The 57,671-nt window shown below is 33.2% G+C and carries 43 protein-coding genes and 1 other RNA gene (1 of these 44 running past the window's edge); 29 read left to right on the top strand and 15 right to left on the bottom strand.

Annotated elements, in window-relative coordinates; all coding sequences use genetic code 11:
• Window positions 1-855 carry the start of a putative LPS assembly protein LptD gene (locus tag DM444_RS07640; protein WP_204251672.1) on the bottom strand. It extends 1,845 nt beyond the left edge of the window, so 855 of the gene's 2,700 nt are visible here — the first part of the coding sequence; it begins with the start codon at window positions 853-855; its stop codon lies beyond the left edge, outside the window.
• A gap of 82 nt (window positions 856-937) precedes the next feature.
• On the opposite strand from DM444_RS07640, the gene DM444_RS07635 reads away from it, so the two are divergent.
• The 7 genes from DM444_RS07635 (at window position 938) to DM444_RS07605 (ending at window position 7,927) form a co-directional block, all read left to right on the top strand.
• A complete protein-coding gene (locus DM444_RS07635; protein ID WP_111285586.1) occupies window positions 938-2,062 on the top strand; it encodes an N-acetylmuramoyl-L-alanine amidase family protein in 1,125 nt (374 codons plus the stop codon).
• Window positions 2,063-2,113: 51 nt separating this feature from the next.
• Complete coding sequence (locus DM444_RS07630) at window positions 2,114-3,079, top strand: MlaD family protein (protein WP_111285258.1); 966 nt, start codon at window positions 2,114-2,116, stop codon at window positions 3,077-3,079.
• 6 nt (window positions 3,080-3,085) lie between these two features.
• Window positions 3,086-4,423, top strand: a complete 1,338-nt coding sequence (locus tag DM444_RS07625; protein WP_111285256.1) for a (Fe-S)-binding protein — start codon at window positions 3,086-3,088, stop codon at window positions 4,421-4,423.
• Window positions 4,424-4,561: 138 nt separating this feature from the next.
• Window positions 4,562-5,353 (top strand): (Fe-S)-binding protein, encoded by a 792-nt coding sequence (locus tag DM444_RS07620; protein WP_111285254.1) that lies wholly within the window; start codon window positions 4,562-4,564, stop codon window positions 5,351-5,353.
• A 93-nt stretch (window positions 5,354-5,446) separates the two neighbouring features.
• A complete protein-coding gene (locus DM444_RS07615; RefSeq protein WP_057116491.1) occupies window positions 5,447-5,929 on the top strand; it encodes a hypothetical protein in 483 nt (160 codons plus the stop codon).
• Window positions 5,930-6,341: 412 nt separating this feature from the next.
• Window positions 6,342-7,487, top strand: coding sequence for an N-acetyl-alpha-D-glucosaminyl L-malate synthase BshA (bshA, locus tag DM444_RS07610; protein ID WP_111285252.1), 1,146 nt, complete (start codon window positions 6,342-6,344; stop codon window positions 7,485-7,487).
• 17 nt (window positions 7,488-7,504) lie between these two features.
• Window positions 7,505-7,927, top strand: coding sequence for a protease complex subunit PrcB family protein (locus DM444_RS07605; RefSeq protein ID WP_111285250.1), 423 nt, complete (start codon window positions 7,505-7,507; stop codon window positions 7,925-7,927).
• A 199-nt stretch (window positions 7,928-8,126) separates the two neighbouring features.
• Here the strand turns inward: DM444_RS07605 and DM444_RS07600 are convergent, their stop codons facing one another.
• Window positions 8,127-8,624 carry a hypothetical protein gene (locus DM444_RS07600; protein WP_111285248.1) on the bottom strand — a complete coding sequence of 166 codons (498 nt, stop codon included), beginning with the start codon at window positions 8,622-8,624 and terminating at the stop codon, window positions 8,127-8,129.
• 133 nt (window positions 8,625-8,757) lie between these two features.
• Window positions 8,758-9,579, bottom strand: coding sequence for a UDP-2,3-diacylglucosamine diphosphatase (locus tag DM444_RS07595; protein WP_111285246.1), 822 nt, complete (start codon window positions 9,577-9,579; stop codon window positions 8,758-8,760).
• A gap of 188 nt (window positions 9,580-9,767) precedes the next feature.
• Between DM444_RS07595 and aroC the strand changes: the two genes are divergently transcribed.
• The 3 genes from aroC (at window position 9,768) to DM444_RS07580 (ending at window position 14,452) form a co-directional block, all read left to right on the top strand.
• Window positions 9,768-10,826 (top strand): chorismate synthase, encoded by a 1,059-nt coding sequence (gene aroC, locus DM444_RS07590; RefSeq protein WP_111285244.1) that lies wholly within the window; start codon window positions 9,768-9,770, stop codon window positions 10,824-10,826.
• A 52-nt stretch (window positions 10,827-10,878) separates the two neighbouring features.
• The gene (locus tag DM444_RS07585) at window positions 10,879-12,141 is read left to right on the top strand and encodes a dicarboxylate/amino acid:cation symporter (protein WP_111285242.1); all 1,263 of its coding nucleotides are present in this window, start codon (window positions 10,879-10,881) and stop codon (window positions 12,139-12,141) included.
• Between the two features lie 127 nt (window positions 12,142-12,268).
• A complete protein-coding gene (locus DM444_RS07580) occupies window positions 12,269-14,452 on the top strand; it encodes a response regulator (protein ID WP_111285240.1) in 2,184 nt (727 codons plus the stop codon).
• Here the strand turns inward: DM444_RS07580 and DM444_RS07575 are convergent.
• Both DM444_RS07575 and DM444_RS07570 read right to left on the bottom strand, forming a co-directional pair.
• Entirely contained in the window at window positions 14,449-15,699 is a 1,251-nt protein-coding gene (locus DM444_RS07575; protein WP_111285238.1) for a DEAD/DEAH box helicase, read from the bottom strand. The two genes, DM444_RS07580 and DM444_RS07575, sit on opposite strands and share 4 nt — an antisense overlap.
• 130 nt (window positions 15,700-15,829) lie before the next feature.
• Complete coding sequence (locus DM444_RS07570; protein ID WP_111285236.1) at window positions 15,830-16,873, bottom strand: formimidoylglutamase; 1,044 nt, start codon at window positions 16,871-16,873, stop codon at window positions 15,830-15,832.
• A 99-nt stretch (window positions 16,874-16,972) separates the two neighbouring features.
• Here DM444_RS07570 and DM444_RS07565 point away from each other — a divergent pair, with 99 nt between their 5' ends.
• Entirely contained in the window at window positions 16,973-17,851 is an 879-nt protein-coding gene (locus DM444_RS07565; RefSeq protein ID WP_111285234.1) for a hypothetical protein, read from the top strand.
• A gap of 109 nt (window positions 17,852-17,960) precedes the next feature.
• Here DM444_RS07565 and hutI read toward each other — a convergent pair whose 3' ends face one another.
• Complete coding sequence (gene hutI / locus DM444_RS07560) at window positions 17,961-19,199, bottom strand: imidazolonepropionase (RefSeq protein ID WP_111285232.1); 1,239 nt, start codon at window positions 19,197-19,199, stop codon at window positions 17,961-17,963.
• 94 nt (window positions 19,200-19,293) lie between these two features.
• Complete coding sequence (locus tag DM444_RS07555; RefSeq protein WP_111285230.1) at window positions 19,294-20,343, bottom strand: glutaminyl-peptide cyclotransferase; 1,050 nt, start codon at window positions 20,341-20,343, stop codon at window positions 19,294-19,296.
• An 88-nt stretch (window positions 20,344-20,431) separates the two neighbouring features.
• Between DM444_RS07555 and ffs the strand changes: the two genes are divergently transcribed.
• The 5 genes from ffs to DM444_RS07530 all read left to right on the top strand — a co-directional run bounded on the left by ffs (window position 20,432) and on the right by DM444_RS07530 (window position 23,538).
• Window positions 20,432-20,529, top strand: an RNA gene (ffs, locus tag DM444_RS07550) — signal recognition particle sRNA small type.
• A 473-nt stretch (window positions 20,530-21,002) separates the two neighbouring features.
• The gene (locus tag DM444_RS07545; protein WP_111285228.1) at window positions 21,003-21,806 is read left to right on the top strand and encodes an SDR family oxidoreductase; all 804 of its coding nucleotides are present in this window, start codon (window positions 21,003-21,005) and stop codon (window positions 21,804-21,806) included.
• A gap of 4 nt (window positions 21,807-21,810) precedes the next feature.
• Window positions 21,811-22,014 (top strand): hypothetical protein, encoded by a 204-nt coding sequence (locus tag DM444_RS07540; RefSeq protein WP_111285226.1) that lies wholly within the window; start codon window positions 21,811-21,813, stop codon window positions 22,012-22,014.
• 278 nt (window positions 22,015-22,292) lie between these two features.
• Window positions 22,293-22,949 carry a fructose-6-phosphate aldolase gene (fsa, locus tag DM444_RS07535; protein ID WP_111285224.1) on the top strand — a complete coding sequence of 219 codons (657 nt, stop codon included), beginning with the start codon at window positions 22,293-22,295 and terminating at the stop codon, window positions 22,947-22,949.
• A gap of 91 nt (window positions 22,950-23,040) precedes the next feature.
• Window positions 23,041-23,538, top strand: a complete 498-nt coding sequence (locus DM444_RS07530; protein ID WP_111285222.1) for a hypothetical protein — start codon at window positions 23,041-23,043, stop codon at window positions 23,536-23,538.
• 123 nt (window positions 23,539-23,661) lie between these two features.
• On the opposite strand, the gene DM444_RS07525 is transcribed toward DM444_RS07530, so the two are convergent.
• The 3 genes from DM444_RS07525 to DM444_RS07515 all read right to left on the bottom strand — a co-directional run bounded on the left by DM444_RS07525 (window position 23,662) and on the right by DM444_RS07515 (window position 27,049).
• Entirely contained in the window at window positions 23,662-25,131 is a 1,470-nt protein-coding gene (locus tag DM444_RS07525) for an MFS transporter (protein WP_111285220.1), read from the bottom strand.
• 174 nt (window positions 25,132-25,305) lie between these two features.
• Window positions 25,306-26,007 carry a LytR/AlgR family response regulator transcription factor gene (locus tag DM444_RS07520; protein WP_111285218.1) on the bottom strand — a complete coding sequence of 234 codons (702 nt, stop codon included), beginning with the start codon at window positions 26,005-26,007 and terminating at the stop codon, window positions 25,306-25,308.
• A complete protein-coding gene (locus tag DM444_RS07515) occupies window positions 25,997-27,049 on the bottom strand; it encodes a sensor histidine kinase (RefSeq protein WP_111285216.1) in 1,053 nt (350 codons plus the stop codon). Before DM444_RS07515 ends, DM444_RS07520 begins: the two co-directional genes overlap by 11 nt.
• 275 nt (window positions 27,050-27,324) lie before the next feature.
• Here DM444_RS07515 and DM444_RS07510 point away from each other — a divergent pair, with 275 nt between their 5' ends.
• From DM444_RS07510 to DM444_RS07480, 7 genes are all read left to right on the top strand, one after another.
• A complete protein-coding gene (locus tag DM444_RS07510) occupies window positions 27,325-30,390 on the top strand; it encodes a SusC/RagA family TonB-linked outer membrane protein (protein ID WP_111285214.1) in 3,066 nt (1,021 codons plus the stop codon).
• 10 nt (window positions 30,391-30,400) lie between these two features.
• Window positions 30,401-31,978 (top strand): RagB/SusD family nutrient uptake outer membrane protein, encoded by a 1,578-nt coding sequence (locus DM444_RS07505; RefSeq protein ID WP_111285212.1) that lies wholly within the window; start codon window positions 30,401-30,403, stop codon window positions 31,976-31,978.
• A gap of 110 nt (window positions 31,979-32,088) precedes the next feature.
• On the top strand, window positions 32,089-34,026 hold the full coding sequence (gene nagB, locus DM444_RS07500; RefSeq protein WP_111285210.1) for a glucosamine-6-phosphate deaminase: 1,938 nt from the start codon (window positions 32,089-32,091) through the stop codon (window positions 34,024-34,026).
• Between the two features lie 151 nt (window positions 34,027-34,177).
• On the top strand, window positions 34,178-36,244 hold the full coding sequence (locus DM444_RS07495; RefSeq protein WP_111285208.1) for a beta-N-acetylhexosaminidase: 2,067 nt from the start codon (window positions 34,178-34,180) through the stop codon (window positions 36,242-36,244).
• A gap of 494 nt (window positions 36,245-36,738) precedes the next feature.
• Window positions 36,739-41,487 carry a T9SS-translocated chitinase ChiA gene (gene chiA, locus DM444_RS07490; RefSeq protein ID WP_111285206.1) on the top strand — a complete coding sequence of 1,583 codons (4,749 nt, stop codon included), beginning with the start codon at window positions 36,739-36,741 and terminating at the stop codon, window positions 41,485-41,487.
• Between the two features lie 336 nt (window positions 41,488-41,823).
• Entirely contained in the window at window positions 41,824-42,597 is a 774-nt protein-coding gene (locus DM444_RS07485) for a TlpA family protein disulfide reductase (protein ID WP_111285204.1), read from the top strand.
• Window positions 42,598-42,894: 297 nt separating this feature from the next.
• A complete protein-coding gene (locus tag DM444_RS07480) occupies window positions 42,895-44,514 on the top strand; it encodes an ABC-F family ATP-binding cassette domain-containing protein (RefSeq protein WP_111285202.1) in 1,620 nt (539 codons plus the stop codon).
• Window positions 44,515-44,661: 147 nt separating this feature from the next.
• Here the strand turns inward: DM444_RS07480 and DM444_RS23755 are convergent, their stop codons facing one another.
• Both DM444_RS23755 and DM444_RS07470 read right to left on the bottom strand, forming a co-directional pair.
• Window positions 44,662-44,835: a hypothetical protein gene (locus DM444_RS23755; RefSeq protein WP_008468862.1), complete on the bottom strand. Its 174-nt coding sequence runs from the start codon at window positions 44,833-44,835 to the stop codon at window positions 44,662-44,664.
• Window positions 44,836-45,103: 268 nt separating this feature from the next.
• Complete coding sequence (locus DM444_RS07470) at window positions 45,104-46,027, bottom strand: hypothetical protein (protein WP_204251671.1); 924 nt, start codon at window positions 46,025-46,027, stop codon at window positions 45,104-45,106.
• Between the two features lie 188 nt (window positions 46,028-46,215).
• On the opposite strand from DM444_RS07470, the gene pyrR reads away from it, so the two are divergent.
• From pyrR to DM444_RS07440, 6 genes are all read left to right on the top strand, one after another.
• On the top strand, window positions 46,216-46,755 hold the full coding sequence (gene pyrR / locus DM444_RS07465) for a bifunctional pyr operon transcriptional regulator/uracil phosphoribosyltransferase PyrR (RefSeq protein WP_008468864.1): 540 nt from the start codon (window positions 46,216-46,218) through the stop codon (window positions 46,753-46,755).
• Between the two features lie 106 nt (window positions 46,756-46,861).
• Window positions 46,862-47,788 (top strand): aspartate carbamoyltransferase catalytic subunit, encoded by a 927-nt coding sequence (locus DM444_RS07460; RefSeq protein WP_111285198.1) that lies wholly within the window; start codon window positions 46,862-46,864, stop codon window positions 47,786-47,788.
• Window positions 47,789-48,040: 252 nt separating this feature from the next.
• Complete coding sequence (locus tag DM444_RS07455; RefSeq protein ID WP_111285196.1) at window positions 48,041-48,373, top strand: ribonuclease Z; 333 nt, start codon at window positions 48,041-48,043, stop codon at window positions 48,371-48,373.
• Window positions 48,374-48,454: 81 nt separating this feature from the next.
• Window positions 48,455-49,360, top strand: a complete 906-nt coding sequence (locus DM444_RS07450; protein ID WP_111285194.1) for a ribonuclease Z — start codon at window positions 48,455-48,457, stop codon at window positions 49,358-49,360.
• 238 nt (window positions 49,361-49,598) lie between these two features.
• A complete protein-coding gene (pdxH, locus tag DM444_RS07445) occupies window positions 49,599-50,243 on the top strand; it encodes a pyridoxamine 5'-phosphate oxidase (RefSeq protein WP_111285192.1) in 645 nt (214 codons plus the stop codon).
• A gap of 176 nt (window positions 50,244-50,419) precedes the next feature.
• The gene (locus DM444_RS07440; RefSeq protein WP_204251670.1) at window positions 50,420-50,920 is read left to right on the top strand and encodes a CAP domain-containing protein; all 501 of its coding nucleotides are present in this window, start codon (window positions 50,420-50,422) and stop codon (window positions 50,918-50,920) included.
• Window positions 50,921-51,047: 127 nt separating this feature from the next.
• Here DM444_RS07440 and DM444_RS07435 read toward each other — a convergent pair whose 3' ends face one another.
• From DM444_RS07435 to DM444_RS07425, 3 genes are all read right to left on the bottom strand, one after another.
• Window positions 51,048-52,994 carry an OmpA family protein gene (locus tag DM444_RS07435; RefSeq protein ID WP_111285190.1) on the bottom strand — a complete coding sequence of 649 codons (1,947 nt, stop codon included), beginning with the start codon at window positions 52,992-52,994 and terminating at the stop codon, window positions 51,048-51,050.
• An 11-nt stretch (window positions 52,995-53,005) separates the two neighbouring features.
• Window positions 53,006-53,917, bottom strand: coding sequence for a PorP/SprF family type IX secretion system membrane protein (locus DM444_RS07430; RefSeq protein WP_111285188.1), 912 nt, complete (start codon window positions 53,915-53,917; stop codon window positions 53,006-53,008).
• 148 nt (window positions 53,918-54,065) lie between these two features.
• Window positions 54,066-57,671, bottom strand: a 3,606-nt coding sequence (locus tag DM444_RS07425) for a T9SS type B sorting domain-containing protein (protein WP_162614936.1), incomplete at its 5' end; no start/stop codon positions are given.

Below are 57,671 nucleotides of genomic sequence, written 5' to 3'. Positions count from 1 at the left end.
AAAATAGTAACCTCCATTTTGTAATGAAAAACCTCTTGTATTAGAATCGTTATAACTTGGAATAATAATACCAGAAACACTTTTCTCCTGACTCATTGGAAAATAAGCAAAAGGCAAAGCAAGCGGAGTTGGAACGTCGGCAATTACCATATTGGTTAAACCAGTAATTACTTTTTTTCCAGGAATAAATTTCACCTTGTTAGTTTGGAAATAATATTCAGGATGATCTACATCTGTTGAGGTAGTAAAACGGGCACCTTTTAAAAAGTAAACAGAATCGTTTTCTTTTTTAGTAACGGCAGCTTTTATTTTAAATTCACCTTGTTCTGTTCTTGAATTATAAATTAAAGCTTTTTTAGTTTTGAAATTAAATCGGATAGAATCTGGCTGTACTTCGCTTGCTCCTTGTTTAAAGTTTGGATACTGCGTTAAAACACCAGCAGAATCTTTGATTCTTCCAGCATAAACTTCATCTTTTTCATAATTAAGTACAATTATACCAGATTTTAATTCAACATCTTTATAGTATAATTCAGCTTCATTATATAAAGTGATCAGTTTATTCTTTTGGTCAATCTTAGCATAATCTTTAGCCCTGTACCTTACTTTTCCATCCAAAAAAGTCTTTTTAGGTCTAACGGTGTCAAGTTTAATAGTATCTGTAATTGCAGGATTTTCTTTATCTGTTTGTTTTACAGCAGGTAAAGGCTTTTTTTTGTTTTTTATTTCTTGCGAATATAAATTACCACAACCTATAGTTAGGAAAAATGATATTAAAACGATATTAAATAAGTTTGTATGCAAAGGTTTAAATGCTATTTTTGTAAAATTATGGCTTGTTTTTTGACATGTCAAACTTACATATAATTTTTTGGCAAAAATAATCAATTCTGAAAATTATAACAGCTGCATTTTATTAAAATTAACTTTTAGATTTATGAATAGAATTAACAAAATTAAGGTAATCTTTACTTTATTTCTAATAATATCCTCCTTTTATGCTCATAGTCAGTCAAATGTATTTAAGGTAACTCTTGATGCGGGACATGGAGATCATGACTTTGGAGCGGTTTATAGTGGAAGAATTGAAAAGAATATTGCTTTAGCTATTGTTTTGAAAGTGGGGAAGATTTTAGAACTTAATCCTAATGTTAATGTAATTTACACTCGTAAAACAGACGTTTTTATAGATTTGGTCGAAAGAGCTAATATTGCCAATAGAGCCAATTCAAATATTTTTGTTTCTATTCACTGTAACGCCAATAAAAATACAGCTGCCGACGGAACCGAAACTTATGTAATGGGTTTAAGTAAAGTTGCTTCGAATCTTGAAGCTGCGAAAAAAGAGAACTCGGTAATTACATTAGAGAAAGATTATAAACGTAAATACGAAGGATACGATCCAAATTCTCCAGAATCTATGATTGGTATGACTTTGATGCAAGAAGAATATTTGGATAACAGTATTACGCTTGCAACCAAAATTGAAGAAAATTTTGAGAAATTAGGAAAAAAACTTAGACATGGCGGTGTAAAACAAGCTCCGTTTATGGTACTTCACAAAGCATATATGCCAAGAGTTTTGGTTGAAACTGGATTTGTATCAAATCCGACAGAAGGAAATATTTTAAATTCAGAAGAAGGTCAGGATGATATTGCAAGAGCAATTGCAGAAGCGATCTTAAGCTATAAACGCGAATATTTTGGTTCAGGAGCTCCAGAAGCTACTGAGAGTCGGCCCATAAGAGATACTACTCCCGCTAAGCCAAAAGCGACTACTCCAGTTGCAGTGGTAAAAAATGCTCCAAAAGGAACATTCTTTAAAGTACAACTTATCGCAAGTATTAAGAAAACACCTTTAGAGCCTAAAAACTTTAAAGGACTTAAAAACGTGACTATGATTTATGAAAATAACATTTATAAATATTTCTACGAAGAAACTTCAAGTTACGAAACAGCCCAGAAATTTTTGCAAGAGGCTAAAAGCAAAGGATATGGAGCAGCATTTTTAGTGGCAACTAAAGATGGAGAAAAAATCAATATTCAGGACGCAATTAAATAATAAGCGCAAGTTCGAATATTTATATTAATTTTGTAACAAACACTTAGAATTTTGAAACTAACAAGAGAAATTAAAACGGCTATTTTAGTCATCGCATCTATTTTATTATTTATCTGGGGATATAGTTTTTTAAAGGGTAGAGACCTTTTTACTAATTATACAATATTATATGCCGAATATGATAATGTTGAGGATTTATCACCATCAGCGCCAGTAACTCTTAATGGACTTGCGATTGGTAAAGTAAATCAGATAACAATTGATGAAGTAACGGGTAAATTATTGGTTGAACTTCAGCTTAAAACAGATTTTCCAATTTCGAAAACAAGTACGGCAGCAATTTATTCTCCAAGTTTAATTGGAGGAAAGCAAATTAAAATTGTTCCAAATTTTGCAGACAAAGAATTAGCAGAAGACGGTCAAAAATTGGCTTCTACTGTTGAATTAGGATTGACAGAATCATTAGGAGGGAAAATTGAACCAATTCAGCAAAAGCTTGATAAAATGCTTTTGAATATTGATAATTTGGTTACAGGATTAAATAATACTTTAGACAAGAACACTCAAGAAAATTTAAAGAAAACAATTGCTGAGTTAAGTCAGACAATGACACAGTTTCATAAAGCTTCAGGAAGTCTTAATAATATCTTGGATACTAATAAAGGACAGATTAATGGAATGGTTACAAACTTCAATAAAATGTCTGGTAACTTCAATAAAATTTCAGATTCATTAAACAAAGCAGATTTAGGTAAAACGGTTCGTAACTTGAACCAAACTTTAGCTAAAGTTGATGTTTTAATGAACAACTTGAATTCTGGAAAAGGTACAGCAGGAAAAATATTGCATGATGAGGCATTGTATAATAACCTGACTAAAACTTCAAAAGAGCTTGAATTGTTATTGCAAGATCTTCGTCTTTACCCAACTCGTTACGTAAACGTTTCTCTTTTTGGAAAGAAAAATAAACCATACGTAGCACCAACTGAAGAAACAAACTCAACTGATAAAAAATAATTATAAATGAGTTATTTAGATAATATTTTATTCGCAATACTTCTTGTAGTAGGTTTCGGTTTTTTTACAGCGAGCGTAAAAAAAATCATCCGAAATATTAATTTAGGAGTTGACGTAGATCGAAAAGATAATCCTAAAGCTCGTTGGAAAAACATGGCATTGATTGCTCTAGGGCAGTCAAAAATGGTGAGACGCCCTGTTGCAGGAATACTGCATATCTTTGTATATGTAGGTTTTATAATTATCAATATTGAATTGCTTGAAATCATTATTGATGGACTTTTTGGAACTCATAGAGTTTTCGCTCCTTATTTAGGTGTAGTTTATGATGTTTTAATTGCTTCATTCGAAATATTAGCAATACTGGTAATCATTGCTGTTGTTACTTTTTGGATCAGAAGAAATGTAATTCGTTTGAAACGTTTTATTAATTCTGATTTAAATGGATTTCCAAAAAGTGATGCTAATTACATTCTGTATTTTGAAACAGTTTTGATGATTCTGTTCTTATTAATGAATGCATCTGATTTGCATTTGCAAAATGTGCCAGGAGGATATTCTCATTTTCATAAAGCAGGAAGCTATCCAATAAGCCAATTTATAGCACCAATTTTTAATGGTACATCTAATGAAGCTGTTGGATTAATGTTTGAAGTTTTTTGGTGGTTGCATATTGCAGGTATTTTAGTTTTTATGAACTATTTATACTTCTCAAAACATTTGCATATTCTTTTGGCTTTCCCAAATACTTATTTTGCGAATTTAAAACCAGAAGGACAGTTTGATAATTTAGCTTCTGTAACAAAAGAAGTTAAGTTAATGATGGATCCAAATGCAGATCCGTTTGCAGCAGCGCCAGCAGATGAGAATGCACATCCAGCTAAATTTGGCGCAAGTGATGTTCAGGATTTAAACTGGGTTCAGTTGTTAAATGCTTACACGTGTACAGAATGCGGACGTTGTACGTCTTCTTGTCCTGCAAATCAAACAGGTAAAAAATTGTCTCCACGTAAAATTATGATGGACACAAGAGATCGTTTGACAGAGGTTGGTAAAAATATCGATGCTAATAAAGGTGTTTTTGTTCCAGACAACAAAACACTTTTAAACGATTATATTACTCCAGAAGAATTATGGGCTTGTACGTCTTGTAATGCTTGTGTTGAGGAATGTCCTGTAAATATTAGTCCGTTGTCTATTATTATGGACATGCGTCGTTATTTGGTTATGGAACAAAGTGCTGCTCCAATGTCATTAAACGCGATGATGACCAATATTGAAAATAATGGTGCGCCTTGGCAATATAGCCAACAAGACCGTTTAAATTGGAAAAACGAGAATTAAAATTTATTGTTTAATCGGTTAGTTGTTTAACCGTTTAATCGATTTTTAAAATAATTTCGGTTTTTACAGTTTGATTGTTAGTTTGTTATTTAACGAATAAACAATTTAGCGATTAACCGATTAAACAAAGTGAGAGAAATGTCAGAAAGTTTAGTGGTGCCAACAATGGCAGAAATGCTTGCCGAAGGAAAACAGCCAGAAGTTTTGTTTTGGGTAGGTTGCGCAGGAAGTTTTGATGATAGAGCAAAAAAAATTACTAAAGCATTTGTGCGAATCTTAAATCGTACTAATGTTTCTTTTGCAGTTTTAGGTACAGAAGAGAGTTGTACTGGAGATCCTGCAAAAAGAGCTGGAAATGAATTTTTGTTTCAAATGCAGGCCATGATGAATATCGAGGTTTTGAATGCTTATGAAGCTAAAAAAATCGTGACAGCTTGTCCGCACTGTTTTAATACTTTAAAAAATGAATATCCTGAATTAGGAGGTAATTACGAAGTTATTCATCATACAGAATTTTTGAAATCATTAATTGATGACGGAAGATTAACTGTTGAAGGCGGACAATTTAAAGGTAAAAAAATTACCTTCCATGATCCTTGTTACTTAGGAAGAGCAAATAAAGTTTACGAAGCACCAAGAGATTTAATTCAGAAATTAGACGTTGAATTAGTTGAAATGAAACGTTCTAAAGCAAATGGTTTGTGTTGTGGAGCCGGTGGAGCACAAATGTTTAAAGATGCTGAACCAGGTAACAAAGAAGTAAACGTTCTTCGTACAGAAGATGCATTAGAGGTAAAACCAGATATTATCGCTGCTGGTTGTCCGTTTTGCAATACGATGCTAACAGATGGAATTAAACATCAGGAAAAAGAAGGACAGGTTAAAGTTCTGGATATTGCAGAATTAATTGCAAATGCTCAGGATTTATAAAAAAAGAGGCTAAGGTTCTAAGATGCTAAGATTCTAAGTTTTTTTAACTAGAAACCTTTCAAAAATCTAAAATCAACAATCTAAAATTAAAAAATGTATATACCTTTTGAAAATTTACCAGGTGAATCTAGAGTCTGGATTTACCAATCGAATAGAAAATTTTCTGAGGAAGAGTTTTCTGAAATTGAAACAGATTTAAAAGCTTTTGTAGAGCAATGGGCAGCGCATGGCACAAGTCTTGAAGCTTCATTTTTGCTTAAATACAATCGTTTTATAATATTAGCCGTAAATCAGGATGTTCAGGCTGCTACAGGTTGTTCTATTGATAGTTCGGTAGAATTTATACAAAGTTTAGAGAAAAAGTACAATGTCGATTTATTAGACAAAATGAACGTTACTTTTAAACTTGGAGAACATATTGCACATAAACCATTAATTGATTTCAAGAAAATGGTAAAAGATAAATCAGTTTCTGAGAATACTATTGTTTTCAATAATCTGGTAAACAATATCGAAGAATTTAATGAATCATGGGAAGTTCCTGCTGCCGACAGTTGGCACAGCAGATTTTTCTAAGAAAGATTTATAAATTATTTAAAAGGCATGAAATTTAGATTTTGTGCCTTTTTTTATGGTTTCAAGTTTTAAGTCTCAAGTTTGAATCCTAACAGGTTTTAAAAACCTGTTAGGATTAGTTGTGTAAAGAACTTTGTCAAAGTTTTAAACTTTGACAAAGTTGGTGAAGAAAGGTTCTTATGAAAAAGAAAACTTCTAATCTAGCCCCGATGGGAGCGGTATCCTTTTTCTGGCTTCTTTAGGCAGAAAAAGATATAGCGGACAGCGGGACTGCAAGTTGTTTTTAATGATATTGTTCCGCTTCTAAAAATATTTATTAACTGGAATTAATCTAATTTTGTCAAAAATCTAACAATTTAAAAGCTTATTTAAACGTGATTTTTGAGTATTTTCGTAGAATTAAATTTAATCCATGAAAATAGCAATTGTTTGTTATCCTACTTTTGGAGGTAGTGGTGTAGTAGCCACGGAGTTAGGTCTCGAATTAGCCAGAAGAGGACACGAAATACATTTTATCACATATAGTCAGCCAGTTAGATTGGCACTTTTAAATCCGAATGTTCATTACCACGAAGTAAATGTTCCGGAATATCCATTGTTTCATTATCAGCCTTACGAATTAGCCTTATCGAGTAAATTGGTCGATATGGTTAAACTGTACAAAATTGAGCTTCTGCACGTACATTATGCTATTCCACACGCTTATGCGGGTTATATGGCAAAACAAATGCTAAAGAATGAAGGAATTAATCTTCCGATGATTACAACGCTTCACGGTACAGATATTACGCTTGTAGGGAATCATCCATTTTATAAACCTGCTGTAACTTTCAGTATCAATAAGTCGGATTATGTAACTTCAGTTTCTCAGAGTTTAAAAGATGATACTTTAAAGTTATTCAAAATCAAAAATAAAATTAAGGTAATCCCAAATTTTATTGAATTAGATAAGGTCAAAAAAGATCCAAATGCACCTTGCCATCGTTATGTAATGGCAAACGAAAACGAGCGCATTATTACTCATATCAGTAACTTTAGAAAAGTAAAACGTATTCCAGATATTATTAAGATTTTCTATAACGTTCAGAAAGAAATTCCGGCTAAATTGATGATGGTCGGAGACGGACCTGAAAAAGAAAAAGCTGAAATTATGTGTCAGGAATTAGGAATTTTAGATAAAGTTATTTTCTTTGGAAATAGCCACGAGATCGATAAAATTTTATGTATGACCGATTTGTTTTTATTGCCTTCTGAAACAGAAAGTTTTGGTTTGGCAGCTTTGGAAGCAATGGCATGCGGTGTTCCAGTAATTTCGAGTAATTCTGGAGGTTTGCCTGAAGTTAATTTTGATGGTTTCTCAGGTTATTTGAGTAATGTTGGAAATGTAGAGGAAATGGCTGAAAATGCACTTAAAATTTTAAGAGACGATGCTGTTTTAAGTCAGTTTAAAGCAAATGCTTTGGAAGTGGCTAGAAAGTTTGATATTAAAAATATCCTTCCAAAATATGAAGCTTTATACCAAAAAGCAGTTGATGATTATAAGTATGAAAAACACTAATTTTTAAAAGGCGATAAATGAAAAAAGTAATTTCTGTTTTAGCGGTTTTCGTTATGGTTTCGTGCGGAGTGAAGAAAGTTGAAAATTCAAACGCATTGTATGAAGTTTTAACGAAACAATCTGATGGAGGCGGGAATATTAAGTTTTTTGAGATTTTAACGGAGCCAAACGAAATTAAAATGCTTGAAAACGATCCGCTTTTAGCTCATAAGATGAAAGATCCAGATGTTCAGGAATATAATTATGTGATTTTGAATATGGGTGAAAAAAACACAAGCGGTTATTCTATTGATGTTGAAAAAGTAGAAGAAACGGATAAAAATATTATTATCACAGTAAAAGAAAATAGTCCTGCAAAAGACGCAATGACTATGCAGGTAATTTCATATCCTTATACTGTCGTGAAAATTCATTCTAAGAAAGAAATTATTATTAAATAAATTATATAAGGCTGGGCTTCGATTCTGCTCAGTCTGACATTGATTGTTTCTTAGGATGCGATTTCAAAGTTTGTCAGGCTGAGCGGAGTCGAAGCCCTTTTTTACATTAAAGCCCTTCGACTTCGCTTAGGGAGGCAATAAAAAAAACCTGTCGCTTTTCAACGACAGGTTTCTTCTTACAATTATTTTTTATTTTTAATTAGAATCTGAATTTAACGCCTAAACCAACGTCAAAACCAAAATTGTCATCATCATAATATCCTGAACCAATTTCAGGTCTTGCATCTAAAGATAACGTAATTGGCACTTCTTTAAATCTATATTCGATACCGATATCTCCAGCAGCAAACACATAAGTTCCGCTATCATTATATCTGTAGCCGTTATTGTAGTAATCATAATCCCAAGCGGCTAAACCTCCACCGACACCAGCGTACCAGTTAAAACCTCCGTCAATGTTCCAAACCCATTGGTAAAGAGCAACTCCTTTTACAGCATCTACATCTCTGCTGTTTCTCCATCCTAAATCGAATTCAAGTCTATTTTTTTGATTTAATCCTAATTGGTAAGATACTTCTCCTCCAAATCCGTTATTGTCTCCAAGACGTAATCCTAAAGCATGTTTCGAGATTTCTTGTGATTGAGCCGTAAATGCTAAACCAATAAGCATAATGGCAGATAATATTATTTTTTTCATAAAAATGGTTAAAATTAATTTTATTCAAATGTATAATCGTTCTTAAATTAAGAACGTATAACATTATTAGAAATTGTTATATAATTCACATTTTTTAGAAAAATATGCCATTGCAAACCCTTTAAATGCTGATTTATTTCAGAATTATGGATGAAATGAGCTGATTACTAAGAGTATCCTCCATTTCAAAAAGATTTTCTTCTTCAGAAAAATTACTGGCTTTGTAAGAAAATAATTTCCAACGTTTTTTGTGGTATTCCAACGCTGTTAAATTTTCTACCCAATCTCCAGAATTAAGATATAAGGTAGAACCATGTTTATTTTCTTTGGTCACGATTTTTGGTTCATGGATATGTCCGCATATTACATAATCGTAGTTTTTTTCAATTGCCAAATCGGTTGCTGTAGTTTCGAAATCGGAAATGAATTTAACTGCTTTTTTTACGCTTGCTTTAATTTTTTTAGAAAAAGAATAAGGTTCTCGACCAAGTTTTGCCAAACACCAATTTGCAAATCGGTTCATTAAAATTAAATAATCGTAACCTAATCCGCCTAGTTTTGCAATCCATTTTGAATGCTGAACTGATGCGTCAAAAACATCTCCGTGAAAAATCCAAGCTTTTTTATCGTCTAATTCCAAAACTAATTTATCAACTAGAGCAAAATTACCCATATTCATATCACTGAATTTTCGAAGTATTTCGTCATGATTTCCAGTGATATAATAGACTTTTGTTCCTTTAGAAGCCATTCCAATTATGCGTTGAATAACGCGCAAATGTGCTTTTGGGAAGTAAGATTTACGAAATTGCCAAGCATCAATTATGTCACCGTTTAAGACTAAAGTTTTAGGTTTAATGCTTGAAAGATAGTTATTTAATTCTTTTGCATGACTTCCGTAGGTTCCCAAATGGACATCAGAAAGAATGACCAATTCGACATTTCTTTTTTTCAATTTTTCTTGATTTGAAGTTTTACAAATTAAAGAAAATTTGAGAGGTTTGATTTTATTAAAAGGTTATCAAAAAGAGGATAATTTTACCAAATTGTAATTTTTATTCCATTTAATGTTTCGTTAATAATACCAGTTTTAAATTTTTTAATTTAATTCATAAAACTTACATTTGCTCAAAACAAATTACAATGGCAGGAAATAGCTTCGGCACACTATATAAAGTAACAACATTTGGAGAATCTCACGGTGAAGCTTTAGGCGGAATCATTGATGGATGCCCTCCAGGAATACAACTAGATTTTGAAGCAATTGAAGTAGATATGGCCCGTAGAAAGCCTGGTCAGTCAGCAATTGTTACACAAAGAAAAGAACCAGACAGCGTTCAGTTTTTGTCTGGAATTTTCGAAGGAAAAACCACTGGAACTCCAATTGGTTTTATTATTCCAAATACCAATCAAAAATCTGACGATTACTCTCATATAAAAGATAACTACAGACCAAGCCATGCTGATTATGTTTACGATCAGAAATATGGTTTGCGTGATTACCGCGGTGGCGGAAGAAGTTCTGCAAGAGAAACTGCAAGTAGAGTAGTAGCGGGTGCAATTGCAAAGCAAATGTTGCCGGAGATTAAAATTAATGCTTATGTTTCTTCTGTTGGGCCAATCCATTTAGATACGCCTTATCAAGAATTGGATTTTTCTAAAATAGAAAGTAATCCTGTTCGTTGTCCTGATGAAAAATCGGCAGCGATTATGGAAGAATATATTCGTGATATTCGTAAACAAGGTGATACCGTTGGAGGTGTTGTAACTTGTGTAATCCAAAATGTTCCAGTTGGTTTAGGAGAGCCAGTTTTCGATAAGCTTCATGCAGAATTAGGAAAAGCAATGCTTTCTATTAATGCTGTAAAAGGTTTTGAATACGGAAGCGGTTTTTCTGGTTCTGAAATGAAAGGTAGTGAACATAATGATTTATACAATCCTGACGGAACTACTAAAACAAATCTTTCTGGCGGAATCCAAGGCGGAATCAGCAACGGAATGGATATTTATTTCAGAGTAGCTTTTAAACCTGTGGCAACAATTATGCAGACTCAGGATTCATTAGATAATAAAGGTAACATTACACCAATGACAGGAAAAGGACGTCATGATCCGTGTGTAGTGCCTCGCGCAGTGCCAATCGTAGAAGCGATGGCAGCAATTGTTTTGGCTGATTTTTACTTAATCAACAAAACATATTAATAAAAGGTAAGACAGTGAGGGTCTTATATTTTAATAATTAAAACAAAAATTAATGCAAGAAGTTACAGAAACTAAAAAACAATCATTTCTTTCGGGATTAACAGGGCAAATTATAATTGCAATGGTTCTTGGAGCCATATTAGGAATTATTTTGCACAATTCTATTTCGCCCGAAGCTGCACAGGCATTTAGTAGTAAAATTAAAATGCTGGCAACCGTTTTTATTCGATTGGTGCAAATGATTATTTCTCCGTTGGTTTTTACGACTTTGGTAGTGGGAATTGCGAAATTAGGTGATATTAAAACTGTTGGAAGAATTGGAGGAAAAGCTATTGGATGGTTTTTTACAGCTTCATTTATTTCTCTTTTAATTGGATTATTTTACGTAAATATTTTACAGCCAGGTGTTGGTCTAAAATTAGATCACGTTGATATGGCGGCAGCTTCTGAGGTTACAGGTAAGACACAAAATCTTTCTTTTGATAATTTCGTTGAGCATATTGTGCCGAAAAGTATTGTTGAAGCAATGGCAACTAATGAAATTCTGCAGATTGTAGTTTTTTCTATTTTCTTCGGATTAGCAGCTGCTTCTTTAGGGGAGAAAGTAAAACCAATTATTGGTGCTTTTGATAAACTTTCGCATATCGTTTTGAAAATGGTAAACTATGTAATGAAATTTGCGCCAATTGGAGTTTTTGGTGCAATTGCAGGTGTATTTGCCATAAGAGATGCAGAAGAATTAGTTATTACTTATTTTAAATTTTTCGGTTCGTTTTTAATTGGAATCAGTACGTTGTGGATAATTTTGATCGCCATAGGATATATTTTCCTTAAAGGAAGAATGACAGAATTATTAAGACGTATTACAGGACCTTTAGCAATTGCTTTTGGAACAACAAGCAGTGAAGCTGTATTTCCTAAATTAACGGAAGAATTAGAAGGTTTTGGAGTAAAAGATAAAATCGTTTCGTTTATGTTGCCTCTTGGTTATTCGTTTAACCTTGACGGAAGTATGATGTATATGACTTTTGCAAGTATTTTTATTGCTCAGTTTTACAATGTACATTTGGATTTAGGAACTCAAATGGCAATGCTTTTGGTTTTAATGCTAACAAGTAAAGGTATTGCTGGTGTGCCAAGAGCAAGTTTGGTTGTGGTAGCCGCAACATGTGGTATGTTTGATATTCCAATTGAAGGTATTGCTTTAATCTTACCAATTGATCATTTTTGTGATATGTTTAGAAGTGCAACCAACGTTTTAGGAAATGCTCTAGCTACTTCTGTTGTAGGACAATGGGAGGAAAATAAAGAATAGATTTAGTTGCTAAGATGGTTTAATTTTTTATCTTAGACGCCTAAATAACAATTGACAAGCTGTATTTTTTTATGAAATACAGCTTTTTTTTATTTTAAAGTGTATATTTGATAAAACTAGCCGATTAATGCCCCAAATACGGATTTTTTTACTTCTATTTTTTGGTCTGAATTGCTATGACAGTTCAGCAGTATCCCCATCTAAATGTAACGAGGATCAAAAAATTGATAAGCTTGTTAAAAAAGCACTTCTCAACTTTAGAGAATCAAATTTCGAAAAATCACTTGTAATTTCGAGAAATGCATTAAATGCTGCAACAGCAATAAAAGATTATTGCCTAATTTCAAGATCTTACAATATAATTGCGGCAAATTTCAATGAGTTATCAGATATTGATAAAGCTATTTTCTTTTATAAGAAAGCATTGTATTATGCAGACAAAACTGATAATGATTCTTTAAAATGCAATCTCTATAATAATTTAGGGAATATGTATTGTTTTGAAAAAAAACAATTTGATGTTGGGATTCGGTATTATAAGAAATCAGTTGCTTATAGTTTAAAGATCAATGATCTAAAAGAGGTTTATTTTACCAATGTAAATATTGCTTGGGCATACTTCGATATTAAAAATTATAGACAAGGTTACCTTTTTCTGAAATATGTAAATAGTACCAAGAAAAAATACAGCGACGGATCTACAGAGGTTATTGTAGATATGCTTAACGGTATTTATGCAAGTTCTCAAAATGATGATAAAGCTGCAAATGCCCACTTTTTAAGCGCTATCGAATCAGGAAAAAGATGCCAAGAAAAAACAGATTTGTCCAATGCCTATTTAGAGTATTCAAAATTTTTAAATAAAATTAATAAGCATAAAGAAGCTTACGATGCTCTTGTTAATCATTACAATCTATTAGAAGAGCTTTATAATGTTAGAAAACTTAAAAAAGCATCTTTGGCAGGTGTGAGTCTCGAATTAGACGAATACAAACGACAAATTGATAAAGTAGAAGGCGAAAAAGTAGAACAATCTCAAAGTCTTAGAAAATCTAAAATTATTGTAATTCTATTTGTTCTTATTTCGTTAATTCTTCTCATTTTAATTATCACTCTGATCAAGAACATTCGATTCAAGAAAAAACACAATTTAGAGCTTCTTGAAGCAAAAGAAATAGCAGAAGAAGCCTCTCTTCTTAAAACTCAGTTTATTTCTACTATAAGCCACGAATTGCGCACGCCGCTTTATGGAGTGGTTGGAATTACCAATATGCTTTTAGAAGAACATAAAGAAATTTCTAGAAGTCAGCATTTAAGTTCTCTAAAATTCTCTGCTAGATATTTGCTATCTCTTGTAAATGATATTCTTCAAATTAATAAAATCGAAGAAAATAAAATCGTACTTGAAAATTTGACCTTTAATATTTCAGACGAAATTACCGTTATCAAAAACTCACTTTCATTTCTTTCTCAGAAAAATAATAATAGAATCTCGATTGATATTGATCCAGAAATCCCAGAATATCTGATTGGAGATAAACTTCGTCTGGCTCAGATTTTAATGAACTTGGTAAGCAATGCATTGAAATTTACCAAAGATGGACAAGTTGAAATTATTGTGAATTTGAGTAAAGTAGAAGGGAAACTTTATTATTTAGATTTCTTAATAAAAGACAATGGCGTTGGAATTGCAGTTGTCGATCAAAGTAAAATTTTCGAGAAATTTGTTCAGGTTGGAAGAAAAGATGAAGATTATCAAGGAACTGGTTTAGGACTTAGTATTGTAAAAAGATTGCTTGGGCTTTTTGGAAGTACAATTACCTTAGATAGTGATCTTGGAAAAGGAACTTCTTTTTCGTTTACAATCGCTTTTGAGCACGATTTAGCCAAAACAAAAAGTATTATTGATGAGATTGAAGTTGATTTAACTTCAAGTGAGATTTATAAAATTTTAGTGGTTGAAGATAATCTCATTAATCAGCTTGTAACAAAGAAAATTATTGAAAAGAACAACTATACTTGTAAAGTGGTTGATGATGGATATGAAGCGTTGAAAATCCTTGAAAACGAAGAATTTGATTTGATTTTAATGGATATCAATATGCCATTAATAAACGGATTTGAAACAACAAAAAGAATTCGCCTTCTCGGAATTGAAACTCCAATTGTAGCTTTAACAGCTTTTGATAAAGATGAAATTACAGACGAAGCTATTTCATCAGGTATGAATGATATTATTATTAAGCCTTTTGAGCCAGTTAAATTATTTAAAATAATTAACTTTTTAATAAACGAAAAAAACGCTGTTTAGTACCAGCGTTTTTTGTTTTTCTTAGAAGAATTCGATTTTCTCGATTTGTGAGCTCCACCGCTTCTATTAGAAGAATTTTTAGGTTTTTCTCCAGCTTCTGGACTTCCCGAATGCCATGGATACGGATGATCTGAAATGATTTTTACATCTACTTTTATTAATTTCTTAATATCTTTCCAGTATGGTTCTTCATCTTTTCCACAGAAAGAAATCGCAATACCGCCATTTCCTGCACGTCCTGTACGACCAATACGGTGAACGTAAGTTTCAGGAATATTCGGCAAATCAAAATTGATTACGTAAGGCAATTGTTCAATATCAATTCCTCGCGCTGCAATATCAGTTGCAACCAAAACTCCAACTTCTTTATTTTTAAAAGCATCTAAAACACGCTGTCTAGCGTTTTGTGATTTGTCTCCGTGAATGGCTTCAGCAGGAATATCTTTCTTGCGAAGTGCTTTTACAACATTATCAGCGCCATGTTTTGTTCTCGAAAAAACAAGTACGTTTGATAAATTTTGCTCTTTAATTAAAGTGTATAATAAGTTTCTTTTTTCAGTTTTATCAACAAAATAAACACGTTGTTCTACATTTTCAGCAGTAGATGAAACGGGGGAAACTTCTACTTTTTCTGGATCTTGAAGAAACATTTCTGCAAGTTCGCGAATTGCAATTGGCATTGTTGCAGAAAAAAGTAAAGTTTGTCTATTTTTTGGAGTCAGTTTTACGATTTTTTTCACATCGTTTATAAAACCCATATCCAGCATTTGATCGGCTTCGTCAAGAACTAAAGTATGCAGGTGATTCAAATCAAGAAAACCTTGTTTATGAAGGTCAAGCAAACGTCCTGGAGTCGCAACTAAAATATCAACGCCATTTTTTAAAGCGTCAACTTGCGGATTTTGAGAAACACCTCCAAAAATAGTCAGTTGTGTTAAATTGGTATATTTTGCGTAAGTATCAAAGCTCTGTCCAATTTGTACTGCAAGTTCACGAGTAGGTGTTACTACAAGTGCACGAATTACTTTTGCTTTTTTTGATGAACCTACAATGCGGTGTAATTGATGTATAATTGGAATAGCAAATGCCGCCGTTTTTCCTGTTCCTGTCTGCGCGCAGCCAATTAAATCACGGCCTTCTAAAACAATAGGAATTGATTTTTCCTGAATTGGAGTCGGATTTAAATAGCCTTCTTCAAATACGGCTCTTTGTATACTTTTTGAAAGTGATAGATCTTCGAATAACATATCTTTGGTATTAAGTATTTTAGTTTTAATTGCTAAAATGCTGTGCAAAGATATGTTTATTCGTTCAATCGTTTGTTTGAATTGGCGATTATTTGGCAAACAAGCTCTAGAGCTTATTCAGTTAGAAGCTCTAAATACGAGTTTGTTCTATGTTTGCTTTAATAAAATCGGTTACTAAATAACCAATTAGTTTTCCAATTAAATTGTTGTTTGGCGAATTGTCTAAATCTGGCGCTCCTTCGCAAATATGCAAATAAGCTGCGTTTTTGTGTTCTGCGAAAAAAGAAACAAATTGTCTCAATTCTTCTACAGAAAAACCGCTTATTGTCATAGCACTGCTTGCAATGTTTGGAATGGCATCTAAATCAATTTCAATTCCGAAAGCATCACTTTTAATAAAATCCAAAGCAGTAATCATTTCGCGATTAAAATCTTTTTCTTTTCTAATATTAACGCTATCATAAGTATTGTAGCGAACGCGGTCTTCTAGTTTTTTGATAATATCTAAAACGCTTTTTGAAGTATAATTCTCGTGAAGACCAAAAATGAAGTATTTTTTTAGGAAACCTTCTTCGTATGCATACGAAAATCCGTTTCCGCTATGACGGCCTTCTAAAATCCTAAAATCAGAATGCGCATCAAAATTGATGGCATTTACAGGTTTTCCTTTTGCTAAAGCGGCACCTTTAATATTTCCGTAAGCATTATTATGTCCTCCACCAATAATAATTGGCGTTTTTCCAGCTTTAATAATAGTAAAAATAATGTGAGATACTTCTTTGTCTATTTTTTCAACAAGCTGGCTTAATTTTGATCGATCGTCAACGTCGTTAAAATCTAGGTTTTCTACCTGGCGCATTTCATCAGCAACATCAATATGTCCTAGAATAATAATATTGCTTCCTTTACAAAAGCGGTTATGCTGAATGTTTGCAATACTTTTGATCGCACATTGCCATGCAGAAGCTGCTCCAGGTCTTCCGTAATTAGCGCGCACGCCAATATCTTCAGGAATTCCTAAAAGCACATATTTAGCTTCACTTTCTTTAAGAAAATCGATTTTATCAGCCCCTGGAGGAATGACAATCATTTTTTCTCCAAACTTTATTTCACCACTTCTGTGATTTGTGATTTTTGCTAAATCATTTATAGTGAAAGGGATTAATTTTTCCATGAAAAAAATTTATTTTCCAAAAATAATATAATTGTAGAAACTTACGTTATTACCTTATATTAATTCTTAAATTTGTTATTAAAGAAAATTTTTTAAAATATGGAAAACCCAAAGAACAACAATTCAAGTCTAAAGGCGGTAATCGCAGTTTTAGCAGTCCTACTTATTGGTAGCTTAGTGTATATTTTTAAATTATCTTCTGATACAGAGGTAGTTAAAACAGAACTTACGACAACTTTGACAGAGAAAGAATCTGTTATGAAAGATTTGCAGGAGTTAAAAGCGACTTATGACGCTGCAATCGCTGAAAACACTTCTATGTCAGACGAATTAATCCAAGAGAGAGACAAAGTAGTTGCTTTGATGGATGATTTGAACAAGTCTAAAGGAGATGTTTCTAAATACAGATCTCAAGTTCAGGCAATGCAAAGTAAAATGAAAACTTTAGTTGCTGAAAATGACGAGTTGAAAAAACAAAATGGAGTTTTAACTACTCAAAGAGACAGTACTATTGTGGTTCTAGGAGAATCTAAAAAATACAATGAAGTATTAGTTGGTCAAAACGAAGAGTTAGCTAAAACTGTAGAAAGAGGTTCTAAATTATCAGTTTTAAATACTAAAACTTCAGCTTACAAATTGAAAAGCTCAGGTAAACAAGTTGAAACAGATAAAGCAAGTCGTGCAGATATTTTAAAAGTTAGTTTTACAATTGCTGAAAACCAAATTGCAAAATCTGGGGATAAAACTTATTATGTACAGGTAATTGATGCTAAAAACAATGTTTTAGGCGAAAAGAAAACTGAAAGCTTTGGAGATAATTCATTAACTTACAGCTTTAAAACTACAGTAAAATACGAAAACAAAAGCGTTAATGTAAGTGAAGATCTTCCTGGAAAAGATTTCGCAAAAGGAACTTACTTCATCAATGTTTTTGATAACGACGAATTAGTTTCTAAAACTAGTTTCAGCTTAAGATAATTTAGCCTAAAGGGATAAAATACCACTTTGATATTAAAGGTCTGTGATTTTTTCACAGACCTTTTTTTATGAGTAGATATTGTTGATTTATAATTCGAAAAATAAAATCTTATTCCAGAATTTTTCCTTCAATAAAAACAGATTCGATTAAGTTGCTTCCAAAAGCGTAAGGGATTTGATAGTAAGAAGAAATTGGTTTCGTTAGAATCAGATTAGCCTTTTTGCCTTTTGTAATACTTCCATGTGTTTCTGAAATTCCCATTGCGTATGCTCCATTTATTGTAGCAGCATTTATTGCTTCTTCTGGAGTCATTTTCATTTTGATGCAAGCCGTTGCAACTACAAAATTCATATTTCCAGATGGAGTAGAGCCAGGGTTGAAATCTGTTGCTAATGCTAAAGGTAAGCCTACTTTTATCATTTCTCGAGCAGGCGTGTACGGAATGCTTAAAAAATAAGAACAAGAAGGTAAAGCGACAGGCATTGTTTCTGTTTCTTTTAAAGCTTCAATGTCTTCTGGATTCATAACTTCAAGATGATCTACAGAAAGTGCTTTAAATTTAACTCCAGCTTGAATTCCGCCAATAGAATTAAATTGATTAACGTGGATTTTTGGCTTTAAGCCGAATTCAATTCCTGCCTGCATGATTTTTTCTGTTTCTTCTACAGAAAAATAACCGCTTTCGCAGAAAACGTCTACATAATCCGCCAGTTTGTTTTTAGCAATTTCAGGAATCATTTTAGTAATGATTTCGTCAATATAACCAGCTTTATTTTCTTTATAATGAGTTGGAAAAGCATGAGCGCCCAAAAAAGTAGCTTTGATTGAAATTGGATAATTTTCTGCTAGCTTTTTAATGACGCGAAGCATTTTTAGCTCGCCTTCAATTGTTAATCCGTAGCCAGATTTAATTTCTACAGCTCCAGTTCCCAAATGCATTACTTCTTCTAAACGGATTTTAGATTGTTCGTAAATCTCTTCTTCAGAAGTTTCGTTTAGTTTTTTAGCCGAATTTAAAATTCCGCCGCCACGATTAGCGATTTCCTCATAAGAAAGTCCGTTGATTCGGTCTACAAATTCTTGTTCACGATTTCCTGCATAAACAATATGCGTGTGGCTGTCACACCAAGACGGAAGAACAACTTTTCCAGTGGCGTCAATTGTTTTATCTGCTTTGATTTCAGGAAGATTTTCCATTGATCCGAAATCTTCAATCAAATTGTCTTTTAATACTAAAAAAGCATTTTTAATTGTTGGAAGTTTCGCCATTTCAGAACCTGAAACTTTAGCAATTGAAGTTTCACGAACTTGCAACAGTTCTTGTATGTTTGTGATTAGAGTGATCATTAAATGAATTTGTTATAAAACACAAATTTCACAAATTTTCCTTTATGAATAAGTGAAAACTTGTGAAATTCGTAAAATTGTTTTTGTATTTGAATTATTCCGAAACTGTAATTTCAAATATTTTATCCCAGTATTTACCTGTAACGAAAATAGTTTTTGTAGCTGGATTGTAAGCAATACCGTTTAAAACTTCAGCATTTTTAGCTTTTAATGATTTACGTAGATCTGAAAGATTTAAGATTTTTTCAACCGCTCCAGATTCTGGATTTACAACCGCAATAGCATCTTTCTGCCAAACATTAGCGTAGAATTTGCCATCAATTAATTCTAGTTCATTAATAGCTTTAATTTTTGAAGTCCCAGAATATACATTGATGTAATCAATTAATTTTTGAGTTGCAGGATCCATTTTCCAGATTTTCTCTGTTCCATCAGAATGATAGATGTATTTGTCATCGTGCGTCATTCCCCAACCTTCAATATCTTTATCGTATTTAAAAGTTTTTTCTAGTTTGAATGTATTTGCATCATAAATATAGCCCGTTTTTTCCTGCCATGTTAATTGGTATATTTTGCCACCGAAAAAAGTAATTCCTTCACCAAAATATTCTTTAGGAAGATCAACTTGTTTGATTACTTTTCCCGTTTTATAATCTACTTCTCTAAAGTAAGAATCACCTTTTTGTCCTGTACTTTCAAAAAGTCTTCCGTCATGAAATTCTAAACCTTCTGTAAATGCTGTCGTATCATGTACAAAAGTGTTTACAATTTTATACTTTAATAATTTAGGCTCGATGTCAGAAACAATCTCAATTCTTTTCGTTGCATCAGAAGAATCTCCACCAAAATAAACCGTAGCTTTTAGGTATTGATAACCTAATTTTTGATCTATTAATTCAAATCTAAATTCTTCAGCACCTTTTTTACTTCCAACTCTTTTATCGTTTATGAAGTAGGCAACGCTGTCGATTTCTTTCGAATTTGGGTTTAAAATTCCAATTGTAAGCGCTTCTTTTTGCGTAAAATGAGCCGGAAAAGCAGATTCATCGATAGTAAATAAAGAATTTTCACCTTTTTTTGTATCTCCACATCCGATTAATGTGATTCCTAATAAAATGACAGCTAGGAAGTTATATTTTTTCATAGTTTAAAATTTGAATAAGGCAATATACGACGATATTTTTATAGCAACAAAGGTCTTGCAAAAATATAAAAAGGTTGTATATTTGCACCGGCAAGTCCTACACGACCAGCTCCTGCAGACTCCCCCAGGATGGGAACATAGCAAGGGTACGTGGTTGAGCGGTGCGATGTAGGTCGCTTGCCATTTTTTATTTTTTAGAATTAATTAGTTTGTAATCTTCCTTCTGGAAGATTTTTTTATTTTTGGACATCTGTAAATTTAATATGAGCGAGAAACTTTCAAAAATAGTTTTAATTATTCTAGTTGTTGGCTTTGGATATCTTTTTATTAGAGGTTTTAATTATAAAAAAGAAATTAAAGAAAATCGAGGGTAGACAATTTGTAAATATACGTTCTGTAAACAATTTCCAAAATCTACTGAGGCATATGTAAAATATTGTATTGATGGAAAATTGTATAGAAATAGCCCAGGTGGATGTCCAGAAAATAGCAAATCTGCTTTAAATAAATATTATCTAGTAGATTATTCCACCATTGATCCGAATAAGATTATTGTGTTTTTTTCTAAGGAAATTAAAGATTCAATATTGATAAAAGAGTTAGAATCTAAACTTGAATTTAAATACTGGTTAGACCATTAAAAACTTATAACTAAAAAAATGAGCAAAGTCGTTTTAATTACCGGAGGATCATCAGGAATTGGAAAATCTATTGGTGAATTTTTACATCAAAAAGGTTTTGTTGTATACGGGACAAGCAGAAATCCTGAGAAAGTTTTAAATTCAGTTTTTCCATTAGTTGCTTTAGATGTTCGAAATTCTGATTCTATTAAAACAGCGGTAAACAAAATTATCGAAACTTCTGGAAGATTAGATATTGTAATTAATAATGCTGGAGTTGGAATTACAGGACCTTTAGAAGAAATTCCGACAGAAGAAATTCGAAATAATTTTGAGACTAACTTCTTTGGTCCAATTGAAGTTATGAAAGCGGCGTTGCCACAAATGCGTAAGCAAAATTCAGGACTTATTATTAATATTACTTCGATTGCAGGTTATATGGGACTTCCTTATAGAAGTGTTTATTCTGCATCAAAAGGAGCTTTGGAATTGATTACTGAAGCTTTGAGAATGGAAGTGAAAGCTTTTGGTGTCGAAATTACGAATGTTGCGCCTGGAGATTTTGCAACTAATATTGCAGCTGGACGTTATCACGCGCCAGTTATAAAAGATTCGGCTTATGAAAAGGTTTATGGCGAAGTTCTAGCAACAATGAATGATCACGTTGATGCAGGAAGTAATCCAAATGAAATGGCAGAAGCGGTTTATAAAATCATTCAAACTAAAAAACCAAATGTACATTATAAAGTGGGAGCATTTATGCAAAAGTTTTCAATTGTTTTGAAACGAGCGCTTCCAGATAAAGTTTACGAGAAAATGTTAATGAATCACTATAAACTTTAATATTATGAATACGTTTAATGAATTTGTGCCGACTATTTTAGGAGTTTTATTTTTAGTTGTTATTTGGTTTGTAATTCGAAGAATTTTGGGTTCGGTAAGTGATAAAATCAATAATTCTGAAGCTTATAAAGAAGATACTTTGAAAGTTCTTGAAGAAATTAGAGATGAATTAAAGGAATTAAATAGAAATAATTCTAAGCAATCTTAAAATTAAGTTTCTTTAAGTTATCTAATTTGTCAAATTGTATTTTCTTGATTGTTTAGTTTATAAGTCTATAAGAAAAAACTTTCTAATATTATAAGATTTGTTAAAAATGTAAAAAACACACTTATTTTTAACATATAATTTTAAAATGGTTTTAATTTTAAAATCTTTATTGATATTGATTTCGTAATTTTGCAGCTAGATTTCTTTAAAAGAATTTATTTGAAGAAAAATTTTTCAAAGATATAAATACAAACAAACCATTTTTAATTAAACAAATTATGAAATTTTTTATAGACACAGCTAATTTAGCTCAAATTAAAGAAGCACAAGCTTTAGGAGTTTTGGATGGAGTAACTACTAATCCGTCATTAATGGCAAAAGAAGGTATTACTGGAAAAAACAATATCCTTAAGCATTATGTTGACATTTGCAACCTTGTAGATGGTGACGTAAGTGCTGAAGTTAACGCTCTTGACTTTGAAGGTATGGTTAAGGAAGGCGAGGAGTTAGCTGAATTACATGAGCAGATTGTTGTAAAACTTCCTATGACTAAAGAAGGTGTTATGGCAGCAAAATACTTTTCTGATAAAGGAATTAAAACTAACGTAACTCTTGTTTTCTCTGTAGGACAAGCTTTATTGGCTGCTAAAGCTGGAGCTACTTATGTTTCTCCATTCGTTGGACGTTTAGATGATGTTTCTACTGACGGATTAAACTTGATTCAAGAAATTAGAGAGGTTTACGATAACTATGGTTACGAAACTCAAATTTTAGCAGCTTCTGTGCGTCACACAATGCATATTGTTAACTGTGCTAAAATTGGTGCTGATGTTATGACTGGACCACTTTCTGCAATTTACGGATTGTTGAAACACCCTTTAACAGATATCGGTTTAGCTCAGTTTGTGGCTGACTTCGAGAAAGGAAACAAGTAATCTTTAGATACTTACAAAATAAAAATCGTCTTTTTTCTAACGAGAAGAGACGATTTTTTTTACTTTTATATTGAATCTTAAATCGTTAAATATGAAAGTTGTATTACTAATGTTGTCTTTTTTTGTAGCGAGTTTTTCTGTAAACGCCCAAGCTGCTAAAGTTATTACTTCAGTAAATGAAGCGGGTGATGTTGCTACTTTTGAATTAGATTGCTCGGTTAAATTTCAAACTCTTGCCAAAGGTCTTCGCTATAATATTACAAGACATGAGTTTAAAGGCCCTGAATTAAAAAACTCGTATCGACTTTTGTTGGTTATGGATGGTTTTTATTCGAAAACATTAAATAGTGAAATGACTATTTCTGCCGTTTTAAGTGATGGAACTGTTATAGAAGCTAGAAAAACTATTGAAGATGATGGTTTTTTTGATGGCGCTTGCACCCTTAAGATTAAAGATCCTCAAGCGCTTTTAAGTGCTGATATAGACAAAGTAATTGTTCATGCTGATAAAGATGTTGTTTATACTTTAACGCCGCAAAATAAAGCTGTTTTCAAGAAGAATTTGAGTAATATAATTAATGCGAAGTAAGGATCTAAGGTACTAAGGTTCTGAGATGCTGAGTTTCTAAGTTTTTTGTTTTAAGATAAAAAAAATCCAAATTCCGATTAGCAAATTGGAATTTGGATTTTTTATATTGAATTTTTCTAATTTTTAGTGTCCGCCGCCTTCGCTTTGTACGTGGCTGATTCCTTGTTTTTTCAAGATTTTAGGACAGTAGAAACCGTAGAATCCTAAATATGCAAAACCAATAAGTGGTACAATGTAAGAGAAGTGAGTGTATGTGATACCGAAAATTCCGTTTGGATTTGTTGCATCTAAATCACAGATACTTCCTTGAACTAATGGAATAACTCCACCCCCAAGAATCATCATGATTAAGAAAGAAGATGCTTTTCCTGTATTTTTTCCTAAACCAGCAATTGCTAAATCGAAGATTGATGGCCACATGATAGACAAGAATAAACCTCCTGAGATAAAGAAGAATTTAGCAATTTCTGGGTTTGGCCAAGCTAATCCTAATACCATCATTGTTAATCCTGAAATTCCGAAAAGCATTAATGTTTTTCCAGCGTTTTTACCACCAACAAAACTTACAGCGATAAATAATAAAATCCAGATTGGGTAGATATAGAATGAAGAAACATCGTGTGCAGCAAAGATATTTGCTCCGATAATTACTCCAAAAGCTACAGCTGGTACGATAAATTTAAGTGCAGTATTTACTAAGTTTGAAGTGTTGAATACGTTTGCTCCACCATTCCAACGACCGATCATTAAACTTCCCCAGTAAAGAGCAATAAATGGTGCAACAGCATCTTCTAGTACATTTCCGAATTCAGATGTATGTAATAAAGCTGGTAAATTACTAATGATTGTTACTTCAGTACCTACATAAATAAAAATTCCTAACATACCCAAGTATAATTGCGGGTAGTCAAGAATGTTAAAACTACTGTGTTTTTCTTTAATTATTGCTTCTTCCTCTTTTACTGGATCTTCGATTTTTGAGAAATTCATAAATACAGCAACAGCAATAAAAGCCAATCCTAAAATAATAAATGGTAATTTAATATCTTCTAAAGAAAGAGCTGTTTTTTTGTTGTCTCCCATTCCAAACAAAGCGATACCTAATAAAATCGCACCGATTGTTGTTCCGAAAGAGTTGATTCCTCCAGCAAGAGTTAAACGGTGCGCTCCAGTTTCTGGGCTACCCATTTTAATTGCTAATGGATTTGCTACAATTTGTTGAATCGAGAATCCTAATCCTACTGTAAATAAAGCTGTTAAAAAGAAAGGGAAACTTTGAGTTGTAGCAGCTGGAACGAATAAAAATGAACCTACAGCAGATAAAATTAATCCTGCAGATAAGGTTCTTTTGTAGCCGTATTTTTGCAAAACGTCTACTTTTAATGAAACTATGAAGAATATAATTGATCCCACAAAGTAAGCTGCATAGAAAGCCCATGCTACTAATTGTGATTGTACTTGCGATAACGTAAATACTTTTTTGAATACTGGAATCAGGATATCATTGGCAGATCCAACGAAACCCCAAAAGAAGAAAACAATTATCAAAGAGATAAATTGTCCCCATTTGGTTTGTACATTTTCTGAAGTCATAATAATGAGGTTAATTTTTTATTATTTGTTTTTTGAAGACCGTAAATATATTTGTTAGGATTATCAAAAAAAAATAAAAAGGCATAAATAATGTTAAATTTAAACCAACGACAGTGTTTTTTCAACAAAGTGTTAATTTTAACCTACTTAGAAAATGTAATTCGTAATTATATTTTATTCCAGTATCTTGTTTTTGACCTCTTTACTGTAGTTTCGGCCTATTGGAATGTTATAAGATTGTATTTGCACGCGGTTTCCTTCAATAGATTTCACCTTATTTAGTGCAATGACATAAGATTTATGAATTCTAAGAAAGCGATCTGCAGGTAATTCTTCAGATAATGATGTAAGAGATTTATGAGTAATATAGGTTTTATCGGGAGTGACAACTTTTATATATTCCTTCATTCCTTCAACAAACAGAATTTCTTCAATATTAATTTTCATCATTTTTTTATCGACTTTAATAAAAATATGAGAATCGCCTTTTGTGGTTTCGACTTTAATATTGTTTTTGAGATTATATTCAGTTGTAATTTTATTGATACATTTTATGAATCTTGGAAGCGGAATTGGTTTTACCAAATAATCTAATACATCGAGATCATAACTTTCGGCAGCAAATTCCCTAAAAGCGGTTGTGATAATTACTTTGGTTTTGCTTTCAATTAGACTTATAAGTTCAAAACCTGTCATCATTGGCATGTTGATATCTAAAAAGACGGCATCGACAGGTGTACTGTTTATAAAATCCAGTGCCTCCAAAGAATTATTGAATGTGGCTATAACTTCAAAATCTGTAAAATTGGTAAAATAATTTTGCAGGACTTTAATAGCTAAAGGCTCATCATCAATTAACACGCATTTAATCTTCATTCTGAGTTGGTATTTGTAATCTAATTATGTAGAAATTTAGTTTGGTTTTGTGCTTAAGACTAAAATCGTTTCTGTAAATAAGCTTTAATCTCTTTTTCGTATTTACTAAACCAATTCCTCTTTTTGGATTATGATTTTGTGAAATTACGAAATTATTTAAGATTTCAAAATCAAGTGTTTTATTGTCAATAACTTTACAGTTGATTTTGATTTTTAAATTTTTGTTATTCAAACCGCCATGTTTAAATGCATTTTCTACTAAAGAAATAAAGATTAGCGGAGGAACAACTACATCTTCAATGTTTGATTCCAGATTTATTGTCACTTCGACGTTTTCAAAACGAAGTTTTTCTATTTCAATATAATTTTGAATATAGTCGATTTCTTTAATTAAAGGTACAAACTTGGTTCCTTTTACATCGTACAGAACATACTCCATTAAATTAGAAAGTTTAATGATTACATCTGGAACTTTCTTAGAAGATTCTAATGACAGTGCATATAAATTGTTTAAGGTATTGAAAAAGAAATGCGGTTGAATTTGATTTTCCAGATATTTCAATTTAATCTTAAACTGATTTTCTCGTAAAGATCTATTTCTTTCGCGTTCTCTCAACCAAGTCAAAGTAAGATAAACTGAAGAAGCCATTGCTAAAACGTACAGCTCTCCTATGCAAACTGCAACAATATGGTTAATTTCAAACGGATGATATTCTCGATTGGCTTCTGGCCAGATGTTTTCAGAAATAATATAATAGGTAAGAGCAGTCTTCGCTAAATAAATTGCAAATAAACTCAAAAGTAAGAAAAACGTATAAGTGATATATTTTTGCTTTAATACATACTTTGGAACTAAAACGAATAAGTTGAGATATACTAAAGGTATAACAAGTGAAAATTCGATCAAGTTCGATTTGAATGCATAAGGATAATCATTGAAATAAGCTCCCCATCTTAAAAAATTCAAAGTAAAATAAACTCCCCAAAACCATATATGGTTTCGCAGTTTAATATCAAATTTAACTTTCTTAATTTCTTTCAATTGGTTTTAAGATATTTAGCAATTTTAGTTTTTCTTAACAAGAAGTAAATAAAGTGCAACTTTAAACAATTAACTGCAAAGCGACAATTTTTTTGAATAAAATTTCGCAAAAAAAGGATATCGGTGCTTTTTTTTTCATGTAGAACGTTTTCGTAAAACGTATTATTGAATGATTTATGTCGTTCGTTTAAATTTTGTTGTCGTTGGTTTAATTTATTTTTTTTAACAATGCCTTAAGAATAATTTTACTTCATAACTAACAAAATAAAATAAACATGAAAAAAATTTTCTTAATCTTTATGATTGTTTTTACGGCGCAGGTTTCGCTTGCACAAGTAAAAAGTGTCAAGGGTGTGATTACAGATTCTGAGGGTATGCCATTACCAGGAGCTTCTGTTGCTGTACAAGGAGGTCAAAAGGGAACAACTACCGATTTTGACGGATTGTATACAATTGAAGTTCAAAAAGGTCAAAGTTTAGTTTTCACATATGTAGGGCTAGAAACTCAGACTATCGTTGTAGGAGATGCTGCAACAATTAATGTGAAAATGGTTCAGGCAGCATCTAATGCATTAAATGAGGTAGTGGTAACTTCTTTAGGTGTTAAGAAAACAAGAAAATCTTTGACTTACGCGGCTCAAGAACTTAAAGGGGAAGAGTTGACTCGTGTTAAAGATGCCAACGTTATTAATACTATTGCGGGTAAAGTTGCGGGTGTTGCAGTAACAAAAAGTTCTGGAGGTACTGGAGGATCTACAAAAGTAGTTATTCGTGGTAACTCATCTATTATGAACAGCCAGCCACTTTACGTTATTGATGGTATTCCTATGTATAATGGTACTTCAAATCAGCAGGGTAATACAAATGCGTCAAATGATTCATTTGGAAGTACTGCTGGAGGTAACCGTGACGGAGGAGATGTTATTTCTTTGATTAATCCAGACGACTATGAAGGAATGACTGTACTTAAAGGTGCAGCAGCTTCTGTATTATACGGATCTCAAGGAGCAAATGGGGTTATTTTATTGTCTTCTAAAAAAGTTAAAGAAAATAAAGGGAATTTAGCTGTTTCTTCTGTTACTACTTTTGAATCTGTTCATTCATTACCAGAATTTCAGTATGAATATGGAACAGCGGATGCACAAAAATCTTGGGGAGGAAAAGTACAATCAAATGATTTTGTAAAAGACTTCTTTAACACAGGAGTTACTCAAATTACTTCTGCTGCTTTTACAACTGGATCTGATATTTCTTCAACAAGTATATCTTACGCTAATACTACAGCTTCAGGAGTTATTGAAGGTAACGGGTTAAAGAAAAACAACTTTGGAATCCGCCAGACAGGTAAATTTTTCAACAATAAATTAACTGTTTCTGCTGATGCAAAATATACATCACAAACAATTAATAACAGACCTGTAAACGGACTTTACTCAAACCCATTAACGGGAGTTTATTTGTTCCAAAGAGGAAATGACTTTAATTATTATAAAGATAATTTCGAAACATTTATTCCTTCTAGAAACCTATACGGTCAAAACTTTTACAGCGCACCAAATGCTGATATTTATGTTCAGAATCCTTATTGGTTAATCAATAGAAATAAATCTATTGATAAAGATAATTTCTTCAACGGAAATTTAGCTTTAGAATACAAAGCAAACAATTGGTTAAGCATTGCTGCAAGATATAGCTATAATAGAGTTGAAAATGATTATGATAAAAAGATTTATGCTACGACCAATACTTCTTTATCTAATATAAACGGTAGATATATAAACGTTGCTAATTTAAGCACACAACGTTACGGAGATTTGATTGCTAAAATTAATACTAATTTCAACGAAGATTTTAGCTTTAATGCTATTTTAGGAGCAAGTATCAATAACACATTAGCAAATCAATCGACTACTTTAGATTCTGGTATTGTTGGCGGACTTGTAAATGCTAACTTGTTTACTTTGGGGAATTTTGCAAGTGCTAGTGGTTTAGATAACTTAAGCCTTCAGGCTACAGGTTCTTCAAGAGAGGTTCAGTCAATTTTTGCTTCTGCAACTTTTGGTTATAAAAACATGTTGTATTTAGATGTTACAGGACGTAATGATTGGTCTTCTACTTTAGTAAATACTGATACTCCATCTTATTTTTATCCATCTGTAGGGGTTACTGCTCTTATTAGTGAAATGGCAACAATGCCAGAATGGATTAACTTCGGAAAAGTGAGAGGAACTTATGCTCAAGTGGGTAATGACGTTTCTGCTTTTGTAACTTCTCCAAAATCGACTATTCAGGGTGGTAATATTATTCCTCCTGTAGTAGGGCCAAGACCAGGTGAAGGATTGAAACCTGAATTGAAATCAGAATTTGAATTTGGTACTGAATGGAGAATGTTCAACAATAGATTAGGTTTCGAAATTTCATACTACAACTCAGAAACTAAAAATCAATATATTCAAGTTCCGGCTCCAGCAACAAACCCTTACGGTTATACTTTCTACGGAATAAATGCTGGTAGTATTGCCAACCAAGGTATCGAGCTTGTTGTGAGTGGAAAAATTATTGAGGGACAAAAATTCTCATGGGAAACAATGGTAAATTATTCTCATAATAGAAATAAAGTAAAAGAAATCCCAGCAGAATTAGGAGGTCAAATTCCATTAACTCCTGTAAATAATATTAATTACAGATACTCTTTAACTGAAGGAAGACCATTTGGTGTTATTGAAGGAAAAGGTATCGTGAGAAATGATAAAGGGGAAATTGTTTTAGATGATAAAGGAAACTTAGCAGTTGAAGCTGATTTCCACGAAGTTGGTAATGCAAACCCTGATTTTATGTTAGGCTGGTCAAACACATTTAAATTTGGTTCTTTTACAGCTAATTTCTTGATCGATGGTCGCTTTGGTGGAGATGTAATGAGTATTACTGAAGGTATGAATGATTTTTATGGAGTATCAAAAAGATCTGGAGATGCTAGAAATGCCGGTGGTGTTGCTGTAAATGCAGTTATGCCTGATGGCACGAAAGTGACTAAAATAGATGCTCAAAAATACTATGAAGCTGTAGGTGGTCTTAACGGTGCTACTGCTGAGTATGTATATGATGCAACAAATGTAAGTTTAAGAGAGGTTTCGCTTGGATATACTTTCAACAAAAAAGCAATTCCATTTGTTAATACAGCAACTTTATCATTAATCGCAAGAAACTTATTCTTCTTTTATAAAGATGCACCATTCGATCCAAACATTGCTTTAAGTACAGGTCAGGGCTTACAAGGAGTTGATATTTATGGTTTACCATCAACAAGAAGTATTGGTCTTAATTTAAATGTAACTTTCTAATTAAAACATCATGAAAACAAATAATATAAAAAAATCACTAATCTGTCTTGGTCTTTTGGCTTTAGTTGGTTGTACAGATAATTTTGACGAGATTAATAGCAATCCTGATGGTTTTACACAAGAGGAACTGACACAAGATTTTAATCACATTAAAGGTCCTTTTACAACGATGTTTGACAACGTTATGGTAAACGTTCCAGGTTGGAAATATCAGGTTGCAATTGACTTATCTGGTAATACTTGGGGAGGTTATACGACAGCACCAGGTTTTGATGGTAACAATAACCTTTCTTATGCGCTTTCTGATAACTGGAACCTTTGGGGTTGGGAAGCTATTTATACACAAGTAATGGCAAATTACTTAAAAGTTGAAGCTGCATCTAAAGGAAAATATGATGAGTTTTATGCTTTGGCAACAATAGTAAAAGTACAGACTTTACATAAAGCTGCAGATTCATGGGGACCAATTGTGTATTCAAAACTAGGAACAACAGATGCTGCAATTGGGTACGATTCTCAGGAAGAAGCTTATGGATTAATGTTTAAAGATCTAGATTTTGCAGTTGAGGAATTAACAAAAAGAATTGATGCAGGAGAAGTAAGTTCTTTTACAAAAATCGATCGTTCGACTTATAAAGGAGACTATACAAAATGGGTTAGATATGCAAATTCTTTACGTTTAAGATTAGCAATGCGTATTGTAAAAGTTAATCCAACTTTGGCTAAAACGGAAGCAGAAAAAGCGATTAGTCAAAAATTTGGTGTAATGACAGTAAATGCAGACAGCTTTATTGTGAATAAAGATGTTTCACAACACCCACTTAGAGTTGCTGCTTACGAATATAATGATAGCCGTATGTCTGCAGATATGGAATCTATCATGGGAGGTTACAATGATCCTAGAATAAGTGTTTATTTTAAAACTTCAGAAGAGTTTCCTGGAGAATATAAAGGAATTCGCACTGGTGGTATTCTTGGTGATAAGTCAAAACACATTAAGTTCTCGAACTTTGGTAAGATAATAGATGAAGACAAACAAGTTGTTTGGTTAAATGCAGCTGAGATTTATTTCTTAAGAGCAGAAGGAGCTTTAAGAGGCTGGAATATGGGCGGTGACGCTGCAACACTTTACAAAGCAGGTATTACGGCTTCTTTTGAACAGCTTTCTGTTGGTGGTGCCGCTGATTATATTGCAGATAATGTAAAAACAGCTAAAGATTATGTAGATCCAGTTGCTCCATTCAACAGTGGTTTAGCTGTAAATAAAGTAACTGTTGCTTGGGATGATGCTGCAAGCAACGAAGTGAAATTGCAAAAAATCATTACTCAAAAATGGATTGCTAATTTCCCTGACGGTATGGAAGCTTGGGCTGAACACCGTAGAACAGGTTACCCTAAATTATTGCCAATTCTTAACAACCAAAGTGCTGGTGCAATTACTACTGAGTACGGTGTTAGAAGAATAAACTTTGTTTCTACTGAAAAAGATGGAAACCCAGAAGGTCTTAAAACAGGTATTGCAAAACTTGGAGGACCTGATAACGGAGGCACCAGAACTTGGTGGGATGTTAACGCTCCGAACTTCTAAAAGAAAAAACAAGGATATTAAGTTTGGTTAGTAGTAATGGTATAGATTGCGAGAGTGATCTATACCATTCTTAAAATCAAAATGGTAATTACTACAAAAAAAGAAAAGAAATGAAAAGTGCTTTAGAAATAAAACCTGATATCAGTTACAAAAGCGCGGGAAAATTTGAAGAAACTCGATTTGAAAAAATTCATAACGAGATCTTCAAGAGTTCTATTGAAGCCTCTATAATTGTAGCACAGGAAATTGCGCAGCTAATTAGATCTAAGCAGGAAAAAAATAAAGCTTGTGTTTTAGGTTTGGCAACAGGTTCTTCTCCGATAAAAGTTTACGAGGAACTAGTGAGAATGCACAGAGAAGAAGGACTAAGTTTTAGCAATGTAATTACTTTTAATTTGGATGAATATTATCCAATGACTAAAGAGAATAATCAGAGCTATCATTATTTCATGCATGAACATCTTTTTAATCATATTGATATCAAGCCTGAAAACATTAATATTCCAGACGGTACAATAGCAATTGATGAAATAAATCAATATTGTATCGATTATGAAATGAATATTAAAAATGCAGGAGGACTTGATTTTCAATTATTAGGAATTGGCCGTACAGGACACGTTGGTTTTAACGAACCAGGTTCTCACATCAATTCTGGAACTCGAATTATTACATTAGATCACATTACAAGAGTCGATGCTTCGTCTGCTTTTAATGGTATTGATAATGTGCCGAAACGTGCCATAACAATGGGAGTTTCAACTATTATGAGATCAAAGCGTATTGTTTTGATGGCTTGGGGACAAAACAAGGCAGATATCATTAAAAGAACTATTCAAGGTGATATCAGTTCAGAAATACCAGCAACATTTTTACAGAATCATCCAAATGCAACTTTCGTTTTAGATCAGTCTGCGGCATCAGAATTAACCCGTTTTAAAACGCCTTGGTTAGTTGGAGAATGTCTTTGGACACCTGAAATGAAAAGTAAGGCGATTGTTTGGCTTTGCCAAAAAACAAAACAATCTATTTTAAAATTGACAGACCGTGATTACAACAATAACGGAATGTCAGATCTTTTGGCTCAAGAAGGTTCAGCTTATGATATGAACATCAATATGTTTAATATTTTACAGCATACCATTACCGGATGGCCAGGAGGAAAACCAAACACAGATGATTCTCATCGTCCAGAAAGGGCAAATCCGGCAAAAAAGAGAGTAATTCTTTTTAGTCCGCATCCAGATGATGATGTTATTTCTATGGGAGGAACATTTTCAAAATTAATCAAACAAGGACACGATGTTCATGTGGTGTACCAAACTTCAGGTAATATCGCTGTTTCAGATGATGAAGCATTAAAATTTGCAGAAGTAGCCAGTGATTTTGTTGGAAATGAAAAAGCAGATATCAATTTCAAATCGGTTATCGAATTTTTAAACAATAAATCAGAAAACCAGATCGATTCTTTAGAAGTACGAAAACTAAAAGGATTGATCAGAAGAAGAGAATCTTATGGAGCAACAAGATATATTGGTTTAAAAGATGAGAATACACACTTTTTAGATCTTCCATTTTATGAAACAGGACAAGTTAAAAAGAATCCGTTAGGACCAGAAGATATTGCTATTGTAAAAGATATTATTGCTAAAATAAAACCACATCAAGTTTTTGCTGCTGGAGATCTTGCAGATCCGCATGGAACACATGAAGTTTGCTTGAATGCCATTTTTGCAGCACTAAAAGAACTTAAACCAGAACCTTACATGAATGACTGTTGGTTATGGCTTTACAGAGGAGCTTGGCACGAATGGGATATTCATGAAATTGATATGGCGGTTCCGTTGAGTCCTTCAGAGGTTTTATTAAAACGTCATGCCATTTTACATCACCAATCTCAAAAAGATAGAGTAATGTTTCAAGGTAATGATTCTCGAGAATTCTGGGTTAGGGCAGAAGATCGAAACAAGAATACAGCCATCTTATATGATGAATTAGGTTTAGCTGAATATGAAGCAATTGAAGCCTTTAAACGCTTTGATTATTAAAGCTTTATGATTTGTTTTTGAACGAATCAAATGACAAAATTCAGATGATTATCTGGTAAAAGTGAGGTAATGCAGAAGTCATTCTGAATTTTGTCTTTTTTTATATAAATTAGGATACTTATTAAAAACTATCCAACCAAAAAAAAGAAAAATGAAATATTTATTTGTACTATTATTTGCAGGTATATCGGCAGGTGCGCAAGTCCAAAAAGAGCAGCTGAACCTTATGCCTTGGCCTCAGAATGTTGTTATTAATGAAGGTAATTTTAATTTAACTAAAAATTTTAAAGTAAACATTACAGGTAATCCCAATCCAAGAATATTTGGTGGAGTAACTCGTTTTTTGCGCCGTTTAGATGGTAGAACAGGTATATTTTTTGAGCAAGGTTTTATAACCAAATTAAATGAAGTTCCAAATGCAGAATTACAAATCAATTGTACTAAAAGCGGGAAAATTGGTTTGTATGAAGACGAAAGTTATCATTTGGATATTACTTCAGGAAAAATCACTTTAAATGCATCAAGTGATTTAGGTGCTTTACATGGTTTGGAGACATTATTGCAAATGCTTCAAAACAACGCAACTTCCTTTTATTTTCCAAGTTCAAAAATTTCAGATTTTCCAAGATTCACTTGGAGAGGTTTAATGGTTGATGCTTCTAGACATTTTCAGCCAATAGATGTAATCAAAAGAAATATTGATGCATTGGCAGCAATGAAAATGAATGTTTTTCACTGGCATTTGGTTGATGATCAAGGCTGGAGAATCGAAATGAAAAAACATCCAAAGTTTACAGAATTGGCTTCGGATGGAATGTATTACACACAAGAGGAAATTAAAAACATCGTAAAATATGCTGATGAGCGCGGTATTTTAATTGTTCCAGAAATAGATGTTCCTGGTCACGGATCTGCAATTTTAACGGCTTATCCTGAAATTGGAAGTAAAGTAATTACACTGACTGGTGGAACATCCGAAAAAAATATTCAAGGTACAGCAATCGCTACCTATGGAGTTGAAAGAAATGCTGGAATTTTTACACCAACATTAGATCCTTCAAATCCTAAAACATATCAATTATTAAGTGAAGTTTTTGATGAGGTTTGTCCATTATTTCCTGGTGCTTATTTCCATATTGGAGGAGACGAAAACGAAGGAAAAGATTGGGATGCAAATCCGAAAATTCAAGAATTCAAAAAGAAACATAATTTAAAAACCAACCACGAATTGCAAACCTATTTCACGATGCAATTGGCACCGATGTTAAAGAAACACGGAAAACAATTAATGGGTTGGGAAGAAATTTTGACCAAAGATTTATCTAAAGAAGCCATTGTGCATTCTTGGAGAGGTCCAAACGAAGGAATGGCAGCAGGACAATCTTTAGTAGATGCTGTTAAAAAAGGTTACAAAACAGTTTTATCAAACGGCTACTATATTGATTTAATGTATCCAATTGCAAGTCATTATTTAAATGATCCAATGCCAAAAGGAGCAAACTTGACAAGCGATGAAAAAGCAAGAATTTTGGGTGGCGAAGCGACAATGTGGACAGAATTGGCTACACCAGCGACGATCGATTCGAGAATTTGGCCAAGAACAGCTGCAATTGCAGAAAGATTATGGTCGGCAGAAGATATAGTTGACGTTGAAAATATGCGTAAACGTTTAGAGACTGTTTCTTTTAGATTAGAAGAATTAGGTATTACGCACATTCGCAACAAAGATGTGATTTTAAGAAATATTGCAAACAATCAAAATATTCAATCGCTGGAAGAATTTTCTAAAGTTAGCGAACCTCTAAAAGGATATACTCGTAACAAAGGAGGAACAGAGTACCAAATGTATTCTCCATTTACATTGTTTGCAGATGCTTGTGGGCCAGATGCAAAAGATGCTTTAGCATTTGATGCAGCAGTAACTCAATATTTAGCTAATAAATCAGCAGACAATAAAGCCAAAGTAACTTCATTTTTCAATAAATGGATTGCTGTTCATAAAGATTTAACGGCACTAAGTGCAAACGCACCATTAGTACAGCCAATATTACCATTATCTAAAAAACTAAATGATGCTTCTCAGGAATTATTATTGGTTTTGGATAATAAATCAACTTTAAAATCAGAAGATCTAAAAAAATTGATAGATCAATGTAATACAAAAGATCATGCAGATGTTGAACTGTCTGTTTATGAGAGTTTAAAAAAATTACTTTAAGGTTTGGTTTGAATTAGTATTTAGTACGTTTTTAAGACTGCTAATGTTTTTTTAGAGAGTTAATTACTTCTGCCATGATTCTATGGCAGGGGTAATTATAATGTTGAGATCTCTTTTTAAATAGTACTACATCAAGTATAATAAATAATGATTGACTATAAAAAATAACCAATAACGGAGTATTAACCTTTAAAAAACCAAATAAAGAGAATAGAATAAAACATGACAAAAAAGAGTATAGATTGATGAGTAGTCCCAAATTTATCATTTGTATTTGACATTAATTTTTTTTTAAAATTATAAATAAATATCAATCACTACTATTGGCTAATGATTATGTATGAATCAGTAATAGTAATATTTATCTATAGAATTTAATTTGAGTTTATTTCCAATCGACAGCGGGCTTCCAATCTGCAGTTGAGCGAAACCCAGAAGTTTTTATACTGCTGCGGCCCAATTACTTATTTTCTATTAACTAATATTTATTAATTATGAAACATTATTACAGATTGCTCTTTTTGTTACTGTTTCCCTTACTTGCGTTGGCACAACCAGCCCACGGAAAAAAAGTAGTAGGGTATTATGCACAATGGTCTATTTATGCTCGGGATTTCAATGTTCCGAAAATTGATGGAAGTAAAATTACGCATTTGAATTATTCTTTTTATGGGACAACTTATGATCCTGCCCATCCAGAGAATACAAAGTTAAAATGTTTGGACACGTATGCTGATTTTGAGCATATGGAAGGAGGCATTCCTTGGGATGCTCCAGTAAAAGGAAACTTTTATGATTTAATGAAATTAAAAGAAAAGTATCCTCATTTAAAAATTTTAATTTCTGTTGGAGGCTGGACAAAAGGACAAGATCTTTCTCCAATTGCTGCAAGTCCTGTAGCAAGAGCAGCTTTAGCAGCAGATATGGCAAACTTCATTACTACATATCCATTTATAGACGGTTTTGACATCGATTGGGAATATCCTCTTTCGGGCGGAACTGATGGTACGGAAATAGTAAATGGTTCGCCTGTTCCTCCACAAAAATACAGTCCTGATGACAACAAAAATTTGGTTTACTTATTAAAAGCCATGCGTCAAGCAATGCCAAATAAACTGGTTACGATTGCTGCAGGAAACAATGTTAGAAACGTTTCTAAACAGTATTTAGGACCAAACAATAGATCACAATATGGTATGACCGAAGATATTTCGACTTATTGCGATTATATTACTTATTTCGGATACGATTTTGGAGGAAACTGGTATGATAAAACCTGCTACAATGCGCCATTATATTCAAGCGGAAATACAAATGATCCGCTTTATGGAGCAACTCAATCAGAATCATTAGACGAATTAACCAATCAATATTTAAATGTAATTGGTTTTCCTGCGAATAAATTAATCATGGGATTGCCTTTTTACGGAAAGAAATTTGACCACGTTGCAAATGATGGAACAAATCCTAATTTACCAGGATTATTTGTTTCAGCGCCAAGAGATATTGTTGGAGGATGTACCAATCCGCAAAATCCAATTGGAACATGGGATGGTTCTGGAGCGTGCGAGCGTTCAGGAAGTATCGAAATCTGTGATTTAGTTGGGAATCCAGTTACTAATTCACATGCTTATTTAGATCCAAATACAATGCAGGTAACAGCTTCTGCAGCTTCAGCAGGATGGGTAAGATATTTTGACAATACAACAAAAGTTCCTTATTTATATAATGCTACTAGAAAAGAGTTTATTTCTTATGAAGATAAACAATCAATGGATTTAAAAGTTCAGTATATAAAATCAAGAAACTTAGCAGGAGGTATGATTTGGGAATTATCTCAAGATACCAGAGGTTCAATTCCGAATTCATTATTAAACCAAGTTGATACTTCTTTTGGAAGCGTTGTTCCAGGAACAGTAAGTATTTCTGGTTCTGTAAAAAACGGATCGGCTTTGGTTACCAATGTTACAGTTGAATTGAGAAATGCAAGCAATGCAGTGATTCAAACAGTCGTTTCGGCTACTGGAAATTTTGCATTCAACAATTTAACTTCAGGACAAAATTATTCGCTTACAGCATTAAAAGCGAGTTATACCTTTACTCCAGTATCGTTAACAAATGTTACAACAAATCAGACAGCGGTTGTAATCAATGGAACACAGCCAACTTACACGGTAAGCGGAACAGTTCTTGACGGAACAACTCCTGTTTCTGGCGTAACAGTTTCAGCAGTTTCTGGAAGTACGACTTTAACAGCAGTTTCAAATGCAAGTGGAGTTTACAGCGTTGCAGGTTTAACAGCGGGATTAAACTTTACCGTTACAGCTGCAAAAACTGGATTTTCTTATACACCAGCTTCAACTGTTTACAACGCAATTGATGCCAATAAAACATTAAATTTCACGCAAGGCGCGGCAGTGGTAACTTACACTGTAAGCGGAACAGTGCTAAACGGAACAACTCCAGTTTCTGGTGTAACAATTACAGCAGCTTCTACAGCAGGAAATGTTTCTGCAACAACTAATTCTAGCGGAGCTTATTCGCTAACTTTAGCTTCTGGCGGAAATTATACTGTTACTGCAGCTTTAACAGGACAAACTTTTACTCCAGCTTCAACAGTTTATTCTAATTTGAATGCTAATAAAACGTTGAATTTTACTCAGGATGTTGCAACAACTACGAGTAAAATTAGTGGAACTGTAAAGAATGGAACAACTCCAGTAGCAGGTGCAAAAGTGGAACTAGTTTTACCTTGGACAGATAATAATCACAACTGGAAAAGTGTTTTGGCAACAACAGATGCACAAGGAAAATACAGTTTTGATAATTCAGTTATAGACGGTTATACACAAGCTTTAAGTTTAAAACTAAACTCATGGCAAAATGGAGAAGTGGCTTATTATCCAAATAATTTAGCAAACTTCGCAATTCCAGCAACTCCAACTGTTTATAATTTTAATACAAGTTCAACAGCTAAAGTAGCTTTAGCGGCAGCGACAAACTTAATTAGCGGAACAGTTAAAAACGGAACAACTCCAGTATCTGGTGCAAAAGTAGAAATCGTTCTACCTTGGACAGATAGTACACATAACTGGAAAAGTGTTTTAGCGACAACAGATGCATCAGGAAATTACACTTTCGATAATTCAGTTGTAGCAGGTTATACACAAATTTTAAGTTTAAAATTAAATTCATGGGAAAATGGGGAAGTGACTTATTATCCAAATAACTTAGCCAACTTCGCAGTTCCAGCAACTCCAACGGTTTATGATTTTAATAGACAAGCGGTCGTTGCGACTAAGCCAGTGGTTACCATTACAGCGCCAACAGCTTCGGCGATTGCTATAAATTTAGGATCAGCAATTAATTTTGTTGCAAGTGTTGGATTAAGTGCTTCTGATGCCACTACAATCTCATCTGTTGTATTTAGTTTAGATGGACAAAACTTGACTGCTACCAATTCTTCAGGAACTTATACAGCAGTTTGGACACCAGCAGCAAATCAGTTTGGAGTTTCTCATACATTAACTGTTACAGCTACTGCATCAAACGGAACAACAGATTCAAAAACATATAGTTTTACATTAACTTGTTCAGGTGCAAATTGTCCAAATACATTACCTGTAATCACTTGGAATTCACCATCGAATACTACTGTATACCAAAGTTCTTTCCAGGCTGTGCCAATTTCAGTTACAGCTGTTGATAGTGACGGATCGGTTTCTGGTGTTACTATTACAATAAATGGAGGCACATTTAATATGACAGCAGGGACAAATAATACTTATATGTATAATTTTACGCCAACTGCTTATCAGGATTATCCAATTGTAATTAAAGCAACAGATAATAAAGCTGCGGTAACTACATTAAACAATACAATTAAAATTGCTACAATAATTGGTAATAGATTCATTCCGCTACCATCTAAAATTATTTTAGGATATGCGCATTCTTGGGAAAATACGTCTGCTCCATTTTTATATTTCTCTCAAATAAAGGGAAGTAAATTTAACGTAGTTGATTATTCTTTCGTAGAAACCGTTAATCGTGATGGTTATACGCCAATACTAACTACAAATGATGCTAGATATTTGACCAATGGCGTTTTCGATAAGCAATTATTGAAAAATGATATAAAAACTTTAAGAGATAGCGGTGTTCCAGTTATTGTTTCTATTGGAGGTCAAAATGGTCATGTTGTTCTAGACAATGTTACTCAGAAAAATATTTTTGTTAATGGTCTAAAAGCCATTATTGATGAGTATCAATTTGATGGTGTTGATATCGATTTTGAAGGCGGATCGATGAACTTTAACGCAGGAGGTTTAAGAGATATTTCTTATGCGGGTATTTCTGCTTATCCAAGATTGAAAAACGTAGTAGATGCTTTCAAAGAATTAAAAGCGTACTATGGTCCTGGATTTTTATTAACTGCAGCTCCAGAAACACAATACGTACAAGGTGGATATACAACTTATACAGATACTTTTGGTTCATTCTTGCCAATCATTCAAAACTTACGTAATGAATTGGATTTGTTAGCGGTACAATTGTATAATACAGGAGGAGAAAACGGATTAGATGGTCAATATTATGGTACGGCTAAGAAAGCCAACATGGTTACAGCCTTAACCGATATGATCATAAAAGGTTATAACATTGCTTCAACGGGAATGCATTTTGATGGCTTGCCAGCTTCAAAAGTTCTTATTGCATTGCCAGCTTGTCCGAGTGCAGCGGGTAGCGGTTATTTAACGCCAGCAGAAGGAATTAGTGCTATGGATTACTTAAGAAACGGAACTACTTTTTCTGGAAGAACATACACTATGCAGCCAGGCGGACCATATCCTTCTTTAAGAGGTTTAATGACTTGGTCTGTAAACTGGGATGCATCTTCTTGTGGTAATTCATCTGAATTATCTAAAGCGTACGCGGCTTATTTTGCATCGCAAGGTACCGCAAAAACATTGGTTGTAGATGATTTAACGACTGAAAGCAATACGACTGTGGCTTATTTTAGAAATAATACTTTATCTGTATCTAACGAAACAGAAGAAATTGCTCAGGTTGACGTATTCAATACGATAGGACAAAATGTTACAAGTCATAGAAATATTCAAAACAATAAAGAAGTGCTGCTTAATAGCCCAAGTTTTGCTAGTAAACAGATTTTTGTTGTGATAGTAACAGATAAATCAGGCCACAAAAAGTCATTGAAAGTAATGAACTTTTTGAACTAAAATAAAAGGATTGAAAATTTAGAAATAGAAAATTGGGATGGTTAAAATTGAGTTTGGTTATTTATGTTTTAATCTATTTTTATTTCGAATAAATGCTGTGAACTGAGGTAATTTGTTATTTGGTTTTTGCCTCAGGTAGCGCATTATGAACCTGGTAGTTTTTACTGCCAGGTTTTTTTATGTTTTAAAAGAGCACAAAGTATGTCATTGCGAGGAACGAAGCAACCGCACTAAAATTGATCTAGTAAGTGAGATTGCTTCGTTCTTCGCAATGACAAATCAGCGGGTGAAAAAAAATCAGTACTTTTGACTTTTATTACTATCGCATAAAACTTCATGAAAATAGCATTTACTATTATAATCTCATTTTTAATTTTTAATACTTCTTTTAGTCAAAACAAATTCGGAAATCCAGAAGTCGATCCTATTCAAATACAGAAAACTTACGAACAATGGTCTGTTTATCAGAATAAAAAAATTATGCTTTCAAGAGATTTTAAAGCGTTGGATGTTGCATCAAAAGAAATTTCAAAAGAAGCTTTTCTAGATCAATTAGCAAACGGAAATTTCATACCAATCCGATTAAAATCTGAAGCTGATATTTACGTTTACAAACTCTTCAAAATCCTGCCAAAAACAGATACAAGTATAAAAGCCACTATCAATCAAATTGGTTTTGATGCTTATAAAAACTACAAAATGGAAGGAACAGCTTTTCCGCAATTTTCATTCAAAGATTTAGACGGAAATCTGGTAACCAACGAATCCATGAAAGGAAAAATAATTGTGATAAAATGCTGGTACATTCACTGCACACCATGTATTAAAGAATTTCCACAGGTAAATAAATTGGTTTCAGCATATAAAGATAGAAACGATATCGTTTTTATGAGTTTAGCCGAAGATTCAGCAGAACAATTAAAAACATTTCTGGCAAGAAAACCACTTTCATATTCTGTAATTCCAGATATGAAGGAATATATGAATGAATCGTTGCAATTGAATTCATTCCCAACACATTTTATAATCAACAAAGAAGGAATGATTGCTAAAGTGCTTCCTAATTTTGAGAGTCTTGAAGTGGCTTTGGCTAAACAAAGTAAATTGTAAGTTGTAATTAATCTCGCAAAGCAACCCTATTTTTTGTCATTTCGACTGAAAGGAGAAATCACACTAGTTAATCGACAATGATTGAAGACATGCTTTGCGGAGTTTCTTGTGTGATTTCTCCTTTCAGTCGAAATGACAAACTGTAACTTTAAATTAATAGGATTTAAACAAAACTCTGCGCCTTAGCGACTCTGGGAGAACCTCTCATCACCAGCATAAAAACCTTAGCACCTTAGTATCTTTGCAACTTAGAACCTTTTTCACTACTTTTGCACCAAATTAATTAAAAAGACATTCATGTTAACAGTCAATAATTTATCAGTTCAATTTGGCAAACGAATTTTGTTTGACGAAGTAAATACCACATTCACTCACGGAAATATTTACGGCGTTATTGGAGCCAATGGTGCTGGGAAATCTACATTTCTAAAAATCATTTCAGGTGATATGGACCCAACTTCTGGACATATTCATTTAGAGCCGGGAAAACGTATGTCGGTTTTAAACCAGAACCACAACATGTTCGATGAGCATACTGTTTTGGAAACCGTTTTAATGGGAAATAAAGTTTTGTATGCTGTTAAAAAAGAAATGGATGAACTTTATTTAGATTATAATGATGCAAATGCAGACCGAATAGGAGAGCTTCAGGTTCAATTTGAAGAAATGAATGGATGGAATGCCGATTCTGACGCTGCATCAATGTTGTCTAACTTAGGAATTTCAGAAGCAGATCATTATACTTTAATGGGAGATATGGAAGGAAAAATGAAAGTTCGTGTGCTTTTGGCGCAGGCGCTTTTTGGAAATCCGGATGTATTGATTATGGATGAGCCTACCAACGATTTGGATTTCGAGACAATCGCTTGGTTAGAAAACTTCTTGGCAAACTACGAAAACACTGTAATTGTTGTATCTCACGACCGTCACTTTTTAGATGCGGTTTGTACACATATTTCTGATATTGATTTCGGAAAAATTAATCACTATTCAGGAAACTATACTTTCTGGTACGAGTCTAGCCAATTAGCGGCAAAACAACGTGCTCAGCAAAACAAAAAAGCAGAAGAGAAGAAACAAGAGTTGGAAGAATTTATTCGTCGTTTTAGTGCAAACGTTGCGAAATCGAAACAAGCAACTTCTCGTAAAAAAATGATTTCGAAATTAAATATTTCAGAAATCAAACCTTCAAGCCGTCGTTATCCTGCAATTATTTTTGATCAGGATCGTGAAGCTGGAGATCAGATTTTGAATGTAGAAAACTTAGCTGCTTCTGTTGATGGAGAAGTTTTATTCAAAGATATTAACCTGAACATGGCGAAAGGCGACAAAATCGTTCTTTTCTCTAAAGATTCACGTGCTACAACTGCTTTCTACGAAATCTTAAACAACGAACAAAAAGCAGATGCTGGAACTTTTGATTGGGGAATTACAACCAACCAAGCTTATTTGCCAGCTGAAAACCACAAATATTTCGAAAACGATTTGAGTTTAGTTGATTGGTTACGTCAATACGCTAAAACAGAAGAAGAGCGTGATGAGGTATTCATTAGAGGTTTCTTAGGAAAAATGATTTTCTCTGGAGAAGAAGCTTTAAAAACGTCTAGAGTTTTATCTGGAGGAGAAAAAGTGCGTTGTATGTTGTCTAGAATGATGATGGAGCGTGCTAACGTTTTAATGTTAGACGAGCCAACAAACCACTTAGATTTGGAGTCTATTACAGCTTTCAACAATTCATTGAAAAACTTTAAGGGTTCTGTAATCTTCACAACGCATGACCACGAGTTCGCGCAAACTGTTGGTAACAGAATCGTAGAATTGACACCAAACGGAGTTATCGATCGTTACATGACATTTGATGAATATCTTGATGATGAAAAAATTCAAGAACAAAGAAAGAAGATGTACAATCTTTAATTTTTAAATTCCAATTTGAAAATTCCAATTTTTGAACTTACAACTTTGTCAAAGTTTCAAACTTTGACAAAGTTCTACATCTATAAAAAAATCCCAAACTCCAATTTTAATTTGGAATTTGGGATTTTTTAATTTGTTATTTATCAATTATTTACTGCCGAACATTTTAGCGAAAATCCAGATAATAATCGCAATAATAAAGATTACGATAAAAATCCCGAATCCCATTCCGGCTTTAAAAATGTCTCCTATAACTTCACAGCTTGTAAATGAAAACAGTATTACGAATACCATTAACAATCTTAGTATTTTATTTTGCATGATTCTGATATTTTAAATTGATACTTAAAATTACTTCACGAATAGGCAAAATGTGTTATAGAATTTTTTGGAAATGTTTTAGGATTTGGATTTTATATACTTTTCGTTTAAATCCTTAAGGAAGGTACTGCGATCAAATTTTTTTAGAAATCCAGACTTTTCACCTTTCTCTAATTCCCTATTTAGTTTTTTGATTTTGATTAATTTTTGAGTTGACATTTTATTGTTTTATAAGTTTAATTTCAAAGAATACAATCAATGTATTAAATTATTTTACTTTAAGTTTTTTACTAGTGGTAAATTTTCTCATTTCTCCTTCATTATATTTAGGCCAGATTAATGCAAATAAAAGAATAGAAAAACCTATACCAAAAGAACCAAAAATCCATTGAAATTTATTCCCATTTCGTTTTTCGTATTTCTGCGTTATTGGTTCTAATATAATATAGCTTTCTGATTTTTTTTGAGTTCTTGCTTCAATTGCTTTTATGAAATTTTGTTTTTCGTCAGATGTTGGTGTTCTTTCGAAATGATCTAAAGAATAGAAGTCATATTCTTTCATATTATTGAGACAGTAATTATAAAACTCCTGGTATAAGTTTTTATTTCTGTAATCACTTCTTCTACTTCTTGTGTGTTCATGAAAGCTTACACCATACCAATATTTTGGGATGTCATTAATATTTGTTGATTTTCTGTCAAAAATTGGAACTACAAAATAAATGTCAAAGTTTAAATCATTATTTCTTCCACTTCGACTGAATGCTGTATGAGTACCTCCATAATTAGTTGCAACAGAAAAATTAGTCAATTTATAATAACGACTTTTTTCTGTTTTTTCAATATCTGTTATTTTTGATAGTTTTTGGAGCTTACCTGTTGCTGTGGTTAAATATTCTTGTGAATTTATGAGGCATGCGGTAATTGTGATAGCTGATAAAAATTGAAAAAAGAATTTGAGATGGTCATTTTTTAAAATAAGAATTTTAAATCTGGGACGAAGCCATATTAAAATTGGAATCCACGGTAACAAAACAGGTAACCAAAAATTCCAGATTTTTTCTTTAAAATCAAAAATTTCAAATTCAATTGTAAATACCCAACGTATTAATAAAAGACCAATTATAGTCGATAATGAAATCAATAAGAAGATTGGAAGAATGTGCTTTAGTTTTGAAATGTATATTTGCAATGTTTTGATTTTGATTATTTGTAAAAAAAAGCAAAACACAAATTTATAATTTAATTCTTACATTAAATACTTTAGCTGTTTTCTTTTTTTAAGTTGAAAATTTTAATTTAAAAACATTTCCAGCCCCAATACCCCAACAAATAAAATCAGATTCCGTATATTTGCGCAACCAAACATTACAATCACTTATGAGTCAAAAAGTATTACTTAATTCGAAAGAAGTTACTATCATACTCCATCGTTTGGCTTGTCAGTTAATCGAAAAACATCTTGATTTCTCTGAAACAATTTTAGTGGGAATTCAGCCAAGAGGCGTTTTTTTAGCTGAACGTTTAAAACAAATATTAGAAAACGAATACAAGGTTCCTGAAATTTCTTTAGGATATCTGGATATCACTTTTTTTAGAGATGATTTCCGTCGTACTGATAAACCGCTTGAAGCCAATAAAACCCAAATCAATTTTATAGTCGAAGACAAAAAAGTCATTTTTATTGATGACGTTTTGTTTACCGGAAGAAGCATTCGTTCGGCGTTAACTGCCATTCAATCTTTTGGAAGACCTTCAGAAATTGAATTATTGGTTTTAATAGACAGACGTTTCAGCCGTCATTTACCAATTCAGCCCGATTATAGAGGCCGTCAGGTAGATGCTATTAATGGTGAAAAAGTAATTGTAAGCTGGAAAGAAAATGATGGTGAAGATGTTGTTCACCTAGTGACGAATTAAGTTTAATCGGTTAACCGGTTAATTGTTTAATCGGTAATTACACCGATTAAGCGATTTGAAAAAAAACGATTAAACAATTCAACGATTAAACATATAAACACACACAATGAAAGAATTAAGCGTAAATCATTTATTAGGAATTAAATATATCAACGAGAATGATATTAACCTGATTTTTGAAACGGCAGATCATTTTAAAGAAGTCATTAATAGACCGATTAAAAAAGTTCCTTCATTACGAGATATTACCATTGCCAATATTTTCTTCGAAAACAGTACCAGAACCAAACTCTCTTTCGAATTAGCGCAGAAACGTTTATCTGCTGATGTAATCAGTTTTTCTGCAGCTCAGTCATCGGTTAAAAAAGGAGAAACTCTGATTGATACTGTAAATAATATCCTTTCGATGAAAGTTGATATGGTTGTAATGCGCCACTCCAATCCCGGAGCGGCTTATTTTTTATCTAAAAATGTCAAAGCCAGTATCGTAAACGCTGGAGATGGAGCGCACGAACATCCAACTCAGGCTTTATTGGATAGTTATTCAATCAGAGAAAAATTGGGCGATGTAGCTGGAAAAAAAGTAGTTATTGTAGGTGATATTCTGCATTCGCGTGTAGCGCTTTCAAACATATATGCTTTGCAAATGCAAGGCGCAGAAGTAAAAGTTTGCGGACCAAAAACATTGATTCCGAGATATATTGAATCGCTTGGTGTTACAGTCGAACCGAATTTACGCAAAGCGTTAGAATGGTGCGACGTTGCGAATATGCTTCGTGTACAAAACGAACGTATGGATGTGAATTTCTTCCCATCAACACGTGAGTACGCTCAGCAATACGGAGTAGACAAAACGCTTTTGGATTCGCTAGGAAAAGAAATCGTAATCATGCACCCAGGGCCAATAAACAGGGGAGTAGAGATTACTTCTGAAGTTGCCGATTCTGATCAGTCTGTGATTTTAAATCAGGTGGAGAATGGTGTGGCGATTAGAATGGCGGTTATTTATCTTTTGGCTTCTAAGATTCAGTAGATTTAGTATTCAGTCGCAGTCGTAGTTTTCAGTCTCGGTATTTAGTATTAGACAACTTTGGCATTTATCAGGCTGAGCGAAGTCGAAACCCGCGTTTGTTAATCATATTTCGGCTTAAAAAGCACTTCGACTTCGCTCAGTGTGACACTCGTTTAAGATCTGAAAACTGTGACTGTGACTGAAAACTATAAAAAAACTTCGTACCTTAGCTCTCAGAAAATCAATTTTTATATAAGCCCCACAAATTAAAAAATGAAAGTAGATCAAAAAGGACATACCGTTACTATTAAAGATACTCAAGGAGATGTAAATGCTTTCTTGGAAAAAGTGACGCAACAGTTTAAAACCTTTGAAAAACAAAATATTATAATCGATTTGTCTGCAGATTCTGCAATTACAGAAAAAGATTTGAAAGCTTTTTTACCGCTTTCTAAGCTTCAGAAAAAAGCAAAAAAATCTTTTGTAATTGTTGCAACTGATCTTGATTTTAATGCTATTTCAGATAAATTAGCAGTGGTTCCTTCACTTTTGGAAGCGCATGATATTATCGAAATGGAAGAAATCGAAAGAGACCTAGGGTTTTAATTGTAGATTTTAGAGTTCAGATTTTAGATTTTGAATGTTGAGGTCTAAAAACAATCTAAAATCTAAAATCAACAATCTAAAATGAAGTTAACCATACTTGGCTGTTATGCCGCAACTCCGAGAACACTTACTAATCCAACTTCGCAGGTTCTAGAAATTAAAAACCGATTGTTTTTGATTGATTGCGGAGAAGGAACTCAAGTTCAGCTTCGAAAGAATAAGATTAAATTCTCAAAAATCAATCACATTTTTATTTCCCATCTTCACGGTGATCATTTGTATGGATTAATCGGGACGATTTCTACTTTTTCCCTTTTAGGAAGAACAACTGATTTACATATTTATGGACCAAAAGGAATTAAAGAATTAATTCTTCTTCAGTTAAAATTGACTGAATCTTGGACAACTTATTCTTTGTTTTTTCATGAATTAGAATCAAAAGAAAGTGAAGTTATTTTTGAAGATAAAAAGGTGATTGTAAAAACGATTCCGTTAAAGCATCGTGTTTATACAAATGGTTTTCTGTTTCAGGAAAAACCAGACGAAAGGAAGCTTGATGTTGAAGCAGTTCAACGTTATAATATTCATGTTGCTTATTATCAAAAAATAAAAAACGGAAGTGATATTACGCTTGATGACGGAACTGTTGTCGAAAACGAAAAATTGACTTTCGATCCTCCGCCAACAAAAAGTTATGCATTCTGTTCTGATACAGTTTACAACGAAGAAGTAATTCCGATTATTCAGAATGTGGATGTTTTATACCACGAATCTACCTTTTTAGAGTCGGAAGCGAGATTGGCTGAAAAAACATTGCATTCAACCGCAAAAGAAGCTGCAAATATTGCTTTAAAAGCGAATGTGAAACAATTAATCTTAGGACATTATTCAACACGTTATGATGGAATAGAGCCATTTAAGAAAGAAGCAGAAACAGTGTTTCCAAATGTGCTTTTAGGAGATGACGGTGTAAGTTTTGAGTTATAATTTAAGGTTCTGAGATGCTGAGGTTCTAAGGGACTAAGTTTGTATGTAATTGTTTCAGATTTCAGATTTTAAGTTGATGAAATCTGAATATTTGAGTGTCACACTGAGCGAAGTCGAAGTGCTTTTCTAAAACAGAACGTGCTTTGCAGACGTGGGCTTCTCCCGAAGTCTCGGGATCGCTCAGCCTGACAAGCCTGATAATCTAAAATCTAAAATCAACAATCTAAAATAATAAGCTATGAGCGATTTAAGTAATTATAGAAGATCATACGAGAAAAGTGAATTGCTGGAAAATACTATTCCTGAAGATCCAATTAATCTTTTTAACCGATGGTTTCATGAGGTGGAGGATTTTGGCGGAAGCGGTGAAGTAAACGCAATGACTGTTTCTACGATTGGTTTGGACGGATTTCCGAAATCTCGTGTTGTTCTCTTAAAAAAATTCTCGGAAGAAGGTTTTATATTTTACACCAATTATAATTCAGAAAAAGGAAAAGCAATAGAAGCTAATCCGCATGTTTGTTTGTCATTTTTTTGGCAGGAAATGGAGCGTCAGGTAATTATTAAAGGAATTGCCCAGAAAACTTCTGAAATTATATCAGACAATTATTTTGATTCACGTCCGGATGGAAGCAAGCTTGGCGCTATTGTTTCCAATCAAAGCGAGGTGATTCCGTCAAGAGATTTTTTAGAAGAAAACCTAAAAAAACTCGAAACGGATTATGAAGGAAAATCAATTCCGAGACCTGAAAACTGGGGAGGATATATTGTCACACCGTTACAAGTTGAATTCTGGCAAGGAAGAGCAAATAGACTTCATGACAGGATACGTTATACAGGTCAATCAGACTTTTCTTGGAAGATTGAGCGACTTTCTTCTTGATTTTGTAAGTTTTTTATAGTATTCAATAAAAATTAAGTGCATTTCATCGATTATTTTTGTAGTTTAGCGATGGATTGAATATGTTTGGTATAGAAAAACAGACGATATTTATTCAACAATAAATTTAAAGGATTTGCCCCAACATTTACTTTAAACTCGCTAAAATGCTGATGATTATGAAAAAGATTAAGCGCATCATGTTGTTCATTGCGATTCTCATCGCAATGAACTCATGTTCTGCCGATACAGCTGAAGGAAACGCGGATACTACTGCAAAAACTATCGTTTCGAATTACACGTACAACGATACGGAACTCCAAACGATGAAACTTATAAATGAACACCGAGTTAGTGTTGGTTTAAATGCTTTGGAGAGAATCAATCATATATCTTATAAATGTGAAGAACACAATGAATATATGATTGCAAATAATGTTGTGAATCATAATGATTTTGTCGAAAGATCTCAAAATATTACTAATGTTTTAGGAGCTAAAAAAGTTGGTGAGAACGTTGCCTACAACTATAAAACTCCTGAAGCGGCTTTGAGAGCCTGGCTTGATAGTCCAGGCCACAAAGAAAATATCGAAGGCGATTTTACTCACTTCGGAATATCTGTTACTACAGATGCTGCTACAGGCAAAAAATATTACACTAATATTTTTGCTAAAATTTAAACGTATATTGAACAGGTTGGTTTTTTAGAAGTCGTTGTAATTCATTGATTTGCAACGACTTTTTAATTAGAAAAAAAGCCATCCGAGTTGGACAGCTTTTTCTAGGTTGGTTATGTTAGTAAATCAATTACAATGCAGTGATTATGAATTCGCTTCGTCTATTCGCTTGATGTTCTTCTTCTGTACATTGAACTCCATCTGAACATTTATTGACTAATTGGGTTTCGCCATAACCTTTTCCAGTTAAGCGGTTGGCAGAAATACCATTTTTAATAAGCCATTGAATAGTTGATTTTGCTCTTCTGTTAGATAATGCTTCATTGTATTGATGTGAAGCTCTACTATCTGTATGTGAACGAATATCTAGTTTCATAGTTGGATTGTCGTTTAAAACCACTAATATTTTTTCTAAATCTAAAGCTGCTTCAGGTCTGATGTTTGATTTATCCAAATCAAAATAAATCATTTTAATTCCGAAACAAACACCTAAATCATCGCCAACTGTAACTTTACAGGTTGCTTTTTCTAATGCAATTGGCAAATCGGTCTTACCGCTAGATTTCGGAATTGTAATACTTACTTCTTTGGTTGTGTATTCTGGTTTTTCAGCTCTTACATAATAGCTTTTTCCGCATTCAACAGAGAAACTGTATTTTCCTGACGCATCTGCAATTACGGAGTTTTTGAGCGACATGTCACTGTCGTATAAAGTTACTTTTGCACCAGGTAAAGTAATTCCGGTTTCGGCATCAGTTATAATTCCTTCTAGTTCTTGAATGCATCTTAGTTTTCTTGTTTCTAGGAATTTATAAATATCATCAGAACCTTGACCTCCATCTTTGTTAGAAGTAAAATATCCTCTTCTGGAAACTGGATCGATAATGTAAGCAAAATCATCTTTTGGTGAATTTATATCTGCTCCGAGATTTTGAATATCGGAAAACTTACCATCGTTATCGATACCGGCAACAAAAACATCTAAACCTCCTAATCCAGGATGTCCATCTGATGAAAAATAGATTTCATTTTCGCTGGTTACATAGGGATAGGTTTCTTTTCCTTCAGTATTGATCGTGTTTCCTAGATTTTCAGGTGTTCCGTATGTGCCATTCGAATTAATACTTACTTTGTATAAATCAGATTGTCCGAAAGATCCTGGCATATCTGAAGCAAAATATAATGTTTTTTCGTCTGGACTTAATGAAGGATGTGCTGTACTATAATTATCACTGTTGAAAGGAAGTTCTGCAATGTTAGTCCATTTGTTATCGCTTCCTAATTCTGCTTTGTAGATTTTGATTAAAGTAATTTTGTTTTCATCTTTTCCTTTTTTTCCATTTACGTAATTGTTTCTCGTAAAATAAACCGTTTTTCCATCTTTCGTAAAAACAGGAGATGCTTCGTGGAATTTTGTATTAATAGCAGATTTAAACTTGTTCACTTTTGTGGTGCTTCCTGTTTCTGGATCAAGATCAGCATTGTAGATATTTGTAAAATATTCTCCAGTCCATTTGTGTTTGCGCTGTGAAAAATTCCCTGTATCTCTTGCAGATGCAAAATAAAGTTTATTGTTATATACAAATGATCCGTAATCGGAATATTTGCTATTTACGCCAGCATCTTCTATTTTGTATCTTCCAGAATTTGCTTTAATCTGATCCATATAATTTACATCACTTTTGTAAAGCTTACCTCTATTATCATTTTTTGATTTAGCATAAAAGTCGTCTAAGAACTTATTTGCTTTGCTGGTTTCACCAATCGATTTTAGCGATTGTGCATATCGAAAATAATATTCTGGTTCAACGGTTGTCGTGTTCATTGCAAATAATTCACCATACCATTTTGCTGCTCCTGCAAAATCAGAATTGAAGTAGTAAGAGTTTCCCAGCTTTTTGAACATATCTTCAGATTTGTAACCTTTATTAGCTACTTTTTCGTAGGTCTTTATGGCATCAACATAAGCGTAATTGTTGTATTTCTTATCTCCAGAATTTACTTTTGACTGTTGTGCATAACTGCTAAATGAAAAAGCACTTATTATTGAAAGGAAAAGAAGTGTATAGTTTTTCATAATACTTTTTTTTAGAAGAAACGAGGAGTTGTCATTTTACCATTGTTTGTGAAGAATTCATAGCGCAGGAAGATTTCGTGTGAGCCAGAATTGTAGTTTTTCAAATTGGTCGTTTCATTGTCATATCCATAACCAATATATAATCCGTCTGTAATCTGAAATCCTGCCATTGCACTTATTGCAGCATCCCATCGGTAAGCAACCCCCAAGGTTAACTTTTCAAAGAATAAGAAGTTTGCAGAAACATCTACTTGAAGCGGAGCTCCTTCAACCATTTTAGTTAAAACAGCTGGTTTAAATTTTAGTTCTTGAGAAAATTGGAAAACATAACCTCCCATCAAATAATAATTGATTTTGTCTTTGTAAATGGCAACATCATTATCATCGTAACGATTGGTTTGAATGAAGTTAGGAACTGATAATCCGATATATGCTTTATCAGAATGCCAGTAAACTCCAGCACCAACATTAGGTGAAAAGTCATTATCTAAGTTTTGAAATTGTGGATCTCCAGCAGTTTCAGGATTTAATTTGGTTACATCCAGATTGAATATATCTGCAGTACCTTTTATTCCAAATGAAAGTTTCCATGTTTCTGAAGTTGGAATTGTATAGGAAAGATCTACAGAAAATTGATTCTCTGTTGTAGGACCAATTTTATCATTAACTAAAGATACTCCAAGTCCAACATTGCTGTTGTTTATTGGTGTATTAACAGAAATAGCATTAGTTTTAGGAGCACCATCTAATCCTATCCATTGATCACGATGTAAAGCAAAAACGCTTAAAACACCACGAGAACCAGCATAAGCAGGATTTATGTTTATCGTGTTGTACATATATTGTGTGAACTGTGCATCTTGCTGCGCACGTCCTGAATATGTAACCAACAGAATGACGAAGAAAAGTAATTTTGTTCTCATAGTAGATTTTTATTATTTTAATAATTACTATTGATTTTTAAGATATTGAAAATCAAACCATTAATTTATTTCAAAGTTAACTAAAATTCTTAACAATTTTTTCATAATCCGCTGTAAAGTAATACTTTACAGCGAATTATGGTTTCTGTTATTTGGATAGATATAAATATCCATCTAATTTGTTATCCTGAACATTGTTGTTTCCATCTAGAGACTTATAGTTTATGATGTAAAAATAAGTTCCTGTAGGTAGTCCGTCAGATTGCTTAACAGTTGTTCTTCCTCTTGAAATTCCATCGAAAGCATTCGTTGTATTATTATAGTTTGTAGTTTCAAAAACTAATATTCCCCAACGATTATATATTTCAACAGTATTGCTTGGGTAACAAGTTAAATCATCAATATTGTCAATTTTGAAAACATCATTTATTTGGTCGCCATTTGGAGAGAACGAGTTATGTACTAATACATCTCCGCATGGTAAAACTCTACAATCATCATTTACTTCCATGTTCAGTGCAATAGTTCTTGGACAATTTTCATCAGCTATTAAATATTCAAAAGCATAACTTCCAAGTGCTAGACCAAACGGATTAAGAACATTTCCTTGAAGAGCATTAGTATTGCTTTTATCAATCCAAGTTCCTGTCGTTGGGCTTCCTTCTGGAAGTAAACTGGTTAAATTGATCAGAGTTGAATCATCAGTACATGCTGTGCTTGTAATTTCTGTAACACCGTTTGGAACTACAGTAATTGTAATTGTTGCAGTATCACAGTTTTCAGCGTTTAGCTTATCACAGATTCTATAACTGTATGTATAAGTGCCAGCAGGTGTCAAGCTTGAAACGTTTACATTTCCAGAACCATCAATTACGATATTAGGATCTGTTTTAGAATTATTGCCTTCAACAAGAAGTGTAAAGTTTACTAGCTCTAACGTTGCAGGATTTGTTCCTACTAGGTCATTGCTTAATACATTACCAACTAATCCGAATGAATTACATCCAATATTACTGAAGTTGTCATCGTTTGCAACTATCGTTGCCGGTGGAGCTGGTGCAGTTACAATTACTGTAACTATAGCAGTATCACAGTTTCCAAAATCAGCATTTTCACAAATTTGGTAAGTCAATGTATAGGTGGCAGCTGGTGTATTTGGCGGAATATTTATTGATCCGTCAGGGTTTATCACCAATGTGCCAGTAGGATCTGGTGTTACGATAGTTAATGTAACGTCATTTATGTTTACTGCAGATCCGTTTAATGTATCATTAGTTAAAACATTTATGATGTTATTTGCTCCAGGAACTCCATTTATAGGACCAGCACTGTCGTCATTTGCAACAATTGCGAATGTTGGTCTGGCAGTACAGTATGGATCTGCAGGTGGATAATTAACTGTGATAGTTTGGCTTGGATTTAAAGATATTGTCAAATTAGCAGTTGGACGTAGTTTTTCGAATCCATCAGCGCCTTCAACCCATTTATTGTTTTCAAAAATCCAGCCTGGCCAGTCAATTCCTTTTCCATTTTCATCAACCACTGCACCTGGCCACAATACACGGCCACTTAATGGAAGATCATTCATTGTTGTTATTACATTATTATTGTTGTCTGCCCAAGCAATTGTGACACCATCTACAGGAGTGAAGTTTGTTGGTGTTACTGCATAATCAATGTAAGGAACATCATTTACACATATTGCTGTTGCTGTAACAGTCATTACAGGAGCTTCAATTGTAATTGTAACTGTTGCAGTATCACAATTATCTGTTTGATCTGCTTCGCAAATTTGATATACCATTGTTAATGTACCTACTGGTGCATTTGGTAATACATCTATAGATCCATCAGGATTTAATTGTAAAAATTCATTTGGTGTTACTGTTGTTATAATAACATCAGATGCAGTTACAGGATTTCCTTCTAAGGTGTCGTTTGTTAATACATTTAATACATTAGTTGTTGTATGATTTACTCCTACAATAGGACCCCCGTTGTCATCATTGGCAACAATGTCTCTGTATTCTTTACAGCTTACACCGAAGTCAGCATTTAAATGTACTAAATCCTCTGGCGTTACATTAACAATATAGCCGCTTTCTGTTGTTGTTTTACAAACTGTATGCAGTTGTGTTTTGCTTGTTTTACCAGCAATGTTTTTAGCAGATACAGAAGGAAGCACTTTTACTAAACCTGTAAAGCCTAAGTTTGCAGCCACAGTATCAAAATTAGCATCTCTAACTAACTTAATAGTATATTGCCCGTACGGATTCGCTGTATTTGGACGATCTCTCCAGAATCCTTCGATACCAACAATAACTTCTTCATGATATCCATTTGGTCCGTCAATAATAACATTGGCGTTAAGTGCATTTCCAAAACCTCCTGCATTTAATTCCCCATTGTTTTGAGGTCCAGTGTAGTTTCCGTCTCCGTTAAGATCTATCCATTCCCATTGGCTGTAATCAATAGCTCCATTAGAGTCTGGAATATTTTTGGTAACAACGCCATCATTGTTTGCATCGTACCATTCGTCTTGGATTCCGTTACTATTTGTATCATACCAAACATAATCACCAAGAACAGGAAGGTTTGATGCTCCATATTCAAAGTTATGAGTTTGGAAAACACAATCTTCAAGAGTAGTAAAGAACAAGCTAGAATCGACAGGATACAATTGATATGCGCTATTTAAATTAGCATCTTGAACTTGTACCAAATAACTTCCAGCTGGCATTCCAACGAAATTGTACATTCCGTCAGCACCAGTAATACGCATTTGTATTGGTCCTGTAGTTGTTCCTTGAGGAATTAAAGTAACAGGTACATTTGCAATAGGAGTATTTGTGTCTACGTTAATAATTTGTCCAGAAATTTTTATAGTATAAGTAGGCTGTGTAATCACAACTGTAGCTGTAGCAGAACAAATTTGATTTTCGCCATTTAATTGTGCAGTAGCAGTAAGTGTATAAGTTCCTGCAGGTAAATTGGCGTTGCCTACAATTTCATTTCTTTCATTTGTAATTACTACAGTTGACCCTGGGCTATTGGTTACAATGATTGCACCATCTGTACCTCCAAAACAGCTTACATTTGTAGCGATTCCGCTTACAGAAACTTTATTTTCAACTGTAAAAGTTTGTACTAATTCAGTTTTATTTCCAGCACAATCAGTTAATGTATAAGTTCTTGTTAAGATATATGGTGTTCCATCGCAGCCACTTGCTCCATTATTTGTGTCTGTAACAGTAATATTTACTGTCGGACTGCAATTATCAGCAGCGTCTGTAATATCTGCTGGAGTTCCAGTAGGAATTAAATCAATACTTGCCAAATTAGTTACATCAGCAGGAGCAGTTCCTGTTGGAGCAGTTTTATCTCTTACTGTAATAACTTGGGTATGGGTAGCTGTATTTCCTCCACAATCACTTGTTCTCCAAGTACGAGTCAATGTATAATTAGAATCGCATCCTTCTTGTACATTAGATTTTACTTCAGAGAATACGATTGGTAAATCTCCATTACAATTATCAGAAGCTTGCATTTCTGCTGGTTGAGGAACGGCATCACATGATACTTCAATATCTAAAGGTAGATCACCAGTAAACATTGGCGCAGCAGTATCCTGAATAGTGATTATTTGAGTGAAAGTATCAGAAGTGTTTCCGCAGTCGTCTTTAACAGTCCATGTGTTGGTGTAGGTTCCAGCATTTGAGCATCCTTCAGAAGCAGTAAACTGTCCGCTTACTTT

This window comes from Flavobacterium ginsenosidimutans (genome assembly GCF_003254625.1).
GTDB lineage: Bacteria > Bacteroidota > Bacteroidia > Flavobacteriales > Flavobacteriaceae > Flavobacterium > Flavobacterium ginsenosidimutans.
This window is presented reverse-complemented; position numbering and strand designations above follow the sequence as displayed.

Bases quoted from the DNA above. Each gene is read 5' to 3' on its own strand.
- DM444_RS07585 (WP_111285242.1), top strand. From the start codon at position 10,879: ATGCAAGAAGTTACAGAAACTAAAAAACAATCATTTCTTTCGGGATTA.
- DM444_RS07510 (WP_111285214.1), top strand. From the start codon at position 27,325: ATGAAAAAAATTTTCTTAATCTTTATGATTGTTTTTACGGCGCAGGTT.
- hutI (WP_111285232.1), bottom strand. From the start codon at position 19,199: ATGATCACTCTAATCACAAACATACAAGAACTGTTGCAAGTTCGTGAA.
- DM444_RS07525 (WP_111285220.1), bottom strand. From the start codon at position 25,131: ATGACTTCAGAAAATGTACAAACCAAATGGGGACAATTTATCTCTTTG.
- DM444_RS07495 (WP_111285208.1), top strand. From the start codon at position 34,178: ATGAAATATTTATTTGTACTATTATTTGCAGGTATATCGGCAGGTGCG.
- DM444_RS07480 (WP_111285202.1), top strand. From the start codon at position 42,895: ATGTTAACAGTCAATAATTTATCAGTTCAATTTGGCAAACGAATTTTG.
- DM444_RS07435 (WP_111285190.1), bottom strand. From the start codon at position 52,994: ATGAAAAACTATACACTTCTTTTCCTTTCAATAATAAGTGCTTTTTCA.
- DM444_RS07440 (WP_204251670.1), top strand. From the start codon at position 50,420: ATGAAAAAGATTAAGCGCATCATGTTGTTCATTGCGATTCTCATCGCA.
- chiA (WP_111285206.1), top strand. From the start codon at position 36,739: ATGAAACATTATTACAGATTGCTCTTTTTGTTACTGTTTCCCTTACTT.
- bshA (WP_111285252.1), top strand. From the start codon at position 6,342: ATGAAAATAGCAATTGTTTGTTATCCTACTTTTGGAGGTAGTGGTGTA.
- DM444_RS07545 (WP_111285228.1), top strand. From the start codon at position 21,003: ATGAGCAAAGTCGTTTTAATTACCGGAGGATCATCAGGAATTGGAAAA.
- DM444_RS07570 (WP_111285236.1), bottom strand. From the start codon at position 16,873: ATGGAAAAATTAATCCCTTTCACTATAAATGATTTAGCAAAAATCACA.
- DM444_RS07555 (WP_111285230.1), bottom strand. From the start codon at position 20,343: ATGAAAAAATATAACTTCCTAGCTGTCATTTTATTAGGAATCACATTA.
- aroC (WP_111285244.1), top strand. From the start codon at position 9,768: ATGGCAGGAAATAGCTTCGGCACACTATATAAAGTAACAACATTTGGA.
- DM444_RS07625 (WP_111285256.1), top strand. From the start codon at position 3,086: ATGAGTTATTTAGATAATATTTTATTCGCAATACTTCTTGTAGTAGGT.
- DM444_RS23755 (WP_008468862.1), bottom strand. From the start codon at position 44,835: ATGCAAAATAAAATACTAAGATTGTTAATGGTATTCGTAATACTGTTT.
- DM444_RS07565 (WP_111285234.1), top strand. From the start codon at position 16,973: ATGGAAAACCCAAAGAACAACAATTCAAGTCTAAAGGCGGTAATCGCA.
- DM444_RS07505 (WP_111285212.1), top strand. From the start codon at position 30,401: ATGAAAACAAATAATATAAAAAAATCACTAATCTGTCTTGGTCTTTTG.
- DM444_RS07485 (WP_111285204.1), top strand. From the start codon at position 41,824: ATGAAAATAGCATTTACTATTATAATCTCATTTTTAATTTTTAATACT.
- DM444_RS07605 (WP_111285250.1), top strand. From the start codon at position 7,505: ATGAAAAAAGTAATTTCTGTTTTAGCGGTTTTCGTTATGGTTTCGTGC.
- DM444_RS07450 (WP_111285194.1), top strand. From the start codon at position 48,455: ATGAAGTTAACCATACTTGGCTGTTATGCCGCAACTCCGAGAACACTT.
- DM444_RS07460 (WP_111285198.1), top strand. From the start codon at position 46,862: ATGAAAGAATTAAGCGTAAATCATTTATTAGGAATTAAATATATCAAC.
- DM444_RS07540 (WP_111285226.1), top strand. From the start codon at position 21,811: ATGAATACGTTTAATGAATTTGTGCCGACTATTTTAGGAGTTTTATTT.
- pdxH (WP_111285192.1), top strand. From the start codon at position 49,599: ATGAGCGATTTAAGTAATTATAGAAGATCATACGAGAAAAGTGAATTG.
- pyrR (WP_008468864.1), top strand. From the start codon at position 46,216: ATGAGTCAAAAAGTATTACTTAATTCGAAAGAAGTTACTATCATACTC.
- DM444_RS07430 (WP_111285188.1), bottom strand. From the start codon at position 53,917: ATGAGAACAAAATTACTTTTCTTCGTCATTCTGTTGGTTACATATTCA.
- DM444_RS07615 (WP_057116491.1), top strand. From the start codon at position 5,447: ATGTATATACCTTTTGAAAATTTACCAGGTGAATCTAGAGTCTGGATT.
- DM444_RS07620 (WP_111285254.1), top strand. From the start codon at position 4,562: ATGTCAGAAAGTTTAGTGGTGCCAACAATGGCAGAAATGCTTGCCGAA.
- DM444_RS07520 (WP_111285218.1), bottom strand. From the start codon at position 26,007: ATGAAGATTAAATGCGTGTTAATTGATGATGAGCCTTTAGCTATTAAA.
- fsa (WP_111285224.1), top strand. From the start codon at position 22,293: ATGAAATTTTTTATAGACACAGCTAATTTAGCTCAAATTAAAGAAGCA.
- nagB (WP_111285210.1), top strand. From the start codon at position 32,089: ATGAAAAGTGCTTTAGAAATAAAACCTGATATCAGTTACAAAAGCGCG.
- DM444_RS07635 (WP_111285586.1), top strand. From the start codon at position 938: ATGAATAGAATTAACAAAATTAAGGTAATCTTTACTTTATTTCTAATA.
- DM444_RS07530 (WP_111285222.1), top strand. From the start codon at position 23,041: ATGAAAGTTGTATTACTAATGTTGTCTTTTTTTGTAGCGAGTTTTTCT.
- DM444_RS07600 (WP_111285248.1), bottom strand. From the start codon at position 8,624: ATGAAAAAAATAATATTATCTGCCATTATGCTTATTGGTTTAGCATTT.
- DM444_RS07575 (WP_111285238.1), bottom strand. From the start codon at position 15,699: ATGTTATTCGAAGATCTATCACTTTCAAAAAGTATACAAAGAGCCGTA.
- DM444_RS07455 (WP_111285196.1), top strand. From the start codon at position 48,041: ATGAAAGTAGATCAAAAAGGACATACCGTTACTATTAAAGATACTCAA.
- DM444_RS07580 (WP_111285240.1), top strand. From the start codon at position 12,269: ATGCCCCAAATACGGATTTTTTTACTTCTATTTTTTGGTCTGAATTGC.